Annotated in this window: 51 protein-coding genes and 5 tRNA genes (1 of these 56 running past the window's edge); 9 read left to right on the top strand and 47 right to left on the bottom strand. The window is 34.2% G+C overall.

All coding sequences use genetic code 11. The features are described 5' to 3' along the window. The 37 genes from rpoB to BLV84_RS09205 form a co-directional block, all read right to left on the bottom strand. A protein-coding gene (gene rpoB / locus BLV84_RS09395) for a DNA-directed RNA polymerase subunit beta (RefSeq protein WP_093244420.1) crosses the window boundary here: on the bottom strand, nucleotides 1-651 show its 5' portion. 3,168 nt of this gene lie to the left of the window's left edge; only the first 651 of its 3,819 coding nucleotides appear in the window; the start codon lies at nucleotides 649-651; its stop codon lies off the left edge, out of view. Between the two features lie 147 nt (nucleotides 652-798). Further along, the gene (gene rplL / locus BLV84_RS09390; protein WP_093244419.1) at nucleotides 799-1,176 is read right to left on the bottom strand and encodes a 50S ribosomal protein L7/L12; all 378 of its coding nucleotides are present in this window, start codon (nucleotides 1,174-1,176) and stop codon (nucleotides 799-801) included. 45 nt (nucleotides 1,177-1,221) lie between these two features. Continuing rightward, complete coding sequence (gene rplJ / locus BLV84_RS09385; RefSeq protein WP_093244418.1) at nucleotides 1,222-1,743, bottom strand: 50S ribosomal protein L10; 522 nt, start codon at nucleotides 1,741-1,743, stop codon at nucleotides 1,222-1,224. Nucleotides 1,744-1,751: 8 nt separating this feature from the next. After that, the gene (rplA, locus tag BLV84_RS09380; RefSeq protein WP_093244417.1) at nucleotides 1,752-2,450 is read right to left on the bottom strand and encodes a 50S ribosomal protein L1; all 699 of its coding nucleotides are present in this window, start codon (nucleotides 2,448-2,450) and stop codon (nucleotides 1,752-1,754) included. An 11-nt stretch (nucleotides 2,451-2,461) separates the two neighbouring features. Beyond that, a complete protein-coding gene (gene rplK / locus BLV84_RS09375) occupies nucleotides 2,462-2,899 on the bottom strand; it encodes a 50S ribosomal protein L11 (protein ID WP_093244416.1) in 438 nt (145 codons plus the stop codon). Nucleotides 2,900-2,973: 74 nt separating this feature from the next. Then, the gene (gene nusG, locus BLV84_RS09370) at nucleotides 2,974-3,525 is read right to left on the bottom strand and encodes a transcription termination/antitermination protein NusG (RefSeq protein ID WP_093244415.1); all 552 of its coding nucleotides are present in this window, start codon (nucleotides 3,523-3,525) and stop codon (nucleotides 2,974-2,976) included. Nucleotides 3,526-3,528: 3 nt separating this feature from the next. Then, nucleotides 3,529-3,726 (bottom strand): preprotein translocase subunit SecE, encoded by a 198-nt coding sequence (gene secE / locus BLV84_RS09365; RefSeq protein ID WP_093244414.1) that lies wholly within the window; start codon nucleotides 3,724-3,726, stop codon nucleotides 3,529-3,531. Nucleotides 3,727-3,741: 15 nt separating this feature from the next. Then, a tRNA-Trp gene (locus BLV84_RS09360) sits at nucleotides 3,742-3,814 on the bottom strand. Nucleotides 3,815-3,926: 112 nt separating this feature from the next. After that, a complete protein-coding gene (gene tuf / locus BLV84_RS09355) occupies nucleotides 3,927-5,114 on the bottom strand; it encodes an elongation factor Tu (protein ID WP_093244413.1) in 1,188 nt (395 codons plus the stop codon). Nucleotides 5,115-5,206: 92 nt separating this feature from the next. After that, nucleotides 5,207-5,278: transfer RNA gene (locus tag BLV84_RS09350), tRNA-Thr, on the bottom strand. Between the two features lie 12 nt (nucleotides 5,279-5,290). Beyond that, nucleotides 5,291-5,363: transfer RNA gene (locus BLV84_RS09345), tRNA-Gly, on the bottom strand. Between the two features lie 27 nt (nucleotides 5,364-5,390). Further along, nucleotides 5,391-5,473 (bottom strand) — tRNA-Tyr (locus BLV84_RS09340). Nucleotides 5,474-5,484: 11 nt separating this feature from the next. Then, a tRNA-Thr gene (locus BLV84_RS09335) sits at nucleotides 5,485-5,558 on the bottom strand. An 87-nt stretch (nucleotides 5,559-5,645) separates the two neighbouring features. After that, the gene (locus BLV84_RS09330; protein WP_093244412.1) at nucleotides 5,646-6,554 is read right to left on the bottom strand and encodes a tyrosine-type recombinase/integrase; all 909 of its coding nucleotides are present in this window, start codon (nucleotides 6,552-6,554) and stop codon (nucleotides 5,646-5,648) included. Nucleotides 6,555-6,653: 99 nt separating this feature from the next. Next, the gene (locus BLV84_RS09325; protein WP_093244411.1) at nucleotides 6,654-7,820 is read right to left on the bottom strand and encodes an acyl-CoA dehydrogenase family protein; all 1,167 of its coding nucleotides are present in this window, start codon (nucleotides 7,818-7,820) and stop codon (nucleotides 6,654-6,656) included. Further along, complete coding sequence (locus BLV84_RS09320; protein WP_093244410.1) at nucleotides 7,813-8,703, bottom strand: helix-hairpin-helix domain-containing protein; 891 nt, start codon at nucleotides 8,701-8,703, stop codon at nucleotides 7,813-7,815. The genes BLV84_RS09325 and BLV84_RS09320 overlap by 8 nt, the downstream gene beginning before the upstream one ends. Before the next feature lie 14 nt (nucleotides 8,704-8,717). Then, nucleotides 8,718-10,784, bottom strand: coding sequence for an amino acid carrier protein (locus tag BLV84_RS09315; RefSeq protein ID WP_093244409.1), 2,067 nt, complete (start codon nucleotides 10,782-10,784; stop codon nucleotides 8,718-8,720). 101 nt (nucleotides 10,785-10,885) lie between these two features. Then, a complete protein-coding gene (locus tag BLV84_RS09310) occupies nucleotides 10,886-11,116 on the bottom strand; it encodes a PspC domain-containing protein (protein ID WP_093244408.1) in 231 nt (76 codons plus the stop codon). Continuing rightward, a complete protein-coding gene (locus BLV84_RS09305) occupies nucleotides 11,113-12,393 on the bottom strand; it encodes a DUF2851 family protein (protein ID WP_093244407.1) in 1,281 nt (426 codons plus the stop codon). The genes BLV84_RS09310 and BLV84_RS09305 overlap by 4 nt, the downstream gene beginning before the upstream one ends. Next, nucleotides 12,386-13,063, bottom strand: a complete 678-nt coding sequence (locus BLV84_RS09300; RefSeq protein WP_093244490.1) for an SGNH/GDSL hydrolase family protein — start codon at nucleotides 13,061-13,063, stop codon at nucleotides 12,386-12,388. The genes BLV84_RS09305 and BLV84_RS09300 overlap by 8 nt, the downstream gene beginning before the upstream one ends. A gap of 2,447 nt (nucleotides 13,064-15,510) precedes the next feature. Beyond that, a complete protein-coding gene (locus BLV84_RS09285; protein ID WP_093244404.1) occupies nucleotides 15,511-16,527 on the bottom strand; it encodes a glycosyltransferase family 4 protein in 1,017 nt (338 codons plus the stop codon). Next, entirely contained in the window at nucleotides 16,496-17,908 is a 1,413-nt protein-coding gene (locus BLV84_RS09280) for an O-antigen ligase family protein (protein WP_159429416.1), read from the bottom strand. Before BLV84_RS09280 ends, BLV84_RS09285 begins: the two co-directional genes overlap by 32 nt. A 2-nt stretch (nucleotides 17,909-17,910) precedes the next feature. Continuing rightward, nucleotides 17,911-18,927: an N-acetylneuraminate synthase family protein gene (locus BLV84_RS09275; protein WP_093244402.1), complete on the bottom strand. Its 1,017-nt coding sequence runs from the start codon at nucleotides 18,925-18,927 to the stop codon at nucleotides 17,911-17,913. 108 nt (nucleotides 18,928-19,035) lie between these two features. Further along, nucleotides 19,036-20,133: a glycosyltransferase gene (locus BLV84_RS09270; RefSeq protein WP_093244401.1), complete on the bottom strand. Its 1,098-nt coding sequence runs from the start codon at nucleotides 20,131-20,133 to the stop codon at nucleotides 19,036-19,038. A 24-nt stretch (nucleotides 20,134-20,157) separates the two neighbouring features. Continuing rightward, entirely contained in the window at nucleotides 20,158-21,288 is a 1,131-nt protein-coding gene (locus BLV84_RS09265) for a glycosyltransferase family 4 protein (RefSeq protein WP_093244400.1), read from the bottom strand. Beyond that, on the bottom strand, nucleotides 21,285-22,430 hold the full coding sequence (locus tag BLV84_RS09260) for a glycosyltransferase family 4 protein (protein WP_093244399.1): 1,146 nt from the start codon (nucleotides 22,428-22,430) through the stop codon (nucleotides 21,285-21,287). Before BLV84_RS09260 ends, BLV84_RS09265 begins: the two co-directional genes overlap by 4 nt. 6 nt (nucleotides 22,431-22,436) lie before the next feature. Further along, nucleotides 22,437-23,819, bottom strand: coding sequence for a hypothetical protein (locus tag BLV84_RS09255; protein ID WP_093244398.1), 1,383 nt, complete (start codon nucleotides 23,817-23,819; stop codon nucleotides 22,437-22,439). After that, nucleotides 23,816-25,348, bottom strand: a complete 1,533-nt coding sequence (locus tag BLV84_RS09250; protein ID WP_093244397.1) for a hypothetical protein — start codon at nucleotides 25,346-25,348, stop codon at nucleotides 23,816-23,818. The genes BLV84_RS09255 and BLV84_RS09250 overlap by 4 nt, the downstream gene beginning before the upstream one ends. Nucleotides 25,349-26,406: 1,058 nt before the next feature. Then, nucleotides 26,407-27,096, bottom strand: coding sequence for an acylneuraminate cytidylyltransferase family protein (locus BLV84_RS09245; RefSeq protein ID WP_093244396.1), 690 nt, complete (start codon nucleotides 27,094-27,096; stop codon nucleotides 26,407-26,409). Between the two features lie 371 nt (nucleotides 27,097-27,467). Further along, complete coding sequence (locus BLV84_RS09240) at nucleotides 27,468-27,791, bottom strand: GIY-YIG nuclease family protein (RefSeq protein ID WP_317041016.1); 324 nt, start codon at nucleotides 27,789-27,791, stop codon at nucleotides 27,468-27,470. 154 nt (nucleotides 27,792-27,945) lie between these two features. Further along, a complete protein-coding gene (gene neuC / locus BLV84_RS09235; protein WP_093244395.1) occupies nucleotides 27,946-29,103 on the bottom strand; it encodes a UDP-N-acetylglucosamine 2-epimerase in 1,158 nt (385 codons plus the stop codon). Nucleotides 29,104-29,119: 16 nt separating this feature from the next. After that, a complete protein-coding gene (locus BLV84_RS09230) occupies nucleotides 29,120-30,034 on the bottom strand; it encodes a PIG-L deacetylase family protein (RefSeq protein ID WP_093244394.1) in 915 nt (304 codons plus the stop codon). Next, nucleotides 30,025-30,954 carry a sulfotransferase gene (locus BLV84_RS09225; RefSeq protein WP_093244393.1) on the bottom strand — a complete coding sequence of 310 codons (930 nt, stop codon included), beginning with the start codon at nucleotides 30,952-30,954 and terminating at the stop codon, nucleotides 30,025-30,027. The genes BLV84_RS09230 and BLV84_RS09225 overlap by 10 nt, the downstream gene beginning before the upstream one ends. After that, nucleotides 30,955-32,070 (bottom strand): glycosyltransferase family 4 protein, encoded by a 1,116-nt coding sequence (locus BLV84_RS09220; RefSeq protein WP_093244392.1) that lies wholly within the window; start codon nucleotides 32,068-32,070, stop codon nucleotides 30,955-30,957. After that, nucleotides 32,060-33,256 (bottom strand): glycosyltransferase family protein, encoded by a 1,197-nt coding sequence (locus BLV84_RS09215; RefSeq protein ID WP_093244391.1) that lies wholly within the window; start codon nucleotides 33,254-33,256, stop codon nucleotides 32,060-32,062. The genes BLV84_RS09220 and BLV84_RS09215 overlap by 11 nt, the downstream gene beginning before the upstream one ends. Then, the gene (locus tag BLV84_RS09210) at nucleotides 33,257-34,174 is read right to left on the bottom strand and encodes a glycosyltransferase family 2 protein (RefSeq protein ID WP_159429415.1); all 918 of its coding nucleotides are present in this window, start codon (nucleotides 34,172-34,174) and stop codon (nucleotides 33,257-33,259) included. It lies immediately after the preceding gene. After that, complete coding sequence (locus tag BLV84_RS09205) at nucleotides 34,174-35,115, bottom strand: glycosyltransferase family 2 protein (protein ID WP_093244389.1); 942 nt, start codon at nucleotides 35,113-35,115, stop codon at nucleotides 34,174-34,176. Before BLV84_RS09205 ends, BLV84_RS09210 begins: the two co-directional genes overlap by 1 nt. Before the next feature lie 692 nt (nucleotides 35,116-35,807). Here BLV84_RS09205 and BLV84_RS09200 point away from each other — a divergent pair. Continuing rightward, nucleotides 35,808-36,437: a DUF6266 family protein gene (locus BLV84_RS09200; protein ID WP_093244388.1), complete on the top strand. Its 630-nt coding sequence runs from the start codon at nucleotides 35,808-35,810 to the stop codon at nucleotides 36,435-36,437. 2,043 nt (nucleotides 36,438-38,480) lie between these two features. Beyond that, on the top strand, nucleotides 38,481-38,621 hold the full coding sequence (locus BLV84_RS12520) for a hypothetical protein (RefSeq protein WP_159429414.1): 141 nt from the start codon (nucleotides 38,481-38,483) through the stop codon (nucleotides 38,619-38,621). Nucleotides 38,622-39,826: 1,205 nt separating this feature from the next. On the opposite strand, the gene BLV84_RS12620 is transcribed toward BLV84_RS12520, so the two are convergent. From BLV84_RS12620 to BLV84_RS09185, 4 genes are all read right to left on the bottom strand, one after another. Continuing rightward, on the bottom strand, nucleotides 39,827-40,081 hold the full coding sequence (locus BLV84_RS12620; RefSeq protein WP_234953127.1) for a hypothetical protein: 255 nt from the start codon (nucleotides 40,079-40,081) through the stop codon (nucleotides 39,827-39,829). A gap of 110 nt (nucleotides 40,082-40,191) precedes the next feature. Further along, on the bottom strand, nucleotides 40,192-40,329 hold the full coding sequence (locus tag BLV84_RS12615) for a hypothetical protein (protein ID WP_234953126.1): 138 nt from the start codon (nucleotides 40,327-40,329) through the stop codon (nucleotides 40,192-40,194). A gap of 7 nt (nucleotides 40,330-40,336) precedes the next feature. Then, nucleotides 40,337-40,576, bottom strand: a complete 240-nt coding sequence (locus BLV84_RS09190) for a hypothetical protein (RefSeq protein ID WP_093244488.1) — start codon at nucleotides 40,574-40,576, stop codon at nucleotides 40,337-40,339. 243 nt (nucleotides 40,577-40,819) lie between these two features. After that, nucleotides 40,820-41,062 (bottom strand): helix-turn-helix domain-containing protein, encoded by a 243-nt coding sequence (locus BLV84_RS09185; protein ID WP_093244387.1) that lies wholly within the window; start codon nucleotides 41,060-41,062, stop codon nucleotides 40,820-40,822. 511 nt (nucleotides 41,063-41,573) lie between these two features. Here BLV84_RS09185 and BLV84_RS09180 point away from each other — a divergent pair. Genes BLV84_RS09180 through BLV84_RS09170 form a run of 3 tightly spaced genes read left to right on the top strand, consistent with a single transcriptional unit; the run spans nucleotide 41,574 to nucleotide 48,816 of the window. After that, entirely contained in the window at nucleotides 41,574-44,558 is a 2,985-nt protein-coding gene (locus tag BLV84_RS09180) for a SusC/RagA family TonB-linked outer membrane protein (RefSeq protein WP_093244386.1), read from the top strand. Between the two features lie 12 nt (nucleotides 44,559-44,570). After that, nucleotides 44,571-45,968 (top strand): RagB/SusD family nutrient uptake outer membrane protein, encoded by a 1,398-nt coding sequence (locus BLV84_RS09175; RefSeq protein WP_093244385.1) that lies wholly within the window; start codon nucleotides 44,571-44,573, stop codon nucleotides 45,966-45,968. Continuing rightward, nucleotides 45,958-48,816, top strand: coding sequence for a M16 family metallopeptidase (locus BLV84_RS09170; RefSeq protein ID WP_159429413.1), 2,859 nt, complete (start codon nucleotides 45,958-45,960; stop codon nucleotides 48,814-48,816). The genes BLV84_RS09175 and BLV84_RS09170 overlap by 11 nt, the downstream gene beginning before the upstream one ends. Before the next feature lie 45 nt (nucleotides 48,817-48,861). Here the strand turns inward: BLV84_RS09170 and BLV84_RS09165 are convergent, their stop codons facing one another. The 6 genes from BLV84_RS09165 to BLV84_RS09140 all read right to left on the bottom strand — a co-directional run bounded on the left by BLV84_RS09165 (nucleotide 48,862) and on the right by BLV84_RS09140 (nucleotide 54,167). Continuing rightward, complete coding sequence (locus tag BLV84_RS09165; protein ID WP_262501510.1) at nucleotides 48,862-49,140, bottom strand: DUF6520 family protein; 279 nt, start codon at nucleotides 49,138-49,140, stop codon at nucleotides 48,862-48,864. Nucleotides 49,141-49,235: 95 nt separating this feature from the next. After that, on the bottom strand, nucleotides 49,236-49,670 hold the full coding sequence (locus BLV84_RS09160; RefSeq protein WP_093244382.1) for a MauE/DoxX family redox-associated membrane protein: 435 nt from the start codon (nucleotides 49,668-49,670) through the stop codon (nucleotides 49,236-49,238). 999 nt (nucleotides 49,671-50,669) lie between these two features. Continuing rightward, entirely contained in the window at nucleotides 50,670-50,981 is a 312-nt protein-coding gene (locus BLV84_RS09155; RefSeq protein WP_093244381.1) for a GIY-YIG nuclease family protein, read from the bottom strand. A gap of 257 nt (nucleotides 50,982-51,238) precedes the next feature. Next, nucleotides 51,239-51,916: a response regulator gene (locus BLV84_RS09150; protein ID WP_159429412.1), complete on the bottom strand. Its 678-nt coding sequence runs from the start codon at nucleotides 51,914-51,916 to the stop codon at nucleotides 51,239-51,241. A 26-nt stretch (nucleotides 51,917-51,942) separates the two neighbouring features. Next, complete coding sequence (locus BLV84_RS09145) at nucleotides 51,943-53,931, bottom strand: tetratricopeptide repeat-containing sensor histidine kinase (protein WP_093244379.1); 1,989 nt, start codon at nucleotides 53,929-53,931, stop codon at nucleotides 51,943-51,945. Nucleotides 53,932-53,972: 41 nt separating this feature from the next. Then, nucleotides 53,973-54,167, bottom strand: coding sequence for a hypothetical protein (locus BLV84_RS09140; RefSeq protein ID WP_093244378.1), 195 nt, complete (start codon nucleotides 54,165-54,167; stop codon nucleotides 53,973-53,975). Between the two features lie 222 nt (nucleotides 54,168-54,389). On the opposite strand from BLV84_RS09140, the gene BLV84_RS09135 reads away from it, so the two are divergent. The 4 genes from BLV84_RS09135 (at nucleotide 54,390) to BLV84_RS09120 (ending at nucleotide 56,928) form a co-directional block, all read left to right on the top strand. Beyond that, entirely contained in the window at nucleotides 54,390-55,229 is an 840-nt protein-coding gene (locus tag BLV84_RS09135) for an RteC domain-containing protein (protein ID WP_093244377.1), read from the top strand. Between the two features lie 297 nt (nucleotides 55,230-55,526). Then, entirely contained in the window at nucleotides 55,527-56,282 is a 756-nt protein-coding gene (locus BLV84_RS09130) for a hypothetical protein (protein WP_093244376.1), read from the top strand. Nucleotides 56,283-56,286: 4 nt separating this feature from the next. Continuing rightward, entirely contained in the window at nucleotides 56,287-56,682 is a 396-nt protein-coding gene (locus tag BLV84_RS09125; RefSeq protein WP_093244375.1) for a DUF5675 family protein, read from the top strand. Nucleotides 56,683-56,694: 12 nt separating this feature from the next. Continuing rightward, nucleotides 56,695-56,928 (top strand): hypothetical protein, encoded by a 234-nt coding sequence (locus tag BLV84_RS09120; RefSeq protein WP_093244374.1) that lies wholly within the window; start codon nucleotides 56,695-56,697, stop codon nucleotides 56,926-56,928. The last annotated feature ends 743 nt before the right edge of the window (nucleotides 56,929-57,671 follow it).

Here is a 57,671-nt window from a genome sequence, read left to right as displayed (position 1 = left end):
GATTTCAAGAATGTCTTTATCACGCTCGTAACCAATCGCTCTAAAAAGCGTTGTTACTGGAAGCTTTTTCTTACGGTCGATATAAGCATACATGACAGAGTTGATATCTGTTGCAAACTCAATCCATGATCCTTTAAAAGGAATAACTCTGGCAGAGTAAAGTTTAGTTCCGTTAGCATGAAATGATTGTCCAAAAAAGACACCTGGTGAACGGTGAAGCTGAGATACAACAACACGTTCAGCACCATTTATGACAAAAGTACCACTAGGTGACATGTAAGGTATTGTTCCTAAATAAACATCTTGAACGATAGTTTCAAAATCTTCGTGCTCAGGATCAGTACAGTAAAGTTTTAATCTTGCCTTTAAAGGCACGCTATATGTTAAACCACGCTCAATACACTCTTGAATAGAGTAACGCGGAGGGTCGACGAAATAATCTAAAAATTCTAATACAAACTGATTTTTTGTGTCTGTAATAGGGAAGTTTTCTTTGAAGGTTTTGTATAAACCTTCGTTAGATCTTTCTTCTGGCTTAGTTTCAAGTTGAAAAAAATCTTGAAAGGATTTGACTTGTATGTCAAGAAAATCTGGATAATCGGGTTGATTAACCGAAGAAAAACTGATACGATTGTTTTGCAATGCTAACATCTAAAGAAAGAATTTAATGCTTTTTCTCAAAAGCAAAATTAACCAAAAAATAATGTGTTTTCACACCCTACGTATAAATACGCAAAATGGTTTAGACCTACAGATTAATATCTGAGGTCTAAACCTATAAATCTAAGTGAACTTAAATTACTTAAGCTCAACCTCTGCTCCTGCTTCTTCTAATTGAGCTTTTAAAGCTTCAGCTTCGTCTTTTGAAACACCCTCTTTTACTGGAGCTGGTGCGCCATCAACTAATGCTTTAGCATCTTTTAATCCTTGACCTGTTAATTCTTTAACAAGTTTTACAACTGCTAATTTTGAACCACCAGCTGCTTTAAGAATAACATCAAATTCTGTTTGCTCTTCAGCTTCAGCACCACCATCTGCAGCACCTCCACCAGCAACAGCTACTGCCGCAGCAGCAGGCTCAATGCCATATTCTTCTTTTAAAATATCAGCTAACTCATTAACTTCTTTTACTGTTAAGTTAACTAATTGTTCTGCGAAATCTTTTAAATCTGCCATTTTCTATCGTTTTAAAAAAAATTATTATTTAGTATTTAGTGTATTTTATTCTGTTTTTTCTGAAAGTGTTTTCAACACACCTGATAATGTTTGTCCGCTCGACTTAAGAGCTGAAATAACATTTTTAGCAGGCGATTGTAACAAGCCAACAATATCTCCGATAACTTCTTCCTTAGACTTGATATTAACAAGTGCTTCTAAGTTTTCATCACCAATATAGACGGCCTCTTCAACGTAAGCACCTTTCAATACAGGCTTATCGTTTTTCTTTCTGAAATTTTTAATAATCTTAGCTGGAGCATTTCCAGTTTCTGATAACATAATTGAAGTGTTACCAACTAAAGTTGTATTTAACTCTTCAAACTCTTTATCAGAAGCCTCCATTGCTTTTGCAAGGAGTGTATTCTTAACCACCATTAGCTTCACATCAGCCTTAAAACAAGCACGTCTAAGAGCTGTCGTAGAACCCGCATCTAAGCCAGAAATATCTGCTAAGTAGATGCTCGATGTTTCGGCTAACTTTGCAGTTATGTCTTCAATTACTTTTGATTTTTCTTCTCTTGTCATAACTTAAATTATTGCTCAGTAAACCTTTTTGTATCGATTTCTATACTCGGACTCTGCGTTGCTGTCATAAAAATACTCTGAATGTAAGTACCCTTAACAACCTGAGGCTTAAGTTTTACCAATGTCGTTAATAATTCTCTTGCATTGCCTGCAAGCTGATCTTTATCAAAAGATGCTTTACCAATAGCTGCGTGAATAATTCCTGATTTTTCAACTCTAAAGTCAATCTTACCAGCTTTTACATCAGCAACAGCTTTAGCGATATTCATCGTTACCGTACCAGTTTTAGGATTAGGCATTAAACCTCTTGGCCCTAAAACACGACCTAAGGGACCTAATTTACCCATCACACTTGGCATTGTCACAATCACATCAACATCTGTCCAACCACCTTTGATTTTCTCAAGGTACTCATCAAGACCAACGTAATCTGCACCAGCATCTTTAGCTTCTTGCTCTTTATCAGGCGTAACTAAAGCCAAGACTTTAACATCTTTACCAGTTCCGTGAGGAAGCGTTACAACACCTCTCACCATCTGATTTGCTTTACGAGGATCAACATTAAGTTTAACAGCTAATTCAACAGACTCGTCGAAATTAGCAGAAACAACATCCTTCAACAAACCAGCTGCTTCAGCAACAGTATAAGTAGATGTTTTATCTATTTTACTGATCGCTTCTTTTCTCTTTTTTGTAAGTTTTGCCATTTGTCTTTATTTTAGAATGGTGCATCACCTTTTACTGTTATACCCATAGATCTCGCTGTCCCTGCAACCATTTTCATTGCAGACTCAATCGTAAAAGCATTTAAATCTTGCATTTTATCTTCTGCTATAGCCTTTACCTGATCCCAAGTCACACTTGCTATCTTCTGTCTATTTGGCTCTCCAGAACCTTTTTTAGATTTTGATGCTGACAATAACTGTACAGCAGCTGGAGGAGTCTTAATAATAAAGTCAAAAGACTTATCCTTAAAAACAGTGATAACAACCGGAAGAACTTGACCAGCTTTATCTTGTGTTCTACCATTGAATTGCTTACAGAATTCCATGATATTAACACCGGCAGCACCTAAAGCAGGACCAACTGGTGGCGACGGGTTAGCGGCACCTCCACGAACCTGAAGCTTAACTACTTTACTTACTTCTTTTGCCATTTTTGTTAAATTTAATTTGGATTACAGACAGAGGGAAGCAATGTTTGCCTGCAATTCATTATTTAGTGTAACACTTATATTTTCTCTACTTGCATATAGCTAAGCTCAACTGGTGTTTTACGACCAAAGATTTTAACCATAACCTGAAGTTTTCTTTTATCTTCGTTCACTTTTTCAATCGTTCCAGTGAAACTATTAAAAGGACCATCGATCACTTTTACAGACTCACCAATTGAATAAGGAATCGCAACTGTCTCGCTTTGAACAGCAAGATCATCAACACGACCCAACAGACGATTTACTTCTGACTTTCTCAATGGAACAGGATCACCACCTTTGGTTTCACCTAGAAACCCAATCACACCATTAACATTTTTAATAACGTGAGGAACTTCACCCTCAAGATTGGCCTGAACCATAATATAACCAGGAAAGAAAACTTTTTCTTTATTGACTTTTTTTCCATTGCGAATCTGAACTACCTTTTCAGTAGGCACCAAGATATCGTCAACATACTCCTCAAGACCTTGAGAAGCAATTTCCTTCTCTATATAATCTTTTATCTTATTTTCAGATCCACTAATAGATCTTACAACATACCACCTCTTCAAACTAGCGTCCGCCATCAATTAAAATTTTACCCAATTATAATACTGCTTGATAAGACCACTAAAAAGCTCATCGATTCCCCATATCGCTAAAGAGAATAAAATTGAAAAAACTGCAACAACAACCATTAGTCGTTGCGCCTCACTAGCCGTTGGCCAAGTGACGTGGTTTTTAAGCTCATCATATGAGCCAGATAGATATGATTTAAAATTTGCCATCTTCGTTAAGATTTGCACGGGTTGAGAGGCTCGAACTCCCGACACCTGGTTTTGGAGACCAGTGCTCTACCAACTGAGCTAAACCCGTAAATTATTGGTTTGCAAATAAACTAAAAATATTTTAAATACAAAACAATTTAAGTCAAAAAAATTAAGGTGCCGAATAGACACCTTAATTTCATATATTCTAACAGACTAAATTAGTCTAAAATTTCAGTTACCTGACCAGCACCAACTGTACGACCACCTTCTCTAATTGCGAATCTTAATCCAACATTTAAAGCAATTGCTTGCAACAATTCAACTGTAATCGTTAAGTTATCACCTGGCATAACCATTTCTACACCATCAGGTAAAGATATTGTACCTGTAACATCAGTTGTTCTTACATAGAACTGAGGTCTGTAGTTATTATGGAATGGCGTGTGACGACCACCTTCTTCTTTTTTCAAGATATAAACTTCTGCTTTGAATTTAGCGTGAGGCGTAACAGAACCTGGAGTTGTAATAACCATCCCACGTGTAATCTGAGACTTCTCAATACCTCTCAATAAGATACCAACGTTATCACCAGCTTCACCTCTATCAAGAATCTTACGGAACATTTCAACCCCTGTGATTGTTGATTTCAATTTTTCAGCTCCCATTCCGATGATATCAATTGTATCACCCGTGTTAGCAACACCAGTCTCAATACGACCAGTTGCAACAGTACCACGACCTGTAATTGAGAATACATCTTCAATTGGCATTAAGAAATCTTTGTCAACATCTCTTTCTGGCTGCTCGATATACTCATCAACAGCATCCATCAACTCCATAATTTTTTCAGCCCACTTCTCATCACCATCTAAAGCACCAAGAGCAGAACCAGAAATAACAGGAGCGTTATCACCATCATATTCGTAGAAAGAAAGCAAATCTCTCACTTCCATTTCAACTAATTCTAATAATTCTTCGTCATCTACTAAGTCAACTTTGTTCAAGAAAACAACAATTTTAGGAATACCAACCTGGCGCCCTAATAAGATGTGCTCACGTGTTTGTGGCATAGGACCGTCAGTCGCAGCACAAACTAAGATAGCGCCATCCATTTGAGCAGCACCAGTTACCATGTTCTTTACGTAATCGGCGTGACCTGGACAGTCAACGTGTGCGTAGTGACGATTTGCAGTTTGATACTCAACGTGAGAAGAGTTAATAGTAATACCACGCTCTTTCTCTTCTGGTGCGTTATCAATCTGATCAAAAGCACTAGCTTCTGAATAACCTTTATCAGCAAGTACTTTAGTAATAGCTGCAGTTAATGTCGTTTTTCCGTGATCGACGTGACCAAGCGTACCAATGTTTAAGTGCGGTTTGGAACGATCAAAATTTTCCTTTGCCATAGTAGTAATTATTTAATAATCTTAGTTTATATATAGTGTTCAATATTATTAACCACGTAAAAGTCACCAAAATAAATTTTGAGACTTATATGAGCCAACGACGAGAATTGAACTCGTGACCTCTTCCTTACCAAGGAAACGCTCTACCCCTGAGCTACGTCGGCAAAAAATTAAAGAGCGGGAGACCGGGTTCGAACCGGCGACATTCAGCTTGGAAGGCTGACGCTCTACCAACTGAGCTACTCCCGCGTATTCTTCATTTTTCCGACTTGGTTGTGGGGAGAGCAGGATTCGAACCTGCGAAGTCGAAAGACAGCAGATTTACAGTCTGCCCTCGTTGGCCGCTTGAGTATCTCCCCGAGTAATTGTGAGCCGATGGAGGGACTCGAACCCACGACCTGCTGATTACAAATCAGCTGCTCTAGCCAGCTGAGCTACATCGGCTTTTCAATATGTCAAAACTACTTTCGTTTAACGGAGTGCAAATATATGTCCGATATTTAAATCTGCAAAATAAAAAACATATTTTTTTTACTTTTTTTCATTTTTATTTCTAAAAACTGACCTAGGATGCTTATTCCTAACGACTTGCTTCAATTTAACTAAATTATTTTTTGTGTAATGCTGTGTAGATGCCAAACTATCGTGCCCCATCAATTCTTTAATCGATACTAAATCTGCTCCTTTCTCAAGTAAATGCGTTGCAAAGCTGTGTCTTATCATATGAGGACTGCATTTTTGTTTGACAGAAACCGATTTGAAATAAGAGTTGACAACTCTATAAATCAAATTAGGATAAGCTTGCTTGCCTTTCTCTGTTGTGATTAAATATGTTGTCCTAGATTCGGCCTTATCATTCTCTCTATTGATATGGTTTCTTATTTTTTCTAATAGATTTTCAGATACTGGTACTAATCTTTCTTTGTTTCTCTTACCAAGAACTTTGATTTGTTTTTGAGAAAAATTGATGTCGGAGATTTCAATATTCATCAATTCTTGGCGCCGCATTCCTGTTGCATAAAGAATTTCAACAATCAACTGGTCTCTTTGTCCTTGCCATGTTTCTGTGTCAAACAAATCAAAAACACCATTGATTTCTTTTGAGCTAAATGCTAACTCTTGCTGCTTTTGACTTTTAAGAGATTTATGAGAGGCCATCGGGCTTTTCTTGATCTCACCTATTTTAAATAAGTAATTATAAAACACCTTAAGGCTTGTCAACTTTCGGTTAATCGTACTTTTACTGAGATCTTGATCAAATAAATCAACTATCCAGGAACGTATCATTGGGTATTGAACCTCACCAAGCTGATTTGAATCATATGTTTGAATCACATATTTCTGAAAAGAGAGCAAATCAGCGCGATAAGCTGTCAAGGTGTGCTTGGCGTATTTCTTTTCGAAAGCTAAATAATCAAGAAATTTAGAAACGTAATCCATATTGACAAATTTAGACAATTTATAGCTTATTCTAAATTCATAAAAAAAGCAGCTTCATCAACTGAAACTGCTTCAAATTATTCATTAAAGTACAATTTATTAAGTTGCAGGTTTATAATCTTTATTATCAATTATCATTTTTGATAAAATTTCTTTGAGTATTTCTGAAGTTCCTCCACCTATAGGACCAAGTCGGCTATCACGAAGCATTCTTGCAAGCGGATATTCTTCAATATAACCATAACCTCCTAAAAACTGAAGACAATCGTAAATGGTTTCATCAGCAACTTTAGTCGATTGTAATTTAGACATCGTTGCTTCTTTTACAACATATTCACCCGCATCTAAGCGTTTAGCTGTTGTGTAATTAAAGTTTTTAGAAATTTCAACTTCTGTTGCGCGTTCAACAATGCGATGACGCAATGCTTGAAATTGATTGATTGACTTGCCGAATGCTTCGCGTTCGGACATATACTGCAAGGTATATTCAATCGCATATTCTGCTCTTGCATGTGCGTTGATTCCCATAATTAAACGCTCAAGTGCAAAGTGTTGCATGATGTATGGAAAACCCATATCTTTTTCCCCCATCAATTGAGACTTTGGTATTTTGACATTATCAAAAGATAATTCAGCAGTGTCAGAAGCTCTCCACCCAAGTTTATTTAATTTAGTTGCATTGATGCCTGGCGTATCACTATCGACGATGAACATACTGATGCCCTTACCTCCTTTCTCTGGGGAAGTTTTTGCTGCAATCACTAAATAATCCGCGTAAACACCATTTGTGATAAATGTTTTCGATCCATTAAGTATATAATGATCACCTTCGTCTTTAGCTGTTGATCGCATCGCTGCAACATCAGATCCACCAAAAGGCTCTGTAATACATAAGCCTCCTATTTTTTCGCCAGCGATAGAAGGCGCTAAATACTTCTCCTTGATATCATCAGAACCTTCTTTATTCACATGTGTCATGGCCAAATAAGCATGTGCCCAAATCGCAGCAGCAAAACCGCCAGAATTGATACGCTGAAGCTCTTCAAGTAAAATCACTGTATAAAATAAATCAAGATCTAAGCCGCCATACTTTTCTGGATAAGCCAAACCGAAATAACCCATTTCGCCAAATTTCTCCCATATAAAGCGCTCAATTTTGCCATCTTTCTCCCATTTATCAATATGAGGAGCAACTTCTTTTTTAAGAAAAGCTCTCAAGCTTTCCCTAAACATGTCGTGCTCTTCTGTAAAATACAATCTATTCATTCTCTTTTAGTTTTAAATATAGTTTCAATTGTGGGATTTGATAAGCTTTAAAGTCTTGAATTTTAGACAGTTCTTCAAAACTTTCAATACCACCTCTTAATTTGATAAAAGTATTAATTTCTCTCGCTAATTCATAATCGAAATACGGAACATCTGCTAATTCGATTACACTTGCTTTATTAATGTTAATTCTAGGAATTTCATTCCCAGACTTTACAGTCATTTTTGCAAGAATCTTTGCTTCAAGTTCTGCTTTTAAACCATAAATATCTTTGAGTTGACTATCACCCCTAAAGCCACCTATTTTGTTTCGATAACGCAAGATACGTTGAGACAAAACAGAGCCAATTCCAGATATCTCAGTTAAATCATCAGCTTCAACTTTGTTCAAATCTTTTTTCGCTGTGTAACTCAATTCACTTGGTTGTGACCTTCTGTTTTCTCGCTCTCTAGCTTGCTGCTCAATCACCCAATCGGGAAATTTAAAGTATTTAGAATACTTATTCAGCCAAGTTTGAGAAACACCTGTCACTTTCTGAAAATCTTCCACAGAGTTGATCCATTGATCAGCTTCTCTATAAGCTTTTAATTTATCATACTCAGCAGGCTTCATCTCTAAACGATAAGATTTCTCATCGGTTATAAAATTAGGGTTAAAAGGATAAATTTTCGGAACATAAGGCTTGTTTTGTTCTTTTTTTAACGAATCCAAAAGAACATTCATGCGGTCTTGTGCTTTCTTGTCAAGTTGAAATATGTCTTTAGGTTTTGAATAAGTATTAACGAGATAAATGCCAACACAGCCGATAATCAAGATGCCGATAAAAATCAAAATCCCATTTCGATCAGTTTTACTCATCACAAAATGGGATTTAAGTTTCATATTTTTTATTTTAATCAAGCATTCTTCTTAAAAAGCTTACCTGTTTTTAAATCTGATAAATATTGTCGTAGGTCTTTACGGACTTCTCCTGATAAAATATAAAGTCCAATAATATTAGGGAATGACATCGCAAGAATCATCATATCTGAAAAGTCAAGAACTGCGCCTAAACTTGCAGAAGACCCCACGATAATGAAAAGCAAGAATAAAATTTTATAAACAAATTCTGTCTTCTTTCCTCTTCCAAAAATATAAGACCAAGCTCTCATTCCGTAATAAGACCAAGAGATCATTGTTGAAAAAGCGAATAAGAACACAGCCAATGCTAACACATAAGGAAACCAAGAAATCACACTACCGAAAGCATCAGTTGTCAACTGTACACCTGAAACACCTTCCACTTCGTGCATTCCTGTAAAAATCAATACCAAAGCTGTTAAGGTACAAACGACAACTGTATCGATAAATGGTTCCAATAAAGCAACAAAACCTTCAGAAGGTGGATGATGCGTTTTTGCAGCAGAGTGAGCAATTGCAGCAGAACCAACACCAGCTTCGTTTGAGAAAGCTGCACGCTGGAAACCAACAATTAAAACACCTATAAAGCCACCTTTAAGCGCGCCTGGTGAAAAAGCACCATTAATAATCGCTGAAATTGCAGGTCCAAGATTTTCAATATTGATAAAAATAACGATTAATGCGCCGATGATATAAACCAAAGCCATGACAGGCACGACTTTACCAGTTACGTTTGCAATACTATTGATTCCGCCAATAATAACAACACCAACAAGGATAGCCAAGAAAACACCAAAAGCAAATCCATGGCCATCTAAAAATGGAATTTGATTAGACAATATGGCATAAGATTGGTTGGACTGGAACATATTTCCACCTCCAAAAGAAGCGCCAATAGCAAGAACAGCAAAAAAGGCTGCTAAAAATTTACCCAGTTTCGTCAGGTTTCTCTTTTCAAGACCATAACGCAAATAGTTCATCGGGCCTCCAAAGATTCGCCCCTCTTTACCAATAAATCTGTACTTAACACCAAGTGTACATTCTACAAATTTAGATGACATCCCGAGCAAACCCGCAACAACCATCCAAAACGTAGCGCCTGCACCACCTAAAGAAACAGCAACAGCAACACCCGCAATATTTCCTAAACCAACTGTTGCAGAAACAGCAGTTGATAAAGCTTGAAAATGCGTAATACGACCTGGCGCGTTCGGATCATCATATTTTCCTTTTGCTAAATCAAGCGCATGTCTAAAACCTCTGAAATTGATGAAGCCCATTTTTAAAGTAAAAAATAATGCTCCCAAAACTAGCCAAACGACAATAAAGGGTATTCCTTTTGTTTTTTTAGTGCCATTAGCATTGAGTAAAGCTATTGGTTCATCATATTTTACTTCAGCAAATTTATGCGCATTTTGTTGAATAACATGTGATTTATTGTCAGGATTATAAATCATCTCTCCTTCTTCAACAAGATGTTTCAGTTGACCAGATGTGGTGGCTTTTACTTCAACATCACCCAAGTCTCCTCTTGAGATTATCGCAATAGGATCTCCTTCATTAATTCGAGTTCCCTTTTTGACCAACCACTTTTTTAATTTAAATTGATTTGAAGTCCCAGCTGTCCAGCCTGGTACAAAAATAAGTTTTGAATCAGAGTACATCACAGGATCATAAATTCCGACTGCAGCAAACGGATCCCAGAATAAAACTGAACCAAGTCCATCAACTGCTGGCTTTAGCGTTCCGTTTAATTTCTCTGTAATTGACTCTGCTTTTAATTCATAAGTCACCTCTTTTTTCAAACCATTAGCATCCTCAATCACAATTGTATAAGACATACCTTCAACCAAGTTTGTAGAAATTGATGATGATAAAGGCGTGTCTGGGTTTGACCAAAAATATTCATAAGGTTCTTGACCTCCGGAAACATGAAGTTCTATTTGTCCGTCATTAATCGTTTTTGAAGGATTGATTAAATCGGCTTTAACTTCTAATTCCTGAGAAAAACTTGTTAAACTTAAAAAAGAAATGAGTAGTAATAGGAAATATCTATGGGTCATCTGAATGTTAATTTTATATAAAATACATCGCAATATATAAAATTGTTTAATCTCATCTAAGAAATTAATTGATTTAATCTAGCTTAATATCAACGGATTCTTTAAAGATCGAAAACTGAGCTTCTTTTTGTTGAAACTAAATCTTTAAGCCTCAACCAGAAAGCTAAAATTAAGTAAGCAACAAAACCAATTCCGAAAGTTGCAAAAGAACTATAAATAAAAAACAAACGTACCCACTTAGCTCTGATCCCTAGACGATCAGCTAAACGACTGCTGACATAAAACCCACGTCGCTCTAGAAAAAAACGAAGCTTTTCGATTTGTTTATTCATCCTCTCACTAATTTGAGTCCAAAATTACAACTTAAACAGCGATTAAGATCACAATAATTCTTCTTTAAATGTATCAAGGCTTGTGTTTCTAGAGCTGAATTCATTTGATGACGCCTCAGTTTTTCAAACTTTTGAATAATAGAATTTTGTTCTGGCTTAATGCTATTGATCAATTTAAAGATATGCTCTTCAAATTCCAATTGCCCTAAATGCTGATAGTAGGCGAATTTTAAAGGAATAATCGCGTTGATCATCATTAAATCTACAAAAGAATGACTTAATTTTTTAGGTGACTTTTTAGACTCTTTTTGAAAAGTATAATGTGTTTTCCAGAAATCAGACACTTCAACCTTAAAGAAATCTCTTGCCGACTTTTGAGAATCGATATGCATCAATGTTTCACAAAGATGACTTGATTTAGACAATAATGCTGCTAATTGTGCCAATCGAATGCTGGGAAAATTAGAAGGTCGTAACCTGAAAAACTCCAATGCTTCTTGCCTCGGCTTTAAATCATATTTCACTTTTAAAAACTGATACTCTTTCTGGAGCTGCTTGACGTAAATTTCATGAGAATCTTCAGGAAGTAAACCAGATTGACCAATTATCAGCGCTTCTATTTGTGATTGATTCCCTTGTAATTTCTGTATGATTTTAAAATCAAAGCTTTGCGCAATATTCAAAAATTGATTTCCGTTGGAATTCAGTCCAAAGTTTTTAGCCAAGAATTGAAAGCACACAGCATCCCAATGGTTTTTGGTTTTCACCAATAAATCTTGAACCAATTGAGATTTTTCTTCCAAGCGTTCAATATAAATCCGTTCCAACCAGTGATCGAAAGTGAATTTTGAAAATGTGTGAAAATCTTGAGCGCAATTAATCCACTTTTTATCATTTTGAGAGAGCAAAAGTTTATAATTTTTTAAGGCTTCAGCGTTCACAAAATCAGAAATAACTAATGTTGAGATTGGATTTTGGTTGAAATCAAAAACTTCAAGATCGTGTTCCCATACAATATGCAAAATCACATTATTGTAATTTGAATCTGTTTCGTGTTTGTGCGCGTACCAATCTGATGATTTGATATGAATTTCAATTTGTCCTGCCCACTTCTGACCATTGATTTCTATAATGGCTTCTTTGAAATCAGGGCCAGACTCGCTTTTGTTATGATAGCCTTTTTGGATCACGTGCAGCTTTTCACCATCTGTTGTTTGAAGGTGAAGTGTATCAAGCTTTTGATACTGCCAGACGTAATGCAAAAAATCTTCATTCATGCTTTAAATGTGAAAAATCTTTATTAAAATTTTCTATAAAATGATTCACCCATTTTTGATATTGCTTCGCACTAGGATGCAAGTCATCTTCAGCTAACATTTCTTTTTCAGAGTTGATTTCAGATGAAAGATCAGTAACATCATAAAATGGAATTTCATATAATTCACAGAGTTGTTTTGCGTAAGCATTATATTGGTTAAGCTCTTCCCTGATGTTTTTTTTATCAGATTTTTTGGCAAATGTTGTCGTGCTATAATCTGGGATTGACACAACAAAAACACCTTTGGTTTTATGTTTTGAAAAGTGAATCGCTTTATTGAGAAGTTCTTGAAATTCTTCTTTATAAACTTCTAAAGCAATTGATTGATATTGATTGTTAACACCTATGAGAAGAGAAACGAGATCATAAGAAGCATCAGCGATATTTTCAGATGCAATAGCAGAAATCAGTTCATCGGTTCGCCAGCCTGTTTTAGCGATGGTTTTAGGGTTTTTAATATTGAAATCATGTTCTTGAGAGTCTTTCATTAAGAGATGAGGCCAAGATTTTTGAAGTGATACGGATTCACCAATGGTATAAGAATCACCGAGTGCCAAATAGCTTATCTGAGGTTGTGCCATAGAAATTTGTATTGTTAGGTATAAAAGAAATGCGAATTTAAAATGCATCAATTTGTTTTGATATTCTAAGTTAACAAAAAAAGTTGGATTTGTTGATTTGACCATTTGTAAAATCGTTGATTCGTGATTGGTGAATGGTGATTTGTTTATTAGACTCACGACCCACGACTATTTGATCCACGACTATTTCAGTTGTCGGCTTTCGGTTCTCAGCTTTCTGTTGTCGGTTGTTCGGTTGACCGTTTTTAGTTGACCGTTATCAGTTGACTGTTCTCTGTTGTTAGTTGATCGGTTATAGTTTTTCGTTTTCCGTGTAATCGTTTATTCGACTATTCGTTTATTCGGTAATCAGTTTTCTGTTATCAGTTCGATTTCTCAGGACACACGATCCACGACTTTTTGACCCATGACTAAATCAGTTTTCGGTTGTCGGTTTTCAGTTTACCGTTTTCTGTTCTCTGTTGTTAGTTGATCGGTTATAGTTTTTCGTGTATTCGTGTAATGGTGTAATCGTGTCTTGCAAAATATCTGTCATTCTGGAAAACATCGACGATAGGAGATATTTATTCAGAATCTCACGATTTATAAAGACATCAGGTTTTAGACATAAGACTTTTGAAATCTAGCATCTCATATCTAGTGTCTGTTTATCTTTTAAACAGAATAATATAAGAAATAGTCTAGCAAACAAATCGTGAATTTGTTGATTCGTGTAATCGTTTTTTTGCTTTAGGCAATAAGTTCTAAGCTTTGGGCTTTAGGCTGTAGGCTTTGGGCTTTGGGCTTTAAGCTATAGGTTTTAAGATATCAGATTTTAGAAATCTAGCATCTCATATCTAGTGTCTGTTTATCTTTTAAACAGAATAATATAAGAAATAGTCTGGCAAACAAATCGTGAATTTGTTGATTCGTGAAATCGTTTTTTTGCTTTAGGTAATAAGCTCTAAGCTTTGGGCTTTAGGCTGTAGGCCTTTTCAATTTAGAATTTAAAATTCAAAATTCAGAATTTATCAACTCTCATTGAATGTCCCTGATTAGAGTTGACCCACGACTCTTTGACCCAAGACTAATTCTGTTCTCGATACATTATTTTCTCCGTTATCACTACAAAAAAAATACTCGAACTGACAGTTACTTCCCAATTTTCAAGTTCGACTTCAATTTCGGCTTCTTATTTCCTATATTTTGCATCTATTGTCTAATATCTGGTTTTTCGTGTATTCGACTATTCGTGTATTCGTGAATGGTGAATTGGTTCTCAGTTGTCAGTTGTCGGTTCTCGGTTGTCAGTTTTCAGTTCTCTGTTTTCGGTTATCAGTTAACCGTTCTCACTTATCGGTTATCAATTGCCGGTTCTATTTGACTCTAAAATTTCAATATAACTCAATTGACTAATTTCAAGAAATACCTGTGCCTTTCGCGGAAATGCATCACAATAGTGATAAGCATGAAGCGAAAAAGCCAGCAGGGGTTTTGCGTAGAGCAACGAAACAAAAATTTCCTAAAATTAATCTTGACTTTTTGTTTCGTTTTGCGTCAAGGCAAAATGAAAAGAACTACGATTTATATTCTTTACTTTTTTTCATTGCCAAAAAAACTAAGAAAAAAGTCTAGGCTTATTTTCCTGTTTCTAAAAACTAGCTAAAGATGCTTTGCCCCACAACGCGAACCGTTTCACTAGCGCATTGCTCTCAAGCCCTTGCGGCGCATCTTTATTGTTTTTGAATAAACATGAAAAGTAGGCCGTTCTCAGTTTTCTGTTCTCAGTTTTCTGTTCTCAGTTTTCTGTTCTCAGTTTTCTGTTCTCAGTTTTCTGTTCTCAGTTGTCCGTTCTCAGTTGTCCGTTCTCAGTTCTCTGTTGTCAGTTCTCGGTTGTCGGTTATTTGTCATTCTGCCCCGAAGGGTCGGGATCAGAATCTCATGATTTGTTAGTCCCGAGTTATTCGGGGTAAAATCGTTGATCCGTGAAATCGTTTTTTTGCTTTAGGTAATAAGCTCTAAGCTTAGGCTTTAAGCTCTCTAAATTTTGAATTCTGAATTACTCACCACTATCCACTACCAACTCAAGACCATTTGACCCAAGACTAAATCGGTTGTCTGTGACTTGTGATTCGGTTCTCAGTTGTCCGTTCTCTGTTCTCTGTTATCAGTTTTCGGTTTTCAGTTTTCGGTTTTCAGTTGTCTGTTTTCAGTTGTCTGTTTTCAGTTGTCTGTTTTCAGTTGTCTGTTTTCAGTTGTCTGTTTTCAGTTGTCTGTTTTCAGTTGTCTGTTGTCAGTTCTCGGTTGTCGGTTATTTGTCATTCTGCCCCGAAGGGTCGGGATCAGAATCTCATGATTTGTTAGTCCCGAGTTATTCGGGGTAAAATCGTTGATCCGTGAAATCGTTTTTTTGCTTTATGCTATAAGCGGTAGGCTTTAAGCTCTCTAAATTCTGAATTCTGAATTACTCACTACTCACTACTCACTACTAACTACTCACTACTCACTACTCACTATTAACTTAAAACTTCAAACCACTGATGTTTCACAACTTCCCAGTCGAATTTTTCAACTTTGGCTCTGGCAGCGGCGGTGATGTTTTGACTGAGTTCTGAAGAGTCTAAAAGTGACTGAATTGCAGAGGTCATCTCTTCTTTTGAGTCTGGTTTGACCAGTAATGCATCTGTTTGATGTTCTAACATAAAAGGCAATCCGCCAACATTGGTGCTGACAACTGGCAAGCCTAATGCCATGGCTTCAATGACAGAAACGGGTGTGTTGTCCACATTTGTGGTATTGATAAAAATATCAAAATTTTCAGCGTAAGCCAACCAATCTTCTTTTGGCATGCCTCCTGTGAATGTGACAGGAAGTTTATTCTCTTCTGCGTAAGCACGACATTCATCGATGGTTTCATCTTTAAAAGGGCCGACCATGCTGAGCTCAGCATCTGGATGAGTCTTTAGTAATTCTTCTAAAACCTTGAGTGCTAATAGCGGGTTATAGATATCAACAAAAGCGCGCACCCACAAAAGTTTGGGCGATAAATGTTTACGTTTTTTAAATTGATAATTTGAGATTTCAATTGTATTCGGAATATATGTCAAATTGCTATAGCCAGCTTTTTTAAAATAATGCATCAGATAAGCAGAGGGTGCAATATTAATTTTGGCATTTTTAAACAAAGCTTGACATAACTCAGGACTCTTTTTAAGACGCTCAGGCAAATCTCCTCCTCTTAAAATTGGAATATATGGAATCTTTAAAATCTGACATAAGCGCGCTGATGAATAAGCAAACCAAAATCCTAGTGTAGAATAAGTATCAATCAGCACGACATCAACTTTATGGCGATACTTCAGAATAGCAGAAAGCATATCAAACAAGCGTAGAGCTTGATTTTTTTTGGATGAAGATCTTATCACAGAATAAGATTCTTTTGTTAAGAATAAACCTAAAGTTTCTATAGAGGTGACATTACTTCCGCTTTTGGAAAGCATATTACCGAGATAAAGCAATGTTTTTTTGGGCATGAATTTTATTTTTACGTGCTTTCTTTGATTTCTTAGTTGGGTAAGTGACGCTTAACAATGCCAAACCATAGATAAAACCTGGTGCAGCCACACGCATCGCGGAGTGGTTGATGGTGGCTCCCCAAAAAATAACTAAAGGAATCATATATAGATTTCTAGGATTTAAAAGAATTTTAAACCCTGGAACAAGAAGTAAAACTAAAAAAGAGATAAGACCCAATGTTCCATGTTCTGAAATAACTCTAGTGATTTCATTATGTGAGGCAGCGGTTAAATCATTGGCTAACCTGTAATCTTTACCCATTCCTACACCAACACCAAAAACAGGATTTTGTTCAAACATTTCTAATTCTGCATTAGCTACATCAAAGCGACCAGCTGAAACATCTTCTTTTTCAATACCTGAAGCATTTTTGTTGGTGTATCTATTATAAAGTTGTTCATTGGTTTGAGCTGCTGTATAAATAATAACAACAACAACCCCTAACATCAGCAGTAAAAGCTTAAAACTTGTTTGTACCTTAATCTTTGCTTTAGCATAAATCAACAACGATAAAACGAATACACTTAGCATAATTGCAGCTGTTAAAACCCCTCCACGAGACAAGGTTGCTAAAGCTCGAAAGCTGATTATGACAAGTAAAATAATCATCAAAATTTGCAAGAAATTAGACTTATAAGGAATAAAGAGTCTTGTACCAATATAAAACATCGCTAAACCTAGAATGGTTGATACTTGATTAGGCCCAAAACCTCCAGAGGCTGCAAAATTACTCTGTGAACCTACAATTACAGATTCCAAATCGGGAGTGTAGAAAATCAAATAAACTGTCATAGAAATGACAGGAAGAATCATGATATCCATGATCTTAAAAAAATCTTGTAAAGACAATTTTCTACCATAGCAAAACAAAGCTGCCACAGTTAAAGAGATAGGTCCAGAAAGATTAAATAAAATATACTTTTGAAAGCTTACTTCGTAGCCTATTTCTAAAAAAGTTACGTAAATAGCCGGTAACAACATTGCGATATAAAAGATAAAGACAATTGCTTTCTTTTTAAAACCATGATAAAACATTCCGAAAAGCATAAATAAAACCACTGCATACTTGCCTGTTTCATAAAAGACAAAACCACCTGTCATCCTCAATAAAACTTCAGCACCCGTAATATAAGCAGCTGCTTTTAAAACTAATAATGGCTGCTGTGGGTTGCTTGTAATTTTTGCTATAAAATAAACAAATATACCTAGCATATATAGCAAGGCTAAAGGCTTAAATACATAAACTAAAAAGCCTATGACGAGATGAAAAAATATAGACATTGCATACTTTTTCTCATATTTTTTAAGGTTTAAACTCTTTCTTTTTAGTTTTTTCATCATCAAACCAGATCATCTTCTTGGATAAAAGACCATGCATTAAAATCTTTGTTTAAAGTTTTTCCTATTACCTCCTTGTAACGAGAAGCATCTATGCCTTGGCTTTTTGGTTTTTTTGCCTCTAAATCTTCAAAGCTCAATATGTGTCCTTTTTCTAGGTTTTTATTAACTGCTAATGTTTTTTCAAAAATTGACTTTAAGCTTTTATATTTCTCAATATCAGTTTTATCAATGGGATGATTAAGTGAAAGTTTCACTTCATTGGAGTATTTCACCAATTGCTTTGTTTCTTCTATCGTCAATGAAGATTTAACATCTGGCCCGAACATTTGCTTATGAAATACAACATGAAACTCAAGTATTTCCGCTCCTAAGGTAGTGGCAGCAATACCAGCTGATAATGAGCCTGAATGGTCTGAGAAACCTATTTTTAAATCAGGGTAACGATTTTTAAGTTCCGCAATAACATTTAAACCATATTCTTCAGGTTGAGTGGGGTAAGCCGTCGTGCATTGTAAAACACTTAAATCTACTTTATTTTTAAGAAGAAAATGAACAGCAGCATCTAATTCATCATAAGAGCTCATTCCGCTAGAGATAATAACAGGTTTATTTGTCATTACTATTTTTTCAAGCAAGAGAAGGTTTGTCACTTCGCCACTTCCTATTTTATAACAATCAACCTCAGCTTTTTCCAAAACATCAACAGCGGCATTTGAAAAAGGACTACTGATAAAATCTAATCCCTTGGATTTGGTATACTTCCCAATCTCAATCCACTGTTTTTGTGTAAAAGACATGCGTTCCCAATAATCATAACGCGTCTTGTCTTGTTTAGAAAATTTGACTCTAAAAGGTTCTAATTCACTACTTTCTGCATGCGCGATATGTGTCTGAAACTTTATCGCACTAACGCCTGTTTCTGCAACAGCATCAATATAAGCATAAAGCATCCCTAAACTTCCATCATGTGCTTGCCCAACTTCTGCAATTGTATAGATGATACTATTTTTACGCATAAACTATCATTTAACTCTTTTGAAAATAAATTAAACTAAAACCGACTCCAAAATTAATCATTTTTTGATGACATAAAAGACTGACAACCTAATTAAAGGAATCTGGTTCTAAGCTTTCTCATAAATTTTTAAAAGCTTATTAATAATGGCTTCTTCACCATATTCAGCTCTTACTCTTTGATACAAGTTTAAGGCATCTCTTTCAGCTAAAATCGGATCGGACAAATACTCTATAATAGCCTTAGCTAATGCATGATGATGATTAGGCTTGACTAATTTAGCATGCTCACCAACAACCTCAGCACATTGACCAACATCAGTTAATACCACAGGTTTTTGTGCCATAGCATACTCTAATAAAGCTAGGGGTAAACCTTCTGACCTTGAGCTTAAAATTGCTAAATCTGCTTCTTTTAAATATAATTGAACATTCTCAACACTTCCATAAAACTCTACTTGATTTTCAACGTCTAAGTCTTTTATTGATTGTTTCAGGTTTTTATAGTGTTGATCATCTTTATTGTACTGACCTAATAAATGTAGTTTGATAGACTCTTTACTTAGAAGTTGAAGCGCTTTCAAAATGTTAAGATGATCTTTTTGAGGTCTAATATTTGCAACTTGAATAAGGTGATGCTTATATTTATTTTTTATTAATAAATTTGAGCTTCCTTCTCTAATTTCAGTATTTTTAGTTGTGAAATTTTTTACATAATTAACATTTTTTGTAAATAAATACTTCAACGACCAATCCTCTAGCTTTTGATTGACAGCTATAATTGAATTAAAAAAAATCGAACTTATTCTTAAAATTGATTTAGGTCTGTTGGCCAAGTTTTCACTTTCTCCATAATGATCATGCCAAATCAGTTTTAGGTGAGGGCAGCTTATTTTAAGCAAAGTCGCAAAAAAGAAAGAAGTGCTATGTGCATGTAAGTGTGTGATTTGATGTTTTTTAATGAATCTTTTTGCTTTCTTTAAAGCTTTAAAATCAACTGCTTTTTTTTTACTTAAGAAAATATAATTGACCTTCTCGCTGACTTCTTGTCTTAGCAGCCCCTCTTTCCTTGTCACCATCAAACAAGATGCTTCTATTTGGCTTGATAAAGAGTTCGCTAAATTAACCGCCATGCGTTCACCTCCACCCGCATCCAAGGAATCTATGATTTGCACAGCACGAATAGACTTCTGATTCTGTTTTTTCATTTGTTTTCTTTATCTATTATGATTTTAAGCATCTTGTTCAAGTAATTTCATAATCTCATTTTCAAACTTATCCAGGGTATAAGTTCTCGACCATTCGCTTGCATTGTTTGCCATTACATCAAGCTTTGATGGTGAATTTAATAAAGATTCCAATTCACTAACTGTCTTCTTTATATTATTTCCTTTTAACAAAAGTCCTCGCTGTCCTTCATCAAGCATCCATGGCACACAAGATACAGGTGTTACAATTGGAAGGCAACCCCAAAACATGGCTTCTGCTACCACTTTTGGCCAACCTTCAGACTTACTTGGCAGAAGTAAGAAATGACTTTCTTTTAAAACTTTTTTAATTTCACTTTTTGGCTGATTTCCGTGCAGCTTTACCCAATTATTAGCTTTATGTTTATCAATTAAGGCTGACATCTGATCTTTCAACTTACCATCGCCGTAAACATCAAACTGAATCTCTTGAGACAACTTTGATTTTAAAGATAATAAAAACTGAAAAGCTAATTGAGGTTGTTTACCTTCTGATAAACTACCGACAAAACAGAACCTTAATTGACCTGTGTAATCACGTTTTAAAAGTGAGACAGCTTCTTTATTTCTATAAGTTGCCGTAAAAAATGCTTTTACATTTTTAGTTTGCTGCGGCCAATTTCCATAGACCAATACTTGCATATTCTTGGTTAAAAACCTGTTGCTCAAAATCCATTTTTGAAGTTTATAAGACCAAGGTTGCTGAGCATGAGGATCCCAATTACCAGCATATTTTGCTGTTTTTGGAATTTTCGGAAAAAATATTTGAACAATGCATCCCAATAATCCCATATTACCAGGACAACGCAAATGAATATGGTCGGCTTTTTTCATTTCTCGATAAATCGACTTTAAAATTTTAGGCAATTTTAAAAGTGTAGTCATTTTATCATTGAAGCCTATGAGTGAAAAATGAGGAACCTGATGCAGTTTTAAATCTTTGTGTTGATAAGCTAAATTAATATGAGGATCCAAATCACTTGACAAAGGAGCAACGATATTCACTTTATCACAATAGTTTAGCCATAGGTTCATTTCACGCACATAAGGTGCATAAGCTTGATATTGATTGCCAGCTTTATAGTGATTGGTATGTGTAATGATTAGGAAGTTCATTGTTCAATTAAATCTCTGTACATTTCTACATTCTGCTGCATCAGAACATTAAGGCTAAACCTGTTGTTAACGTCTTTGATTGCATTTTGCCCCATTTGGTGTGCTTCATCTCTATTTTTAAGCATATAGATCACCTGTTTAGCCAAACCTGGAATGTCTAAAGGATTACATAATAAACCTGTCTTTCCATGCTTCACAGCTTCTGGCCCTGGCCCAAAATTGCTTGCTACAAAAGCTTTGCCCATACTCAAAACTTCAATCCAAGCCAAAGGCATGGCTTCCATATGAGATGGATAAACACAAACCTCAGCTTTTTCTATTTCTTTAGGGATTTGTGTATTTTCAATAGCACCTAAAAAGTGAATGTCTGGTTGAACTTCATCAGGAATTTCTGATTTTAAAAATTCCAAATAAGATTTTTGTGTTCCTCTAATTTTTGTATCCCGCCCCGCAATTACTAAATGCGCTTCTGGCACTACTTTTTTAATAAGCGGTAAAGCTTTCACCAATTGGCGAATACCCTTTTTTTCACAAATAGAACCTGCAAAAAACAAACGCCCTTTTATTTCTTTTATATAATTGGCAGGGTAAAATCGACCAAAATTTGCAGGATTAAAAATAACTTCTCCACGTTTTTCTTTATAATCAATATATTGAGCGGTATGGTTCAGCACATATTCACTCACCCCAACAATATGGTCTGCTTTTTTAAAGCTTCTTTTTTCTTGAAAGGCTTTCCATGGCTCAACAGCGCGATTTTCTGATTCTGCAAAGAAATGGTGTCCGCCATGCATGCGAATCAAATACTTAATTCCTTTTATTTTTTTTATAAAAGCTAAGCCCAACTCTGCCGACTCAACTACATCAATGGGCTGTTTTTGGTGTAAGTCACTTATAGCCTTATTTAGTATTTTATTATTGAGTAGCCAGCCCATTTTTTTAATATTTGAGCGTTTATAGCGGTAAATTTTAACGCCTTGATCCTCTTCAACTTCGTCTTTTTGGAGATAATTTAAGCCTAAAATACTCACAGCGAAACCCCTTCTTACCAATTCTCTAGCTATAATTTGCACTACAGTTCCAACCCCTCCGTGCGGAAAGCCTTCTTTTGGGTATTCTCCAGTTAAAAAAACAATATGCATTTTTATTTATTTATAAAGAAATTGATTAATTAGCTTACTCGATTCAACTCTAAATTTTTCAGGAATAATTCTTTCACACCATTGCTGCATATCAGCTTTTGTTTTTTGGTGATACTTTTTCAAATTTGTTAATATTTCAAACAATTCTTCCTTTTCATAAAGCCATATAACAGGTTCTAAACCGTTCATTGTTCTAAAGTGTTGAAACTTATATATTCTTTTGATTGACCAGTGAGAAGATGAATCAGCTTCATAATTAATATAAATTGCTGGCTTATGATGCATACCAAAATCCAAAGCCATTGTTGAGCCTACATTGATAACCGCTTCAGAATGTTCGCATATATTGGATAATATAGCTAAATCTTCTTTTTCAGGATAAGCATCTGTCCATTCAGAAGATAAACTCCATGCGGCTCCTGCTTTTTTAATTAAATCAGGAAATTGATCTATAACGTGCTGATACTTTTGAAATCCCTCTACCGGAACAGGTCTTAATAGTATTTGCCAATCATTTATTAAATTAGAGTTTGAAATGACATGAGCTATATCTTGTAAATAGTCAGGATCAAAGGGTGAGGTTGTTTTATCATCACCACTGAAACAAAGCCACTTTTTATCTGAGTCAAGATTATAATAAGCAGCAAGCTTTGATCTAGACCAAAAAAGCGTATTATCATAATGAAACTGAAACTGAGGTGTCCCTAATACTTCTATTTGTTCATCTTTAATTTCTGGATAATAAGTTTTTAATTCTTTTTTCATATAAGGACTCCAAACAATATAATCATCTGCTCTTAAAGCTAAACGAGCTTTAGGTAAATTATCCCATGAATATATAGCTGTAGCAGTCTTGATATTTGCATCTTTTGCAGCAGCAAAAATTGGCGCTGCAATCACAGCCCGTTGATGTGTACAAAATAGTTTTGAGGGCCTATTTGCCTTGAAATACTCATAATAGTACTTATAAACATCAGATTTTCGTATATGTTTTTCATACTTCTTTTCAAGTTCCTGTATTTGTTGATATTTATATTTTTTCCTGGAATAAAGTATCACAAACTTGTAAAATAACATTTTGCTAAATGAACTCCCTTTTACTTTAAAATTAATTAGTATTGTTTTATTATTATTTATATTAGAATTATATCTGAGTCTAGATAAGTGTATAGTTTCTCTATAAAACTTACTAGCTATCGATTCTCTATAAGGTTTTAGTTTTAAAAATTTTATACTATCATTTCTATTCAAATTATTTAAACTATCACTCTTAAATTTATTTAATATTGAAATTTCAAATTTATCGATTTTAAGTAAATTTGTATGTAGATAATTTCTGACACCTATTCCATCAGGCATTAAAACAAGTAAATTATTATTTTTAATCATTTTTTTTTATAAAATTTTAAATTTGTGAGTTCTTTCTCTAATAGTTTAAATTCGCTAGTCTTAAAATTGTTTATAAATAAAATCAATGTATGGAGTCTGAGTATAAAATATATTGTTCTCTTATTCTCATCCATAATTTTTAAACAAAAATCAACCCCCTCTTTATTCATTCCTAGTTGTTCATAATCAAACTCTTCATGAACTTTCAAAAAACTATCTCTTACAGTATCTAATCTTTTACTCCAAACTTGTGTATCATTTATTTTAGAATCTATGTTATATTTTTCACTGACTGTATCATTTAAATCGGATAAATAATTGTGAAATATTTCAGATCGATAGACCTCTAAAGGCAGTGAATAGGTTATTCTTACAAAATCTAAATTTAAAAAAGGTGTTATTTTGTTTATAAAAGGTGTAAGTATAGAATGCCTTTTAGAGAAGTTATTGGTCAATCTTTGATTCCTGTAGTAATTTATGCCTAAATGAATAATTGATTCTTTATTAGTATTAAACTGATCTAAAAATTTATAATCTATCTCATTAAAAATTGCATCTGTTATATATTTTGGTGTAATATATTTTTTAAATATATCTTCATCAACATAAAATATTCTAACACATTCACCTCCTTCTCCAATCACAAATGAGTCATCAGTGTTCATATGGTATACATACTTTAACATATCTACATATGATGATGTGGCTAAACCTGATGAATAATAAGCAATTAATTTTGAAAAGAAATTAAACTCACCAATATCAGAATAATCAAAGTGCTGATAATCTAAGCTCAGACTTTTTGATACTTCATATCCTATTTTAACATCATGACTGCTTTTAATTCCAAAATTACTTGTTTTTATATTTAACTTTGAATCTAATGCACAAGAAACTAAAGCTAGGGAATCTTTACCAGCTGTGATACCAAAATTTAAATTTTTTGTTTTTTTTAAATCTTTAATCAAAGATTTTTTTGAACTATCTATAAGAGAATTGGAAAACTCTTCATTTTCCAATTTAAATGATTGTAAATACTTATTCTCTCGTAAAGTTAAATCTGAATTTATCTCATATATTCTCTGCTTTTTAAAAATTTCACAACCCTTAAAAATTGATTTTTGATTAGAGGTGTAACCCAAGGTGAGGTGTTCTTTTAAAAGACTAATGTCAACATCATATTTATTAAGATGATAAATAAGTGGAGAAATCACTAATCCATCGCTTTGTCTGGTATAATAAACAGATTCTAATCCAAAATAATCAGTTATTATATTTAATGTATTTTCATGCTTTGAATACTTTATTGCAAAAAAAGTATTTTTTAAATATTTGTAAAAGTCTTCGAGGTAATTTTCAAAAAACTCTAAATCAACATCATACGAGCTTTTAAGTAAGATCACAACAGAGTCGTTTTCAAAAACATAAAGGCTTGAACCTTTACCATTATGCGTAAAGAGGTCAATTTCTAACTTCCCTATATTGTTAAAGAAAACTCTGAAAGAACTAATTATATATTTTTTTAACATTAAATTAATTTTTATGAAGTATTAATTGATCAATTAATTAATGCACACAATCACTTTTATTTAATCTGTAGATTATTTGTTATGCTTTTCTTAATTCAACAAAACTCGGTAAATATTTTGAAACTATATATTGTTTGCGAGTTTAATCTTAGGAGAACTTAAGTTTTCCAACTTGGCTCTGCTCCATCTCGACTTCTATTCATCTCGACTCCGCTCGATGTTGAACATTGAAGAGTGTTTTTATAAGATAAATGTTGAACAAATGAACTGTTATATGTTCAAACCCTTCCACTAAAACTCAGGAAAAGCTATAACAAAAGACTAACAACACATGTTTATGTTCGAGCGAAGTCGAGAACAGCTAAACGTGAACTCATCTTAGTTTCTATTTATCTCGACTACGCTCCATCTCGACTACGCTCGATGTTGAACAAAAAAGAGTGTTTTTTAAGAGCTCGATGCTGAACAAAGAAGAGTGCTTTTTATGAACTCGATGCTGAACAAGAGTCCCTTTTATAAGATAAATACTGAACAAATGAACTGTTATATGCTCGAACCCTTCCACTAAAACTCAGGACAAGCTATAACTAAAGCCTAACAACACATGTTTATGTTCGAGCGCAGTCGAGAACAACTAAACGTGAACTCATCTCAGCTTCTATTTATCTCGACTACGCTCGATGTTAAACAAAGAAGAGTGCTTTTTAAGAGCTCGATGTTGAACAAAAAAGAGTGTTTTTTAAGAGCTCGATGTTGAACATTGAAGAGTGTTTTTATAAGATAAATGCTGAACAAATGAACTGTTATATGTTCAAACCCTTCCACTAAAACTCAGGAAAAGCTATAACAAAAGACTAACAACACATGTTTATGTTCGAGCGAAGTCGAGAACAGCTAAACGTGAACTCATCTTAGTTTCTATTTATCTCGACTACGCTCCATCTCTACTCCGCTCGATGTTGAACATTGAAGAGTGCTTTCTATAAGCTCGATGCTGAACAAAAGTCATTTTTATAAGATAGATGCTAAATAGAACAAGCTGTTTTCAAAAAACAGATCTACATATCACTAAGCATCTTCTCTGCTTTTTCCCAGTCTGTTAATGTGTCAATATTCACATAGGTTTCAGGGTTTGACTCTATGAAACTAAGCTTTTCGCCAAAAAAACTCCCTTTTTTAATAAATTCCGTTTTGGTTAAATAGATACTTCCGTCTCTAAAGTAAGCATTAGGTAAATCTTGTCTTCGCTTAATAATTTCTGATTCTCCTGTCGCTATTTTTAAATCACCTTTTTCATTCTCTTCAAACACCCAATGTGGATTATATTCATGTGGAACTGGCAAAACACTGACTAAAGCATCAGCATCAGATTTAATAAATTTTTTAATGGCTTGATCTATAAATACTTTCTCTCTGAATGGTGAAGTGACTTGTAGTAAAATAACAGCATCAAAAAATTCTCCTTTTTTTTCAAAGTAATCCACAGCATGCTGAACGACACCAATGCTTCCTGATTGATCTTGTGCTAAACTCTCAGGCCTAACAAAAGGTACCTCAACACCTAAATCTCTTGCTATTTTTATGATCTCTTCATCTTCTGATGACAGAATAAACTTATCAATCAATCGAGATTCCTTAACCGAATCAACTGTGTAGGCCAATAAAGGCTTTCCTCCTAATTCTTTAATATTCTTCCCTGGTACGCCTTTGCTTCCACCTCGGGCAGGTATTATTGCTAGTATTTTCATTGTTGTTTGTTGGTTCTTGGTTGTTGGTTGGACTTTTTTAGGAATTTAGAATTTTGTTTTTAAATAGCGTTTTAAATCGTTTAAAACTTTCTTAAATTGTGTTATTTCTGCTTTGATCCCTCTCGACTACGCTCCATCTCGACTACGCTCGATGTTGAACATTGAAGCGTGTTTTTTATGAGCTCGATGTTAAACAAAAAGAGTTCTTTTTAAGAGCTCGATGCTGAACAAAAGTCCTTTTTATAAGATAAATGCTGAACAAATGAACTGTTATATGTTCGAACCCTTCCACTAAAACTCAGGACAGGCTTTAACAAAAGACTAACAACACATGTTTTATGTTCGAGCGCAGTCGAGAACCTCTTTACATTTTACTCTTTATACTTAAAATGTGAATCATTTTGACACTCTGATAACTTCTTTAATCTATCCCAGTTTTTCTCAATTAAAGCTTCTTTCTTGGCTTTACTCCATTTTTTTATTTTTCTCTCAAATGCATAGGCTTGTTTGACATCATTAAAAGTTTCATAAAAAACCAGTTTTAATGGCTTTCGAGAATATGTATATGCACTTTTATTCTCTTGATCAAAACAATGCTCATACCAACGACGATTGATGTTGTTTGTCATGCCTGTGTAGTATGTGTTATCAGCACATTTGATGATGTAAACAAAATAGGTTTTCATGGCTTTCATGGTTTTTCATCTCGACTCCGCTCCATCTTGACTCTGCTCCATCTCGACTCTGCTCCATCTCGACTCCGCTCGATGTTAAACAAAAAGAGTGCTTTCTATAAGCTCGATGTTGAATTAATGAACTATTTCATATTCGCACTCTTCAGCTAAATTACTAATATACAATCGTTTTATGAAATTTCAGTTTGACTTCAGATAGTATGTCTGCTATTTGTTCGCCGGAGTTTCCTTCACCATAAATGCATGATTGTTCTGCTTTTCCTGAACTGAGCTGTTGCTCTATGGCATTTTTAATCGCATTAGTATTATAATCAACATCAATGACATTATGTCCGCGTTGGCGTCTGTTTTGGCGACTACCAATATTCACAACTGGCACACCTAAATAAGCACACTCACGAATACCAACGCTTGAGTTGCCGACCAAAACTTTTGCATTGTTTAATAATTTCAAGAAATCTTGTCCTTCCATATTTTTAAAGAAATGTACATGCTTTAAATCATATCTTTCTCTGTAAGAACGTATGCCGCTTGATGTTCCGTCTGCACCAGCATCGACATTTGGCCAAAACCATAAAACAGGTAAATCTATTTCCTTAACCGCATCAAGTGTTGCCTCTATATGCTGTCGTGAATCTGTGTATTCATTGGTTACAGGATGCTGCATCACGACAATATAGCCTTCACTTATAAGAGGTTGCGCACCGACGCCTCCATATTTTTGATAAGGATCAAAATTTAGATCGCCATCACATTTTACGATGTGCGCTAAATCTATAGATGGGCAACCTGTGTTAAAAACAAATTCCTTTTCTTCTCCAAGCTTTATCACGCGTTCTTCTGCATCCTCAGAAGCAACTAAATGATAATCGGAAAGCTTTGTTATGCTGTGTCTTACTTTTTCATCAATATTCCCTGTGACTTCACCACCTTGTATATGCGCTAAGGGAATATTCATATAAGAAGCTGCAATTGCCGTTGCCATCGTCTCAAATCGATCAGCAATGGTCACGACAATATCGGGTTGTAAATTTTCAAAAACACTGGAAAGCTCTAAAATACCGATGCCTGTTGTTTTAGCAGCAGCTGTTAGGTTTTCTCCTTCAAGTACATTAAAAACTTTAGCATCAATTTTAAAACCGTCAGCTTCAATGTAGTTAACAGCAGTACCATATCGCTCTAATAGTGCTGAAGCAGCAACGACGAGTTGTAGATTAAGCTTTGAATGAGCTTTAATAGCTTGTAAAGCCGTCTTGATACGGCTGTAAGATGGACGTGCTGTGACGACGACGCAAATGTTTCTCATATTCATAGTGTAAATTTAAATCTTAAGATTGGTCCAACTGTTTTAAATTTTGATATGATTTTATACAATTAATATTTCCTTTAAATGTTTGTGCTAAATTAATTTCATAATTTCCAACTAATTTATTAAATGCTTTTAGAGGTATTTGATGATAAACTTCTACGTATCTTTTTGCAGTTGACCAAGGAAGGAATCTGGTATTCCATGCATCTAGGCCTGCAGACAAGTGTAAATAATTTTGTGCTTTGAGTTGAGACTCGTAGATGTTTATTAAATTCTGTTTGGCTTGGAAGCTACCTGTGTAATCAAAGTAAACGTTGGGTATTAAAGCTGTATGTACCTGATAAGTATAAATTTGTGTTTGTACATCTAAAGCTACTTTTTTAAAAACTTTAGATAACAAAGCATTACAAAATCGGTGCTTAGGTGGTGAATCTAACACCCAAGGAGTGAAAATTGCATCATATTTTGTTTCTAAAAGCTCTATTAAGTTTTTGTAATTAGATTTTGTAACTTCTAGAGTTACATTATTAATCGCAATATTTATTAAACTAGCACCAAGTTTTTGAGCAACGTTTTTTGCTTCATTATTTCTTTCTTCTACTATTATATCTGTATTTTCACCAGTAGGTCTTCCATCCGTTAAGAAAACCAAATCTATTTTACACCCTTTCATAGACAATTCCGTAAGCAATGCGCCACAACCGATAGCCTCGTCATCTTGATGTGGAGCAAAAATAATTATTTTTCTCCAACTCTTGTAAGATATAGGTTGGGGTACTAAATTCTCTTTAAAATAATCGGTAGCCAATACTTTTTCAGCCAAATCTATGTCCATCTCTTTATGGATTTTTTTAGTTAAAAAATTATATTGTCCATTAGGCTTTATTGATAACAATTTATGCTTAATTAAATATTTAATGCTAGCTAATCCCATTCTTTTAAGCTGATATTTAACTTTTCTTCTAATAATCTATTGTAAGGTTTATAAAACTCCTTAAGTTGTTTTAGCAATTTTTGATTGACAGGGCTAATTTTTCTCTTAGAAACTTTACCTAGTCTTAAAAAGAAATTCTGTAATTTGTTTTTTAAATGTTTGTCTTTTACTAATCTTCTTATTATGCCATTGCATATTCTATCGTAAATAGATATTATTTTACCTATACTTTTATCCTGATATTTAGGATTAATTATCAACACATTCTCTTTATTAGAATGAATTGGATTCAGTGATTTTGCCTCTTCTTTGTCAATGTCAAGAAAATTTGCAATTTTGACCATTTCTTCATCCCAGTTTTTAAATAACTTTTCAAGGATAACCACATGACATCCATTTTCTGGAATATATTCAAAAAAATGATTTAAACTGTTAATATAACAACCTCGTTCTTTGTATTCAAGGTGTAAATTATGCCAATTGCTGGATGTGTGTTTTTTTGATTCTTTTATAGCTTTTTCAAAACTTCGTAATTCTCTCCCTTTTCTAACTTCATTCCAATATTGGCTTTCTGCTCTTTTGACAGGGTTTCTTAAAACAAAAATAAATTTAGTTTCAGGTAGATAATTAGCTAAACGTTTATGAGCCGGTTTCCACCATAATAAATCGGCATCTTTTTGAGCAGTTTTTTTATCTGTTTTCGGGAAAAGCTTTTTGTAGTCTTTTATTTTAGCATAATTATCCCATTGAATGATTTGATCATTTTTTATTGGTTGAAGGCTAAATAAATCTTTTTCAATAAAGAAATCCATATCGCTTAAGGGGTGCATATCAATTTCTGAATGTTGTTTTAAAACCTCATAAAGAGTTGTTGAGCCAGAACGTCTTTCGCCAGCGATTATAAAATTGGGTAATTTCATTTAGTGAAAATAAGATTTAATATTGATTAATAATGTATTCATTTCTTGAGTCCAAGATTCTGCTGAATATTTGCCTTTAGGCAGTGCAACAAAAGATAAAGGATTTTCAAAATACTGGTCTACAGCGTCTAACCATTCTTGATGAAAATGAGGATTTTTTATAAGTTTTCCATATTTTCCATGTTCTAAAACTTCTGAAACACCACCATAATCAGATGCAATACAATAACAACCACAATATAAAGCTTCTATTAAGGTTAAACCAAACCCTTCTTTACAAAGTGTTGTGAATAAATATACATCTGCAATTTGATAATATTTTGGTAAATCTTGATTAGGGACTTCACCAATATTAATAACACCATTCATTTTTATTTTTCTGTCTATACCGACGATTAGAAGTTTAGCATTTTTATATTTTTTAATAATTTGTGTCCAAATTTGTAAAGTTAAATCAATTCCTTTTTTTGGTCTATCCTGAGAACACCACATAAAAATGGGGTCTTGTGGATTAATTTTCAATTCATTTTTAAAATTTAATTGACGCTCTTTTTCAATAGCCTTAAACTTATCAACATCAATACCATTATGGATAACACTGGCTGTTGATGGGAAAACATTAAACTTTGATTTATTGTATTGATAAGATAAGTTTGTCAAATAAACCACATGGCTAACACTTTCTATAAAGCTTTTTTCTTTTATGCCATTTAACATGAGCTCGAAACCGTGATAAAAAAATATAATTTTGACTTGGTTTTTATTCAATTTTCCAGTTTGGTATAATTTGTAAAAATCTACAACTAGTCCTGTATCATCAATAATTTTTACAATGTATTTTGTTTTAGGTTTTACAATACTTAGGACAATATCTGCTATGGTATTTGTATTTTTAACTTTTGATAGTATTTTATTCTTTAAATTCGGATTGGATTTTATGTAATGATATTTTAAATTTTTAAATGGTTCAATTTTTGGTTTTGGACAGATGATATGGTCTATAAGATGGTTTTCACTTTCAATATAGCGTTTGTAAAGTTCTGTTCGACTTCCAATACTATGATAAGGCAATGGGTCTTGACGATAAATCAAAATGACTTCCACATTATCTTCCATTTACAATAGCTTTTATTTGTGTTATAAAATTATCAATTTTAAAATGATTGACAATATTTTTATTTTCAGACAAGTTCACACCACCGTTTTTTAACAAAATAGATATTTGTTCGGGTTGGTCTAAAGCTGCGCTAAAATTAGATATTTCCACAAATGGTTCAACGATTCGGCAAGTCTCGGAGTTTCTAGGTCCAAAATGCATAATTGGTTTTTCATGGGCAATGTATTCTGGTACTTTGCCAGGTAAAAATGGACTAATATCAGCGATGTGTTCAATAATCATTAAAGCTTTAGCTTGACTTGAAATAGCATTAATCAGAGCTAAAGGCTGTCTTTGTTTGATGATGATAACATCTTCATCAGTGTTTTGTATGTCATAATTTACGCTACCAATAAAAAGAAGTTTAAAATCTTTCTCAACAAGATCCTCATTCTTCAATTTCTTAAATTGCTTGATGATCTCTTCTACAGGTCTATGCTTTAACAAAGTGCCTGCGTGAAAATAGAATTTTTTTGGTTTTAGATTATATGATTTCAAAAAAATGCTCGCTTCATCTTTTGCATCTCTATCTAGTTCAATTGTTGGTAATAAATGTGGTAATTCTAATATTTTACTTTGACCAAATTCATAGTATCCATCCATCCATGTGCCTAACAATTTTGAAGGGAATGCCAATTTGTCTAGTTTGGTAAACACATCCTTTAATTGATGTCTAATTTTTAAGCTGTGTTTTGTTGAATCTGATTTGTAAGGTTCTGGAAAAACATCCCCCGGATATGGATCATGAATAAAGCCAATTCGTGTCGCTTTGGTCTTTAATTCTGACAGCACAATTAAGGGTTCAAAAAATCCGCCTCCACCAAAAGCGATAATAAAATCGTATTCATCATAAGAAATAGATTTTAATTTTTTGCGTAGTTGCCTTTCACGCGCTTGATGCCTTAAACTAATTTTCAAAAATTTACTAGCTAACTTTTCTTTAAAAGATAGTTTTTTGGAATTTGGAATTTTATAATCTGATATATAAATATTCTTGGCTTGATGCTCAAAATCCCATACCGTCATGGGTTCAGTTAAGATATCAACCTCATGCTCCCTAGATATTTTTTGAATCGCCTTGGACGTTCGAATACTTGCGGAATATTTATTTTTGACAATTTCAGATGAAATTATGAGTATTTTCATTCAAAGTTTTTTAATATTTTGATATATAGAAGATTTATCTTCAATTTTAATGTAAATAATCAATGAATTTAGATAGCCACTCAAATATTTTAGTTGGACATGTAAATCATAAAATTTGAACATTATCAGTAATTTACAATTTATCCACAATAAACCTAATAATCTTTTGAAATACTCTGGCTTACTTTCTATGATTTTTTGGAAACCATGGGTTAATCCGTTTTGCTTAACTCTTTTCAAAACTCTCTCTTTTCGATATGATGAGTTTAAAGGTTTATGCACAATAGGATTGCTTTCTATTAAAAAAGGCTTAAAACCAGCAAAAATTAGTTTTTTCTGAAAAATAGATTCATCACCACTTAAACCCATACTGGATCCTGGTCCAAATCTTTCATCAAAACCACCAACTTGAAGCCACTGTTTTTTAAAAAAAGCGTATGAAAAGCCTAAAAACATTTTATTTTTTTTAAAATCTTGATCAGTTTTTCCTTTTTGGGAACCTTGTAAAAAACGATATGTTGATTGATTGATAATTTTGGGTTTATTTTTAACAATGAAACTTGTTCCGAAGTAATATTTTAAACCTTTTAATTTAGCACTGTCGATATATTTTTTTAAAAAAAACTGATCAAATTCGACATCATTATCTAAACTGATTATAAAATCATTGTTTTGTTTACAAAAGGCCTTAACAGCTTGATTAAGAGCTTTAGATTTATTTTTAAATTGAGTTTTAAAATGTACAACATCAGGTCTTTTAAAGTAATACTTATCTACTAGACATTCAAAATCAGAATTATCAACAAGCACAAGTTTAGTATTACTTATATTTTTAGAAGCTATGAAACAATCCATGACCTTAGATGTATAATCAGGTTTATCAAATGCAATTACAAAAACAATAGTATCAAATTCCATCATAAAAATTTTCGTAAATAATAGCCTTTACCAAAAAACTTAAAAACTTGATAAATAAGACTTGCCTTTAAGTAATAATAAAATCCAGAATATTTTCTTATTTCATGGTCAAGAGAGTGTTTTGCATATTTATAACTTTTCATAAAAAGAAATCTTCTAAAAAAAGAATTAAATGTATTTACAAAAAAAGAGTTAAGCAATGTTTCATACTCAGAGCCTTTAATCATTCTAAACACTTTAAGCTTAGCCATGTAGTAGTGTTTAAGTTTTTCTGCTGAAGTTTGTGATGATATAGATCCATCATGCCTCCTATAGTAAACAAGTTCTTCATCTATAATATGGAAAGTATTATTGTAAAAAAGTAATCTAGAAAAAAATTCCCATTCTTGAGAAGCCTTTAATTCTTCATCAAAAACTAATTTATATTTATTAATTAGCTTTCTTTTTATGAGAGGGGCTTGAGTCCTAAACACTATTTCTCTCTTAACAAAACTAACAAAAGGATTTTCTGAATATAATGATTTGGTATTTAATCTATCAAAATCCTCATCAGTATCTCCAAATATTTTAGTATAACATATACACAAATCACCCTTTGATGATTGTATTGCATACATCTGATGTTTTAACTTTTCTTTATGCATCAAATCATCCGAGTCAAACCAATTGATATATTCCCCCTGACTCATCTTAAAACCATAATTTCTGGCGCCATTGCCACCTGGTAAATGTTCATCTGGGCGGTGGTAATATTTAAAGCGTGCGTCCTTATCACAGTAAGTTTTCATCACGGCATCTGTGTCATCCGTACTGCCATCATCAACGACAATACACTCCCAGTTTTGGTAGGTTTGCGCCAACACAGAATCCAAGGTTTCCCCAATCAGGTGAGCCCTGTTAAAAGTCGGAATAATAATAGATACAAGAGGTTCTTGAGACATGAGTTAGGTCATAAATTGGTTTTGCAATGATACGAAAAATTTCGTTTATTGGTTTCTCAGTGAATCGTGATTTGTGAATCGTGATTCGATTTTCGTTGGTCTTTCTTTACTCAGTAAATCTTTAAAATCACAACGCAACTCAACCGACTAATTTAAAGAAATACCTGTGGCTTTCGCGAAAGTGCTTGACGTAGTCATAAGCATGTAGCGAAAAAGGCATCAGGGATTTTGCGTAGAGCAGCGAAGCAAAAATTTCCTGAAATTAGTCTTGACTTTTTGTTTCGTTTTGCGTCAAGGCAAAATGAAAGGAACTTCAATTGATGAGATTCTGAATGACACTCCCGTACTCGTGTCTTCAGAATGACAGATATGGAAATGAGATACTGAATCGCACTTCGCCTGTGGCTGCATTTGTTCAGCATGACAGTAAATCAGCTGTCTAAATACAGTGCTTAATTCCATAGATACTGGCATGATACTCCATATCACCCTCAGGTATAAGCAAGGTTAACTCGCTATTGACTCGATGCTTGCTCGATCTTTGCTCGATAAAGTCCTGTGATATCAAGGAAACAACGTTCTTTGATCGAAGGAACAACGCGCTAAGTATACTTCATCACTACAATCTGCATGTGAAAGACCTCGCTTGAGCTTGGAGATACTGCTGTATTTTTAAATCAAAACTAAATACCATGGCACAAATCATACACAATAGCATAGGGACAATATCTGGAAAGGCTGGAAACTTAGTTTTCAAAAAAAGTAAATATGGGAATTACGTCAGTAGCGCTCCGAGACCAACCAAAAAACCTGCAACGCAATTGCAGCTTCGTCAGCGTCAGAAAATGAAATGCGTGATGCATTTTTTAAATGCTGCGAGCTTTATTTTAAATCAAACCTATTTCCCGATTAATCAGAAAAAAGCAACTTATCACCTTATTAAATCTTATTATCTTAAGCATGCCATTTCTGAAAATAACCAACAATTTTCTATCAACCTCTCTAAAGCCCTCATGAGTTACGGAATGATACGCCCTCCTGCTCATCTTAATATAATTGAAGTCGATAGCTTCACACGAAGTGTCACATGGACATCGGAAAAAGATCAAGCACTTGCACAGGCTGATGATGAATTGTTTGTTGTGCTTTATCAACCTCAGCTTCATCAATTTTATTTCAAGGCCAACTTAGCATTACGAAACGATGAACAAGCAGACTTTAAAATCCCGGAAGTTTGGCAAGGCACGTCTCCTCCTCTAGTCTGGTTTGGGTATTTAGGGCAAAAAGAAAAAACGGCTTCTATAAGTGTTTTTGTGGAGTAGTTGTCAGTTATCGGTTATCGGTTATCGGTTATCAGTTATCAGTTGATCGTTTATAGTTTTTCGTGTATTCGTTTATTCGTGTATTCGTGATTTATAACTAGTAATTCGGTTTTCGTGAAATTGCTTTAGGCTATAAGCTTTAGGCATACGGCATAGAGCATAGAGCGGTTTTTCGGTTATCCGTTGTCGGTTATCAGTTGTTAGTTGATCGTTTATAGTTTTTCGTGTATTCGTTTATTCGTGTATTCGTGATTTATAACTAGTAATTCGGTTTTCGTGAAATTGCTTTAGGCTATAAGCTTTAGGCATACGGCATAGAGCATAGAGCGGTTTTTCGGTTATCCGTTGTCGGTTATCAGTTGTTAGTTGATCGTTTATAGTTTTTCGTGTATTCGTTTATTCGTGTATTCGTGATTTATAACTAGTAATTCGGTTTTCGTGAAATTGCTTTAGGCTATAAGCTTTAGGCTTTAGGCGGTATGTTTTAAACCTCATATCATTATTGTTTAGTGAGAGGAATAATATAAGAAATAGTCTGTCAAACAAGCGGAAGTGCGTTTTGCATTTTCGCAAAAAAGAGCATGAAGCGCAGTTTGAACAGCGGTTTCACGAAACGATAGTGAAGTGAAAATTTCCTCATTTTATTCTTGATTTTTTGCTTCGTTTTTTATCAAGAAAAAATGAAGGGAATACATTTAATAGGTTATCTGTTGTCAGTTATTCTGTGACTTGTGATTCGTGAATGGTGACTAGCAAAATATCTGTCATTCTGCCCCGAAGGGTCGGGATCAGAATCTCATGCTTTGTTAGTCCCGAGTTATTCGGGATAAAATCGTGGATTCGTGGATTCGTGAAATCGTATAATCGGTTATTCGACTATTCGTAAATTCGTGTATTCGTGTATTCGTTTTTTCGTGAATCGGTTTTATTTAACTCTAAAGCCTCAATGTAACTCAACCGACTAATTTCAAGAAATACCTGTGGCTTTCGCGAAAGTGCTTGACGAAGTCATAAGCATGAAGCGAAAAAGACAACAAGGGTTTTGCGAAGAGTAACGAAGTAAAAATTTCCTAAAATTAATCTTGTCCCGATGGTTCGGGATTGTTTCTCCCGATCCTTCGGGATTGCGTCAAGGCAAAATGAAAAGAACTTCTATTGATATTCTCTCTTCTTTTCCATTGCCGAAAAGAAGCACCCCGAAGGGTCGGGACTAGGCTGATTTTTCTGTTTTAGAAAAGCAACGAAAGCATCTCTTCCACCGCAACGCGAACCGTTTCACTCGCGCATTGCTCCCTCTGCCTTTCTTCAAAGCTTTCTAGTTTTCTAAAAAACATAAAAAATAGGCCGTTCTCTTGAATTATAAATTTTGAATTTGCTTTAAGATTTATACCTCTTATCATTATTGTTTAGTGATTGGAATAATATCAGAAATAGTCTGTCAAACAAGCGGAAGTGCGTTTTGCATTTTCGCAAAAAAGAGCATGTAGCACAGTTTGAACAGCGGTTTCACAAAACGATAGTGAAGTGAAAATTTCCTTTTGTTATTCTTGTCCCGACTTATTCGGGATTGCTTCGTTTTTTATCAAGAAAAAATGAAGGGAACTTCTATTGATATTCCCTCTTCTTTTCCATTGCCGAAAAGAAGCACCCCGAAGGGTCGGGACTAGGCTGATTTTTCTGTTTTAGAAAAGCAACGAAAGCATCTCTTCCACCGCAACGCGAACCGTTTCACTCGCGCATTGCTCCCTCTGCCTTTCTTCAAAGCTTTCTAGTTTCCTAAAAAACATAAAAAATAGGCCGTTCTCTTAAATTATGAATTTTGAATTTGCTTTAAGATTTATACCTCTTATCATTATTGTTTAGTGATTGGAATAATATCAGAAATAGTCTGTCAAACAAGTGGAAGTGCGTTTTGCGGTAGCAAAAAAGAGCATGAAACGCAGTTTGAGCAGCGGTTTCACGAAACGATAGTGAAGTGAAAATTTCCTTTTGTTATTCTTGTCCCGACTTATTCGGGATTGCTTCGTTTTTTATCAAGAAAAAATGAAAGAAATATATTCAGCAGATCATGTTTTGTCATTCTGGAAAATATCGACGATAGGAGATATTTATTCAGAATCTCATGATTTGTTAGTCCCGAGTTATTCGTGTATTCGTGGATTCGGTGATTCGTTAATTTGCTGATTCGTTTGTCCCGATCCTTCGGGATTGATTCGGTTTTTCGTGATTGGTGATTTGTGAAATTGCTATAGACTATAAGCTTTAGGCGGTAGGCCGTTCTCTTCAATTATGAATTTTGAATTAAAAATTTTGAATTACTCTTATCCCTGCTAAGAAGTTTGTCATAGCTCAACTCAACGGAAATGAATTATGAAAGTAACTGACTAATTTCAAGAAATACCTGTGGCTTTCGCGGAAGTGCTTGACGTAGTCATAAGCATGTAGCGAAAAAGACATCAGGGGTTTTGCGTAGAGGAACGAAGCAAAAATTTCCTCCTCTTTTTTCGTTAGTCCCGACCTATTCGGGATGTTTCGTTTTTTCATCAATGGAAAAAATGAAAGAAATCACTATGTAATATTCAATAATGATTTAAAGGAAGACTTCGATGCAATTATTGATTCGTCTCCAATTGGTGGGATTCTGAATGACACTCCCGTACTCGTGTCTTCAGAATGACAGATGTAGAGATGAGATGCTGAATCGCACTTCGCCTATGGCGGCATTTGTTCAGCATGACAGTTTAAAGATTGGTTGATCAATTATTAATGAATTCGTTTTCAATTAATGCTCTCCCTTCTTTTCCATAGCCCTCTCAATTCAAAGTCTATCTTTCGGTTTCTATTTCGTGCTTAATATAATGATTCGACTTCTTTTAATATCCTTTTCCTTTTTTGCATCGCCCAAAAAAGAAAGAAAAAAGTCTAGGCTTATTTTTCTGTTTTAGAAAAGCAATGAAAGCATCTCTGCCCCCGCAACGCGAACCGTTTCACTCGCGCATTGCTCCCTCTGCCTCTCTTCAACGCTTTCTAGTTTTCTAAAAAACATAAAAAATAGGCCGTTCTCTTGAATTATAAATTTTGAATTTGTTTTAAGATTTATACCTATTATCATTATTATTTAGTGAGTGGAATAATATAAGAAATAGCCTGGCAAACAAATCATGAATTTGTTGATTCGTGAAATCGTTTTTTTGCTTATGACGGTAGGCTGTAGGTTTTAGGCTTTTTAAATTTAGAATTTAAAATTCAAAATTTTGAATTACTAAGTTCTCACTACTAATCACCAATCACTCCATCTCAAAATCAAACAAATCTCGGGGATGGACTTCCAAGCCTTTTGCTAGTTCAAATATCTATAGAAAATTGAGTGCTAGTTTGCTAGTGTTTACTTAATCTTCGTTGTTCTTTTTTTGAGATTTTTTCCCTAAAACAAAGACTGAAACTAAACTAACAACTGTTCCCCCAGCTATTATGCCTCCAACGATATCTTGCCCTATTGAAGCAAGATAAGTTCCACATCCTATTCCTGACAATCCAATAATCAATCCAAAAACTTGTCCTAATTTACTTTGAGCTGATTGACTTGCAACTAATTTACTTTCTATAGAAATTCTATGATTTTGTTGATTTTCAGCCATTTTCATAATTCGATATGCTCCTTCTGGTATAACGGAATCATATCTAACAAGTGTTTCTGCATCTGGCAGAGGGCCTGAATGAGATTTTTCTTGTATTAAAGTAAAAGATAAGCTTTTTAAAATTTCAAGTTTTTGTTCTTTGGTAAGCCATCAAAAATTTTTGGATTAATATTTTTAAGTTCTTCCTCTAGCTCCTGTAATTCTTCAGGAATTTTTACTTTCGATGGCTTATTATTTTGTTGTTTATTGCTCAATTTAAAGTTATTTTAAGCAAAGTTTATTGGAATTCTTTTTTTCAAAGACTTCCTTTGCTGACTTGAAATCATCACCAACATTCGCCCAATCTGAAACTAAAGCTTTGCGATCTGCTTCTGCCGCTGATTTAGAATAGTTATAATCAAAATAAGACCCCGCGATATTTAAAACACTTCCCAATCCTACAAAAAAGTTATTTTTTGGTAATAGAAAGTCAGTTTTAAATATTGTTTTACGCTTTTTCATATTATGCTCAACGGTTTTATATAACTCTTTAACATTTTCCATACATCATAAATATAAAATATTTTTCAGCAATGACTGAAAAATTTAGACAAATTAGTACTTTAAAAAAACTGTAGCTAACATTGTAGGTAAAAATAGCTAACTTAATTGACTTATATTTGTATGCTATAGCTATTAACACTATTTTATTTTGGTTGAGTAAGTATAAGTGTATTAAGAATTAATTGTTTTAAACAAACACTTTTACTCCCTCTCCATCTCAAAATCAAACAAATCTCGGGGATGGACTTCTAAGCCTTTTGCTAGTTCAAAAAGAGTCGTCATCTGCATATTACGTTCTCCTTTTTCAATTTTATTTATATCGCTAAAATCCACATCACATCTCTGGGCTAGTTTCCTTAGACTTAAACCTTGCTCTTTTCTTAAGTGTTTTATTCGTTTTCCCGTAAGTAAAAGCAAGTTCTTATTATTCTCTTTGATTGCCATTATAGTAAGCTTTTTAGCAATTTGAGGATAACATCAAAAAATATTGTAGGTAAAAAAACCTACATATTAATATTTTTGTTATATTTGTCCAATTAATATATTTGCAGTACTTCTTAAAATAAAAACATAGAAGCTATTGCTTTGAGTCTCGAACAGAAAACTGGCGTTTTTAAAACCACGAGAGGATAAGTAATATAGCTCACGACCCGGGCGTGAGCTCACTTATCGTGGTAAGGTATGCCAGTACCCCATGTTCGGTAGGTTGAGCTTTCACGCCCTTTTTATGGCGTTTATTATTAAAAAATAACTTCTTTAAAACAATCGCCCATCAATGACACTTAACAAACTCATGTTATGCATACAATCACAGGCTTAAGTCTTATTCAATAGCTCTTTAAGCACAATGTGCATTACATCTAAAAGCAAAAAACCTCCCCTATAGTTTGCAGACCACGGGAAGGCAAATGCGCTTTTATTAAAACCTAGTTTAACTAAAAACACATACAAAGTTATGAAATATTTTTACACCCACCAGTGTGGGTTTGGCCTGATATTGCTTTTGATTTTCTTCAGTACAACAACAGCAAAGGCACAAAACACCTACAAATTGAGCGGTCAGGTGACCGACACAACAGGGCAAGCCATCCCTGGCGTACATATACAACGCATCAATACAACGAATGGCGCCACCACCGATTTTGACGGAAACTACAACATCGAGGTCACTGGTAATGATCGTTTATCTTTTACCTACTTAGGCTATCAAGCACAAACAATAGCGGTCAATAATCGCAAGCTTATTAATGTACAACTCTCCCCTAGCACCGAAGCCTTGGATGAAGTGGTGATCAATGCGGGGTATTACCGTGTAAAAGACAGAGAACGCACAGGCAGCATTGAAAAAGTAACATCTGAAGACATCGAATTGCAGCCTGTCACAAACCCTATAGAAGCTTTGCAAGGACGTATGGCAGGAGTTGAAGTGGTGCAAAGCACAGGCGTCCCAGGTGCAGCCCCAACTATTAGAATAAGAGGCCAAAGTAGTTTAAGAACAAACTTTGATGATAATGGCAATTTACCTTTATATATTATTGATGGAATGCCGATTAACTCTAGTCCTATAGATAGCCAAATCCAACTTTTTGAAGGTGCAGGCGTTGACCCTTTAAACACCTTAGACCTTACTAATATTGAAAGCATTGAAGTTTTAAAAGATGCAGATGCGACGGCCATATATGGATCAAGAGGTGCTAATGGCGTGGTCCTTATTACAACAAAATCGGGTCAAAAAAATCAAGGCATCAAAGTCAGTACTAAGCTATATACTGGGATGAGTAGAGTTGATAACTTTTTAAATCTTCTAAACACTCAGCAATATTTAAAGATTAGAAAGCAAGCTTTTGAAAACGACGGTGTAGAGCCTAATGCGTATAATGCGTTTGATCTTGTGCTGTGGGATGAAAATCGCTATACAGATTGGCAAAAAGAATTATTTGGAAAGACGGCTGAATTAAGAAGTGCTAGTTTTAATATTTCAAACGCAAATGAAACAACCTCTTATATTATCGGCGCTTCATATCAGAAGCAAGGAACGGTATTCCCTGGTGACTTTTCTTATGAAAAAAAGACATTTAACCTTAATCTAAATCATCAATCAAAAGATAAAAAATTTAAACTCAACCTCAGCGCAAACTATGGATTAGATGATAATGATCTTTTTAACAGCAGTACATTTGTCAGTACAGCTTTATCTTTAGCACCCAACGCGCCACGACTTTATAATGATGATGGAAGCCTGAACTGGGAAGATTCAACATGGTCTAACCCCTTAGCAACATTACAAAATGAAGGCAAGCTAAGCACGAATAACTTAATCAGTAATTTAGGGCTTACCTACAGGCTGACCCCTTCACTAAGTTTAAAATCAAGTTTTGGTTACACTCATCTGACAAGTGAAGAGAATATACAAACGCCCATTGAATCTTATGATCCTGACATGTGGGATAGGGTGACAAATCGATCACAATATAGCGACATCAGAAGAAATTCATGGATTGTAGAACCTCAAATACATTATCGTAAAACTTGGGGACAGCATCACTTTAACACGATTGTAGGGGCAACATTTCAGGAAAACAAGAATACAAGTTTAACGATTTCTGGAAGAGGTTATATAGACAGAAATCTCATAGGGAATTTGGAAGCTGCTGATCAAGTCTCGATTATAAAAGACAGGGATTTAACTTATAAATACAGTGCAATTTTTGCACGTCTAGCTTATGATTGGAAAGAAAAATATTATTTAAACCTGACAGGCAGGCGTGATGGCTCTTCTCGTTTTGGACCTGATAAACGTTTTGCCAATTTTGGTGCCATTGGTGCCGCATGGATCTTTACAGAAGAGAACTTTTTTGATAAGCATCTCAACTGGTTGTCTTTTGGAAAAATAAGAGGAAGTTATGGGACAACCGGAAATGACCAGATCGGAGATTATAGATACTTAGACGCTTATGAAGCAACGCCTGGCCCTGATGGTCTTTACCCGACACAACTCACCAACAATGATTTTTCTTGGGAAACCAATAAAAAACTTGAAGCTGCTTTAGAGCTAAGCTTTTTAAACAATCGCATACACACTGAAATAGCATGGTACAGAAACAGGTCTTCAAATCAGTTGGTTGGTTATCCTTTACCTGCAATTACCGGTTTCTCCAAGGTAGAAGCTAACTTGCCTGCCACAGTTGAAAACAAGGGTTGGGAACTTGGACTCTCAGCAAAAGTATTTCAGAAACAATCATTTCAATGGAATACATCATTAAACATGACAATACCAAGTAGTAAGCTCGTTGCTTTTCCTGATATTGAAGAAACAGCATATGCAAACACATACCGTGTGGGAGAGGCTTTAAGTTTAGATATTCTATATGAATTTGAGGGCGTGGATCCAGACACAGGCTACTACACAGTTAAGGATGTTAACGAAGATGGAAGTTATGATTACGATGATAGGTTGATTACTAAAAATTTAGGAAGAAAGTTTTTTGGTGGCGTCTATAATAAACTCAATTACAAGAATTTTTCATTGAGCTTCTTATTTGAATTTGTGAAGCAGAATGGAAGAAAGACCTCTTCATTACCTCCTGGTCGTCTTGGGAATAACTTAAAGAGCGTCACAGAATATGGGAGCTCTTCGCCTGAAGATTTGCAAGCTCCATCTCAATCAATTAATGCTTTTTTAGCCTTTAATCGTTATGCTTATAACAGTGATTTCTCTATTACAGATGCGTCCTTTATACGTCTTAAAACCTTAAGCCTTGGTTATGAGATATCTAATGATTTCACCAAAAACATAGGATTGAGTCAATTTAAGTTATTCGTTCATGCGCAAAACCTTTTGACGATCACCGATTATGAAGGTTTAGATCCGCAATCACCTGGTAGTAAAGCCCTCCCTTCTTTACAAAGCTTAACAGGAGGATTACAATTAACATTTTAAAAAATAGAAAACATGAATACTTTTAAATATACATTTTTATTATTCATCCTTGCTATAAGTAGCTCTTGCGAAGATTTTGTTGAAGTCGACCTTCCTGATCATAAAGTGACGAGAGAAACAGTATTTAACAACGATAAAATAGCGAGAAGTGCCATGACTGGCATATATAACCAGTTGTTTAATACAAGTTTTGCCAATGGGGGCAACCACTCTGTAACTTTTTTAGCGGGGATTTCTTCAGATAACTTTAAGCTCACGACGAACAATGAAGACATGAGAGAGTTTAACCAAAACAATATCACAGCTCTCAACAATTATAATTTAGAATTATGGGCAGGAGCCTATAATGTTATTTATATGACAAACTCACTTTTAGAAGGTCTGGAGAATTCAGAATCAATATCTGATGAAAACAGAAAAAGCCTGGAGGGTGAAGCAAAATTTGTGAGAGCTTTTACTTATTTCTATCTGACTAATCTTTATAATGAAGTTCCTTTAATCTTAGGCACAGATTACCGAATAAACGCCACTGCAAGTCAAAATAAACAAGCAGATATCATTGAAAAAATCATTGATGATTTATTAGACGCTCTTGACTTATTAGATGAAAATTACCTAGAAAACAACAGAGCAAGACCTAATAAAGCTGCTGCAAATGCACTTTTAGCAAAAGTATATCTATATGTAGAAGATTGGGAAAAAGCAGAAAATTATAGCGACAAATTAATTAGCCAGGCTTCCCTTTATGAGTTGTTAGGTCATGAGGAGGTTTTTTTAGCCAACAGCAGGGAAGCCATTTGGCAAATATCGCCTATAGGATGGGGCAGCACTTTAACACATACACGTGAAGGTAGCATATTCATTTACGACCCTACAATGAACACCCCCGTTATACTCTCAAAAGACTTTATGGAGATATGGGAAACCTCTCCTGATCTAAGATATGACAAATGGATTGGAGAGTATACACAAGAAGGTGTTAGCTCTTATTATTCTTATAAATATAAAATCGCTTTTGATTTTTCAGGCGGTGAGATTGAAGAGTACTCTATGGTGATGCGTTTAGCAGAGCAATACCTCATCCGTGCCGAAGCAAGAGCCCAGCAAAACAAGCTGCAAGGCGCCATAGCTGATTTAGACATGATTAAGCAAAGAGCTGGCTTGCCACTTTTGAGTGTAACACAGCCAAGCATCAGCCAGCAAGCTTTACTTAAAGAGATATTGCTTGAGCGCAGAAAGGAACTCTTTGCTGAATGGGGACATCGTTGGTTTGATTTGCAACGCTTTGATCAAGCCTCTATACTAAATGATAAACCAAATACTGTATGGCAACCAGAGCACAGATGGTTTCCTATACCTGAAAACGAAATACTTAAAAATCCAAAACTCAATCAAAATGATGCTTACTAAAATCTTTAGAGTTCAAACAAAGTATTTAGCATCTATGATGATATGCTTTTGGATGATAACTCATCTATCATATAGCCAGAACCAATCAACAACTTATTTAGATGAGAATACGCGATATGGTCAGCTTACAAATGGATTTCAATATTATATCAAAAATATACCTAATTCTGATGCTAAAATATCTACGAGTTTAATAGTCAAGGCAGGTGATAATAATCAAACTAAAGAGCAATATGAGATGGCTCATTTTTTAGAGCATATGCCTTTTCAAAGAACTAAAAACTTTGAATCGATTATCAGCAATACGGAGCTTTTAAACTTGCTGGAAATGGGGCTGAATGGAGTAACTGGAGCCAAGCATACAGAATATTCATTTAATTTTCCTTCGCATAACAAATTAGCATCAGATACAAGTTTGCTATTCTTTAAAGATATTGCGTCTGGTGAGATTAGATTTAATAAAAAAGATATTGATGGAGAAAGAGGTGCTTTTTACGAAGAGCACCTTTTTAGAGGAGCTGGAAAGACTTACAACTTATTAAAAATAGCCAGTACCTTTTCCAATACCTATAAAGGATTAAAGAAACCTAGTGAGTATCGCGATTACATTTATAATTTTAAAATTATAAATTTAAAGGATTTTTATAAAGAATGGTACAGGCCAGACTTAATGGCGCTGACAGTTGTAGGGCATATTAAAAACTTGGATCAGTTAGAAAATCAGATTCAAACGCGCTTTAATGGTCTTATAAAAAATAAAAGTAAAATACATCTGACAGACATCAAACAAGATTATTTTGATAGAGCACCTCAATTTATGCTTATAAATAATTCTATTAATCAGACACACCAGCTAGAAACTTATACAAGCTTTCATTTTTATATTAGAGATACGCAAGAGAAGTATGAGAATTCAATTATTAAAGATGAGCTTCTCGAAAATATGATGTATGATCTAATCAATAAAAGTCTTCATAAAAGCTTATTGGCTTATCATATTTCTTACAATTTCAATATCCAACCTTCTATTGACATCCCCTACACTCACCTGATTAAGGTTAAAACTGAAGAAAAGGATTCAAAACAAAGTATCCAAAAAGCATTTTCAATTTTAAACCGGATATTTGAATCAGGATTTACTAAGGATGAATTTGAAAATTCTAAAGAGAAGTATATTAATCGTTTAAAAAAGAAGGACAGTACCAACACATTTTACTGGCTGCACAAGTTTAAACGACATTTTGTTGAAGACATTGATTTTAATGACTTGTCTCTAAAAGTCAATACGTCATTTTTGAAAGAACTTACTTTAGAGGAATTCAATACTTTTGTGAGGAGAAACTTACAAAAACAACCTGAGGATATTGCTGTCATTAACCCCTCAAAAGATAAATTCCCATTTTCAGAGGCGCAGATCAGAAGATGGGTACAAGAGTCACCAACTGATAGCATCAATATATCAAGTAAGAATCAAGATTTAAGGATAGCCGACCAAATAAAACAAGAAGACCTATTACCTCAGCCCGAATATCAATATGAAGATTTAAATGACTTTGGGACTGAAAAAATTATTCTTAAGAATGGTATAAAGCTCATTATTAAAGCCTATCAACCAGAAAAAGGAAGATATCAAGATGATATTATGCTGCACGGTTTTAGCCCTAATGGCGTTTCTTCGTTTAGTGAAGAAAACTTCCATTCAGTTATATTTGCGAGTGATATCGTTAGGCACTCAGGCATTGGTAAACTTGATAAATTTGACCTAAAAAAGCAACTCAAAGAAACAAGTATACCTTATGGCTTCATACCCTATATAAGCGCGCATGAATCAGGCATAAAAGGAAACTTCAAACTCAAAGACTTAAAGCTAGCTTTGCAGCTCGTGTATCTTTATATGTCTGCCCCACGTTATGATAAGTCTGCATATTTAGATTGGAAAAAAGAGGAAAAGAAGAAATTTCTTAAAAAAACTGATACAAACCCAAAGTCAGATTTTTATTATCATATTAATAAACTTACTGAAAATCGATTGTTTAAACCTCAAGGGACATATCGATATCTAGGTGTAGATGAAACTGATTTAGATATTGCATATAAAGCCTATAGTAAACTCATGCAAAATACGCAGGACTTTACATTTATTATCACAGGGAATTTTAAAAAAGATAATATTTTACCATTAGTCAATAAGTATTTGAGCGCCATACCAAACAATAAAAAAGCAATGCATAAAGGCAATGTTGATGCAAACACTTATCTTAAAGGAAAGCCATTAGAAATTGTTTATACACCTAAACAAGCAATTCAAAATGTTCATCTCTTCTATAAATACACGAGAGAAACTGGAAGTGCATTAAGCTTAAAAGATGAGGTGATTTTAAAAATTATTGAAAAGTTGGTTCATAATAGACTCAGGGAGCTACGCTTTAAAGATAAGAGGGCGATATACCTATCTGCTGCAAGGAAACAGATTAACAGAACAAACAAAACGAATTCAATAAACTTAATCTTAAGCTGTAGTCAAGAAGATTTGTCAAAAATTAAGAATGATTTAAAAAAGATCACTCATCATTTAAAAACACAAAAAATAAATGAATCTCTTTTCAAAAGTATTGTAAACTCTCATGTCATTCCAAAATACAGTCAAAAGAAAAGAAATCAAAATAAGAGCACACAAGCGGCACTCTATGAACATTATCGATATCATATTCCGATTGTGGAGCAAAAACAGGTTGATAAGATCATTAAATCAATTAACACTGATGATATTTTAGAAATGTGTCAGCTCTATTTTAAAGATGAAAATCTAGTTAAGTTTTTTGCTAAAAACGATTATTCAGAGATCTAATAAAACAGCCCTTTGAGCTATTTTTCAAAGGGCTTTCATTTTTAATTAATCATTAATAATATAAGCTTCTGTACTTCCATTACGCATAGGAATGCTTAAGTTCTCGTCCATATAAACCTGGTGTTCTTGTGAATTAGGATCGCTTGCGAAAATCACTTTACACAAATCATTCGTTGGGCTAACACAAGGCTTACTTTGTAGTTGCTGTGCTGTCCCATTGAGTTCAACCCAGCCTGCTGATTGTGCATGTTCTTTGTTTGCAAATGCAAAACCAACCGTTAATACTAGTGCCATTAATGGCACTACCTTTAATAAACGTTTCATAACATAAAATTTAAATATTAAGCTTACTCTTTTTTACAGGTTTTCAGCTTTCCCTGATTTGTTGCGCAACAAAATTTCTTTTCAACTTATCTATTTTATTTTTTAATCTTTTTTAAATGCAGCCATAAACAACTTAAAGCGAGTACTATACTCGAAATATTGAGAACAAAGTGTCCTTTCCAGCTTAACGCACTTATCACGCCTCCACATGAGCAGGGTTGATATGGGGCTAACCATAAAATCGCTGCGATATAAATTGAGTAAACAGCTAATAACGAGATGATGCTAATAAGCGCTTGTGTATTAAAGTCTTTGAAACATAAGGCGATTGCTATCATGATTTCGATAAGTGGTATTGCCCAAGTAAGAATGAAAAGCAGTGACTCAGATTTTGGTAGCAGGGGTGAATTGTATAAATTGTCATAAAACAAATCGACCTCTAAGAGCTTTGTAAGACCTGCATACATCAATAAGACAATAAAGAAACTTCTGCAGAGCAAAATGTAGCTGAATTTAAATACGAGTTTCATGAGCTGATTCTTTTAGAATGAACATCTAAATTACAATGTCATCTCAGAAGCAAACGAGGTAAAATCCTTCTTAAATAGAGGTTTTTAGATTTCAGTTTACCGTTATCTGTTTTCAGTTGTCAGTGATCAGTGAGTGGTGATTCGTGACTAGTGATGAGTGAATAGTTTTTCGTGTAATCGTTTATAATTTTTCGTGTACTCGTGCCTTCAGAATGACAAATAAGGAGATGAGATGCTGAATCGCACTTCGCCTGTGGCTGCATTTGTTCAGCATGACAATTCAAAGGTTATTTTGTCATTCTGAAAAATTTCGACGATAGGAGAGATTTATTCAGAATCTCATGATTTATAAAGATATCAGATTTTAAAACTGATCCTACTCCAATTGATGAGATTCTGAATGACACTCCCGTACTCGTGTCTTCAGAATGACAAACCTTTTTCGCAACGCGAACCGTTTCACTAGCGCATTGCTCCTAAGCCCTTGCAGCTCCCGAGACTTCGGGATTTATTGTTTTTGAATAAACATGAAAAGTAGGCCGTTCTCTTAAATTATGAATTTTGAATTTGCTTTAAGATTTACACCTCATATCATTATTATTTAGTGAGTGGAATAATATAAGAAATAGCTTGGCAAACAAGTCGTGAATATGTTGATTCACTGCAAGCACTATGCTTTAAGCCTTTCAATTCTTAAATTAAAACTGAATCATCAGGTTTCAGTCTTCTTTTTTTAAGTGTAAGAAAAGTTGAGCGTTAAAAAATACCGAAGCCTTGGAGGTATTTTAACGAGAGTTTTCTGGTTTGTCGATAGACAAAACACCTATAAAAAAGACACCTTTTCTTTTGTTTCGTTTTCTTTGGGTGAGCAAAGAAAATGAAAAGAACTTCACCTTGTAAAGAGATGCTGAATCGCACTTCGCCTGTGGCTGCATTTGTTCAGCATGACAATTCAAAGGTTATTTTGTCATTCTGAAAAATTTCGACGATAGGAGAAATTTATTCAGAATCTCCCCTCAGTGGCTTATACAAATCTTTCCACTCTGGATTATCCTTCTCAATTAACTCGATTTTCCAGTCTCGTTGCCAGCTCTTCAATTGCTTTTCTCGCGCTATCGCATCATTAACATATTGAAAATCTTCTTGATAAACCAATTTTGTCAAATTGTATTTAGCTGTAAAGAAGCTTCCTTTCCCTTGTCTATGACGTTCTATACGATCATCTATTCCACCAGTCATTCCGATATATAATGTACCACGCTGCTTATTTGTCAAGATATAAACTGAATAATTGTGATAGGAGCGTTTCATGATGTCTAAGTTAACTATTTATTTCGTCACCCTGATACCAGATCAAATCCGGCATGACAAAAGAGACAAGAGATGCTGAATCTTCCGAAATCTCGGGATCAGAATCCCATGAGTTAAATGAAGACTTCGAGGCAATTAATGATTCGTCTCCAATTCATGAGATTCTGAATGACACTCCCGTACTCGTGCCTTCAGAATGACAGATAAAGACTCACCTCTCACCTACTACCTACTACCTACTAACCACTCCCCTCTATTCACAAAAACCCTAAATCTTTTGCTTTTTGAAGTAGCGTTTTGTCATCATTTTCAATAACATCTAGTATTTCTTTGAGTCTTTTTTTTCTGCGGTCGATGCCTGCACTTGATAGGGGTAAAATATTAGATAAGTCTTTTGTTTTTGTGCCTTGTGATAACTCGTATAAAATTTGCCTATCTAAGCGATCTAATAATAAATCATTACTTACATATTGCCTTAAAGCATTCCTGACAGTTTTACTGTAATAGGGTGTATCTTCTAAAAGGTCTAGAATTGCATGTTCGATTTCTTTTTCGTCAATATCACCTTTAACTAAAAAACCATCTGGGTTTAAGCTTTTAAAAATACTGTGAATGCGATAATTATGATGATAGGTTGTCGCAATCATGATTTTAACCTCAGTAAAGCTTTCTTTCACCTGCAGAGCCAGATCTTCACCTGACAATAAATTATGATTTGGTGCTGGAGCGAGTTTTAGATCAACTAAAAGCAAATGCAGTTTTCGTTTTTGGTTAAATCTCTTGAGATGATTCAGGGCATCAATAAAGCTGTTGGCTTCATAAATTTTGAAGCTTAAATTTGAGTTTTGGCTTTCTACTTTTTTAAAAACTTGTTTATAGGCAGAAATTATGATGGGATGATCATCAACCAATAAAACATTATAATTTTTTGTCATTTTATCAATTTTTATTTTGTTCATATTCAAGACTCTTTAAGCTTAATCACAATAGTAGTCCCTTTACCTGGCTTGCTTTTAATATTCAGCTTAGCATTGATTTGCTCTGCTCTTCTTTTCATATTATCAAGACCAATTCCTTTCCTTCTTCTTTTAGTCTTAAAGCCTTTTCCATCATCAGAGATGATCAGATGAATTGTATCTTTAGTTTTCTTTATTTCTATGCTAACATGTGTTGCCTGGGCATGCTTTATCACATTTTGCATCACCTCTTCTGTTATTGCTAGAAGGTGCTTTTTAATAAACAATGTTAAGTCTTTTCCTATCTCTTGATCTTGTGCCTTATAAGTTAAATCAAAAGCTCCTACTTGGCTTTTGACGCGACCTATATTTTCTAATTGCGAAGCTAAATCAATGTCTTTATTCTGTTTTTTCAAATCATGTGCTACATCACGAATGTCTTTTTCTAATTGACTTAAAGTGTTTAGATGCTTGCGATGTTCATTTTCGGCATTAAGACTATTCTTGAAGTCGAGTAAACCCCAGTGGATTCTTAATCCAAATAATTTTCCTAATATGCTGTCGTGTAAATCTGCTGCAATTCGGTTTCTTTCCTCTTCTTCTTTTAATTGAAGTTGATACTCTTGGCGGCGTTGGTATTTAATCCTTTTGATTTTATTTTTTTGCCTGATATAAAGATAAAATGTCAAAGAGAGTAATGCACCCAATGTTAAAGCTAAGACTAATAGTTGTTTATGCATTTTCAAACGATCAGCTTCTCCCTTAATTTCTTGTGTTTTAAACTGAACTTTAGCAACTTTATGGCGTTGCTTTCTTAACTTATGCTCAATTTCATCATGGGTAACTTTCCAAGTATTCATATGTTGGTCAGCCATATGAGGTTCAAATTTAGCCAGTAATAATAAGCCATTTAAGAGTTCTCTTTTTAAGTTTATATCTTGTGCTCTTTTGACGGCTTCTTTAGCATACTGTATCGCCTGAGTCGTGTCTTTTCTCTTCCAATGGATTTCGGCTAAATGAATTTGGCTTAAAATCACACCTGCTTTATTGCTCAGTGCTTTCCTGATTTCTAGTGCCTTTTCAAAGTCTGATTGATACTTTTGTTCGCCATAAGTAAAACTGGTATATGCTCTGTTATCTAATAATCTCGCATAGAGGCTTGGTTTAACTTGTTTTAAATCATCTATGGACAATGCTTCGTTAAAATAATTTAGAGCTTTTTGGAAATTCTTCTTTTTGTGATAAATCAAGCCTAAATTATTTAAAGTTGCTGCTTCTAGATACGGAAGCTCTTTATTTTGTATTGTTTCCAAGGCAAAGGATAAGTATTTGATAGCGACATCTAAACCCTCTAAATCTTCGTATATAAAAGAAAGAAGGGTATAACATCTGTAAACTTGCTTATGCTTTTGAGCATCGCGTAAATAAGGAAGTGCTTTGTAAATAAAAGCTTCACTTTCTGTATATTCTTTAAGACGGCCTTTGATAAAAGCCATATTGTACCACATTTTAGCTTCGTAATAAGGATGTCTGTTCTCAGAAAAAGCTTTTTGAGCCTTTTGATAATGCTTAAACGCATCGCCATACTTTTGATGCTTGAGAAAGAAAGCTGCATAATCCCAATGGCTTAGACCTATTGCAATTGTGTCTTTATATTTTTTGGCAAGGTTTAAAGAAAGTCCATTATATTTATATAGTAAATGTGAATCGTTCTTTTGTAAAGCTAATTCAGTGAGCTCCTGATATACTTTTTGTTTAATATCAAGGTGATCAAAATCTTTAATCAACGAATCAATTTTAAGGTGCAGATCATTGTAAGTTTCTTTATGATGTGATAAAGCTTCTGTTTTTAAAGCTTTAAAATGCTTGTTGAATTGTGAAATGTCTTGATCCTGTTGTTTTGTGTCTTTTTGAATAAGAGTAATCAGTGATAAACTCACCACGACAAGCCCAACAATAATGAGGGACAGATAATATGATTTTTTAAAAGACATAAAAGAAAACTGGCTCTACTAAAATAATAAATTATTAAGTGTTATCCATCCTTTTCATTATCTGGGTCTAAACTTTGGTCATCGCCTGTCTCATAAGCACCCGATTCGTTATCACTTTCTTGCTGAGACATTATTTCAGGATCAGCTGGATATTCTTCAGTTAGTAAATCCGGTGTACATGCATTTATAAATAATGCAATACAGCATAGTTTTAAAAAAAATTGTTTTGTAAACATGTTAGTAAGTTTTGGTTCCTATAATTTTAATCACCAAGAGGAAAGCTTAATCCTTAGAAGCTATCTGAGTTACATCTTGCTTTAAGCTGGTGATTCGCTTAAATCTAAACACGAATAAGACCTTGATTTATAGTATTTTATAATACAATTTGTGTGATTAAAACATACTTTTCGTTTTTAAAAACCTGATAACTTGAGATGTATATTTCTTAAACATCACAAATGATTTATCAAAACTTAATTGAAGAATTAGAAGAGAAGCTTCAAGCTTTAGAAACTGAAACTGATGATGTTTTGACCTGCTCTGAACAAAGCATGAGAACAACAAAAGAGTATTTAAACAAAATCAGAAAGTTGGTCATCTTAAATGGTTTTCAAGATGAAGAAGCTGAATGCTATTTTTTTAAAAAAATAAAGCCACATGCTGTTAGTAAATTAATTTACTATGTCAAACTCTTTAATATTGAAAGTAGAAGACCGAGAAGTAGCCGTAAATCTCAAAAGGAGTTTTTACAAACAGAAATTGATAAGCTTCAGAATTACTTCAACGAGAATTTAGAGTTTTACCATTACTTCAGAAGAGGTTCAACTAGTTTAGATCAGCACTTTTTTTTAAGGCATAAAGCAAACTTACGCTTACATCCAGACACAATTCACTTTGTAACCGATGATGAATTCTCGACGAGTCATGATGGTTCAGTTGCAACAATAATGGCTTATGATTTACTAATCGTTTATTTACAAAAGCAGATTGAGGAGCTGAAGTATAAACATAAGATTAAGGATAATGAAACTAAAAAGAAAATTCCTCAAGTCAGCTGGACACGAAATAAAGTTGATCTCATAGAGCTTGTTTATGCTTTACATACAACAGGATCTATTAACGGAGGTAACACCAGTATAAATGAGATTGCAGATTTATTTGAGCGTGTCTTTCAGATTGACTTGGGCGATTATTACCGTACTTACCTCGAATTAAGATCAAGAAAAACCAATCAACTGAAGTTTTTAGATCAATTAAAAGCTTCATTAGCACAACGTATGTTTGAAGCAGACGCCTAAATCTTATTTCCTCACAATTTTTTAACCTTTAAACTTCCCCTTCCCTCCTTTTTTAAAATTCTTCATTAATGCTGAAAAATGCTATGTTTTAATAATGCTCATATAGCAATAATAGAACAATCTTGATTGTTAAATAAATATTAAAACAACACCCAAGCTGGGTAAACCTTGTGCTTTTAAACTTTTGATTCTCCTGAGTTTTGTCGTGTAAACTTTTCAAAGATGCATCTGAACAGCTTACCGTGCTAATAGAATGAGCCGATAAGAAATCATTCATCAATTATTAAAACAATAATTATGGCCAAACAGTCAGGTATTATCAAACTAGAGGGCACCATTGGAGGTATTTCCTTTTACAAGTCAAGTGAAGGATATTTTGCTAGAGAAAAAGGTGGTGTAGATGCGAATCGAATTGCGAATGACCCCGCATTTCAGCGAACACGTGAAAACGGACAAGAATTTGGACGTGCAGGTAAGAGTGGTCGCGTGATAAGAAGTTGTTTCCGACTACTATTACAAAACACGAGAGACAAACGTGTCGCAAGTCGATTAACCGGTCGTTTATTATCAATTATTAAAACTGATGATGTTAATATGCGTGGGGTGAGAACTGTGCAAGATGGCCAGATGCAGTTATTGCAAGGCTTTGAGTTCAATAAAAATGCAAGATTCAGTATGCTTTTTAACGTGAGCTATCAAGTGAGCATAGACGCTGCAACTGGTGAAGTTGACATGAGTTATAGCGACTATAAGCCTATTAATATGATTGACGCTCCACAAGGCACGACGCATTTTAAAATAAGTTTTGGTGCTGGTGCCATAGATTTTGAGAACGAAAGCTCAGAATTTGAAATGGCAGAGACGCCGATTATCGCTTATGATGATGTGGAGGCAGCTGCAGATAGTTTAACAGCAAATTTATCTGCAAACTCAGGGTTTCCAATCATTGCTGTGTTAGGTATTTCATTTTATCAAGAGGTTAATGGAACAACCTATCCGTTAAAGAATGGCGCTTATAATGCGTTATCAGTTGTTAAAGTAAATCAAGCTTAATGTTATGTTATTGCAACTTATAAGGCAATATCATGCACATGGTACCAATGGTGTCATTCGTTTGAATAACAAACATATATGTTACACCATTGAGCTACCATGGAAAGCAAATCAGAGAAATGTTTCGTGCATACCAGAAGGCAAGTATGACTTAAAGCTACGCTATAGCATACGCTTTAAATGGCATTTGCATCTTATAAATGTGCCAAACAGAGAACTTATACTCTTCCATCCTGCAAATCATGCGATCAAAGAATTAAAAGGATGTATTGCGCCAGTCACTGCATTAACTGCACCTGGTCGAGGAACAGAGTCACTTGTTGCTTTTCAGCAATTAAAACAAGTCGCTTATTCTGTTTTAAAAGAGAGAAAAAAAATAAGCATGATTATTAAATCATAAAAAAACAAAACAATGGATATTAAAGAAAGAGTAAATTCACCAACGCCAAAGTTATTTAAAAAGCTTAGAAATATTGGTTTAATTATGGCTGCTGTAGGTGGTACTATATTAACAGCACCTGTTAGTTTACCAGCCTTAATCACATCAATAGGAGGTTATATCGCTGTTGCTGGTGGGGTATTGTCAAGTGTAAGCCAGATTACAGTTAAAGACGCTAAGCAAAAAGAAAAATCAGATGAAGAATAGTCACTTTATCTTTGGCGGCACAGCTGGTGGCACAATATTAAGTGTCCTCCCTGTGATTAGTTCAAGCGAAATCTTTAAAACAATTATACTTGCTAGCTTAGGGGCAGCGGTTAGTTTTATGGTAAGCTACTTTATAAAATCCTATTTTTATAAAAAGAAGTAAGTTTAAGTTATAAACTGAAGTCAATAAAGGCTACTTGTTCGCAAGTGGTCTTTTTTTGTTTTCTGTTGTCAGTTGTCGGTTTTTCAGTGAATAGTGATTCGTGATTTATGACTAGTGATTCGGTTTTCGTGAAATTGCTTTAAGCTATAAGCGTTAGGCATACGGCATAGAGCATAGAGCGGTTTTTCGATTCTCAGTTTTCCGTGAATCGTGAATGGTGATTCGGTTGTCTGTTCTCTGTTTTTCATGTATTCGTGTAATGGTGTAATCGTGTCTTGCAAAATATCTGTCATTCTGGAAAATATCGACGATAGGAGATATTTATTCAGAATCTCATGATTTATAAAGATATCAGATTTTAAAACTGATCCTACTCCAATTGATGAGATTCTGAATGACACTCCCGTACTCGTGTCTTCAGAATGACAAACCTTTTTCGCAACGCGAACCGTTTCACTAGCGCATTGCTCCCAAGCCCTTGCAGCTCCCGTATTCTATGGTTTAAAAAAGTTTTTTAGTTAAAATTTTCAACATTTTTAAGCTGCATATTTCAAGGTATCAACATATGGCGTTCTCCGTT

Source organism: Psychroflexus halocasei (genome assembly GCF_900107595.1).
GTDB classification, from domain to species: domain Bacteria; phylum Bacteroidota; class Bacteroidia; order Flavobacteriales; family Flavobacteriaceae; genus Psychroflexus; species Psychroflexus halocasei.
Note: the sequence above shows the minus strand (reverse complement) of the source record. Positions and strands in the feature narration are given on the sequence as shown.

Coding starts and splice junctions, on each gene's coding strand:
- rplL (WP_093244419.1), bottom strand. CDS start 1,176: ATGGCAGATTTAAAAGATTTCGCAGAACAATTAGTTAACTTAACAGTA.
- rplJ (WP_093244418.1), bottom strand. CDS start 1,743: ATGACAAGAGAAGAAAAATCAAAAGTAATTGAAGACATAACTGCAAAG.
- rplA (WP_093244417.1), bottom strand. CDS start 2,450: ATGGCAAAACTTACAAAAAAGAGAAAAGAAGCGATCAGTAAAATAGAT.
- rplK (WP_093244416.1), bottom strand. CDS start 2,899: ATGGCAAAAGAAGTAAGTAAAGTAGTTAAGCTTCAGGTTCGTGGAGGT.
- nusG (WP_093244415.1), bottom strand. CDS start 3,525: ATGGCGGACGCTAGTTTGAAGAGGTGGTATGTTGTAAGATCTATTAGT.
- secE (WP_093244414.1), bottom strand. CDS start 3,726: ATGGCAAATTTTAAATCATATCTATCTGGCTCATATGATGAGCTTAAA.
- tuf (WP_093244413.1), bottom strand. CDS start 5,114: ATGGCAAAGGAAAATTTTGATCGTTCCAAACCGCACTTAAACATTGGT.
- BLV84_RS09330 (WP_093244412.1), bottom strand. CDS start 6,554: ATGGATTACGTTTCTAAATTTCTTGATTATTTAGCTTTCGAAAAGAAA.
- BLV84_RS09325 (WP_093244411.1), bottom strand. CDS start 7,820: ATGAATAGATTGTATTTTACAGAAGAGCACGACATGTTTAGGGAAAGC.
- BLV84_RS09320 (WP_093244410.1), bottom strand. CDS start 8,703: ATGAAACTTAAATCCCATTTTGTGATGAGTAAAACTGATCGAAATGGG.
- BLV84_RS09315 (WP_093244409.1), bottom strand. CDS start 10,784: ATGACCCATAGATATTTCCTATTACTACTCATTTCTTTTTTAAGTTTA.
- BLV84_RS09310 (WP_093244408.1), bottom strand. CDS start 11,116: ATGAATAAACAAATCGAAAAGCTTCGTTTTTTTCTAGAGCGACGTGGG.
- BLV84_RS09305 (WP_093244407.1), bottom strand. CDS start 12,393: ATGAATGAAGATTTTTTGCATTACGTCTGGCAGTATCAAAAGCTTGAT.
- BLV84_RS09300 (WP_093244490.1), bottom strand. CDS start 13,063: ATGCATTTTAAATTCGCATTTCTTTTATACCTAACAATACAAATTTCT.
- BLV84_RS09285 (WP_093244404.1), bottom strand. CDS start 16,527: ATGCCCAAAAAAACATTGCTTTATCTCGGTAATATGCTTTCCAAAAGC.
- BLV84_RS09280 (WP_159429416.1), bottom strand. CDS start 17,908: ATGAAAAAACTAAAAAGAAAGAGTTTAAACCTTAAAAAATATGAGAAA.
- BLV84_RS09275 (WP_093244402.1), bottom strand. CDS start 18,927: ATGCGTAAAAATAGTATCATCTATACAATTGCAGAAGTTGGGCAAGCA.
- BLV84_RS09270 (WP_093244401.1), bottom strand. CDS start 20,133: ATGAAAAAACAGAATCAGAAGTCTATTCGTGCTGTGCAAATCATAGAT.
- BLV84_RS09265 (WP_093244400.1), bottom strand. CDS start 21,288: ATGAACTTCCTAATCATTACACATACCAATCACTATAAAGCTGGCAAT.
- BLV84_RS09260 (WP_093244399.1), bottom strand. CDS start 22,430: ATGCATATTGTTTTTTTAACTGGAGAATACCCAAAAGAAGGCTTTCCG.
- BLV84_RS09255 (WP_093244398.1), bottom strand. CDS start 23,819: ATGATTAAAAATAATAATTTACTTGTTTTAATGCCTGATGGAATAGGT.
- BLV84_RS09250 (WP_093244397.1), bottom strand. CDS start 25,348: ATGTTAAAAAAATATATAATTAGTTCTTTCAGAGTTTTCTTTAACAAT.
- BLV84_RS09245 (WP_093244396.1), bottom strand. CDS start 27,096: ATGAAAATACTAGCAATAATACCTGCCCGAGGTGGAAGCAAAGGCGTA.
- BLV84_RS09240 (WP_317041016.1), bottom strand. CDS start 27,791: ATGAAAGCCATGAAAACCTATTTTGTTTACATCATCAAATGTGCTGAT.
- neuC (WP_093244395.1), bottom strand. CDS start 29,103: ATGAATATGAGAAACATTTGCGTCGTCGTCACAGCACGTCCATCTTAC.
- BLV84_RS09230 (WP_093244394.1), bottom strand. CDS start 30,034: ATGGGATTAGCTAGCATTAAATATTTAATTAAGCATAAATTGTTATCA.
- BLV84_RS09225 (WP_093244393.1), bottom strand. CDS start 30,954: ATGAAATTACCCAATTTTATAATCGCTGGCGAAAGACGTTCTGGCTCA.
- BLV84_RS09220 (WP_093244392.1), bottom strand. CDS start 32,070: ATGGAAGATAATGTGGAAGTCATTTTGATTTATCGTCAAGACCCATTG.
- BLV84_RS09215 (WP_093244391.1), bottom strand. CDS start 33,256: ATGAAAATACTCATAATTTCATCTGAAATTGTCAAAAATAAATATTCC.
- BLV84_RS09210 (WP_159429415.1), bottom strand. CDS start 34,174: ATGGAATTTGATACTATTGTTTTTGTAATTGCATTTGATAAACCTGAT.
- BLV84_RS09205 (WP_093244389.1), bottom strand. CDS start 35,115: ATGTCTCAAGAACCTCTTGTATCTATTATTATTCCGACTTTTAACAGG.
- BLV84_RS09200 (WP_093244388.1), top strand. CDS start 35,808: ATGGCACAAATCATACACAATAGCATAGGGACAATATCTGGAAAGGCT.
- BLV84_RS12520 (WP_159429414.1), top strand. CDS start 38,481: ATGAAAGAAATATATTCAGCAGATCATGTTTTGTCATTCTGGAAAATA.
- BLV84_RS12620 (WP_234953127.1), bottom strand. CDS start 40,081: ATGAAAATGGCTGAAAATCAACAAAATCATAGAATTTCTATAGAAAGT.
- BLV84_RS09190 (WP_093244488.1), bottom strand. CDS start 40,576: ATGAAAAAGCGTAAAACAATATTTAAAACTGACTTTCTATTACCAAAA.
- BLV84_RS09185 (WP_093244387.1), bottom strand. CDS start 41,062: ATGGCAATCAAAGAGAATAATAAGAACTTGCTTTTACTTACGGGAAAA.
- BLV84_RS09180 (WP_093244386.1), top strand. CDS start 41,574: ATGAAATATTTTTACACCCACCAGTGTGGGTTTGGCCTGATATTGCTT.
- BLV84_RS09175 (WP_093244385.1), top strand. CDS start 44,571: ATGAATACTTTTAAATATACATTTTTATTATTCATCCTTGCTATAAGT.
- BLV84_RS09170 (WP_159429413.1), top strand. CDS start 45,958: ATGCTTACTAAAATCTTTAGAGTTCAAACAAAGTATTTAGCATCTATG.
- BLV84_RS09165 (WP_262501510.1), bottom strand. CDS start 49,140: ATGAAACGTTTATTAAAGGTAGTGCCATTAATGGCACTAGTATTAACG.
- BLV84_RS09160 (WP_093244382.1), bottom strand. CDS start 49,670: ATGAAACTCGTATTTAAATTCAGCTACATTTTGCTCTGCAGAAGTTTC.
- BLV84_RS09155 (WP_093244381.1), bottom strand. CDS start 50,981: ATGAAACGCTCCTATCACAATTATTCAGTTTATATCTTGACAAATAAG.
- BLV84_RS09150 (WP_159429412.1), bottom strand. CDS start 51,916: ATGACAAAAAATTATAATGTTTTATTGGTTGATGATCATCCCATCATA.
- BLV84_RS09145 (WP_093244379.1), bottom strand. CDS start 53,931: ATGTCTTTTAAAAAATCATATTATCTGTCCCTCATTATTGTTGGGCTT.
- BLV84_RS09140 (WP_093244378.1), bottom strand. CDS start 54,167: ATGTTTACAAAACAATTTTTTTTAAAACTATGCTGTATTGCATTATTT.
- BLV84_RS09135 (WP_093244377.1), top strand. CDS start 54,390: ATGATTTATCAAAACTTAATTGAAGAATTAGAAGAGAAGCTTCAAGCT.
- BLV84_RS09130 (WP_093244376.1), top strand. CDS start 55,527: ATGGCCAAACAGTCAGGTATTATCAAACTAGAGGGCACCATTGGAGGT.
- BLV84_RS09125 (WP_093244375.1), top strand. CDS start 56,287: ATGTTATTGCAACTTATAAGGCAATATCATGCACATGGTACCAATGGT.
- BLV84_RS09120 (WP_093244374.1), top strand. CDS start 56,695: ATGGATATTAAAGAAAGAGTAAATTCACCAACGCCAAAGTTATTTAAA.